The organism is Lachnoanaerobaculum sanguinis, from assembly GCF_033242365.1.
In the GTDB taxonomy this organism is placed as follows: domain Bacteria; phylum Bacillota; class Clostridia; order Lachnospirales; family Lachnospiraceae; genus Lachnoanaerobaculum; species Lachnoanaerobaculum sanguinis.
In genome coordinates, this window is record NZ_BTHK01000021.1 from 1 (window position 1) to 56,130 (window position 56,130).

The window sequence follows — 56,130 nt, forward strand, 5'->3', positions numbered from 1 at the left end:
AGGCAGCTTCGTTCGACTTGCATGTGTTAAGCACGCCGCCAGCGTTCATCCTGAGCCAGGATCAAACTCTCATATAAAAGTTTAATCTAGCCTTCTCGCTAGCTTGCATCTGTTTTCACAGATCTACTGTTTTTTAAAGGTTTTAAATTCTGTTCGAATCTAAACGTTGTTTTTTCTGAAATCTCATCAATTATTTTTTAAAATAATTAAGTTATTTTCAGGGTTGTGTGTACTGTTTAATCTTAAATTATCAAGGTTCGTTTGCTTCGCTGTTTGAAACAGCCTAGCTATTATATCAAGCTCATTTTATCTTGTCAACAACTTTTTTAAATTTGTTTAAAGTTTTTTTGAACTTTTTCTGCTCGTTTTGAGCAGCTTTGATATAATACCAAACTTTTAAATTCATGTCAACACTATTTTAACGACTTTTTTATATCCTTTTTTACGTATATCCTTATATTTTTCAAGACTTTTTACTGGTGGCTTTTTTCTATTCATGTTATAATCATCCTCATGAAAGTATTAAATAATGATTTGAAAACTTCCACATTCAAAGGCATTTATGTACTATCAGGTGATGATGAATTTTTAAAAAACAGCTATAAAAAAAGATTGAAAACGGCTATGGTAGGTGATGACCAAATGAACTATGCCTATTTTGAAGGAAAGGGGATAGATGTAGACGCTATTATTGACTTTGCCAATACGCTTCCGTTCTTTTCAGAATACAGATGTATTCTTATAGAAGAAAGTCAATGGTTTAAATCCGGAAACGATAAGTTTTTAAACTATATTTCAGATAAACCAGATAGTACAAAAATCATTTTTGTAGAAAAAGAAATCGATAAGCGTTCAAAACTCTACAAAAAGGTCAAGGATATCGGATATATCGCAGAACTCAATCATCCTACAGATGACGAGCTGAAAAATTGGGCAGGAAATATCATAAACAAAGCCGGCAAAAAAATTACTGTTTCCAACATGGATTTTTTTATTGCCAGAGTTGGAAATGATATGGAAAGAATAAAGAGCGAATTGGATAAATTACTCTCCTTTACTCTTGACAAAGATATTATAGAAGAGGAAGATATAATAGCGATAACAAGCATCAGTCTGACCAACAGAATCTTTGAGCTGGTAAAAATGATTACCAACAATAAAATCAAAGAAGCTTTGGATATATATGAGGACCTGGTAGCTTTAAAAGAGCCGTCACTAAAAATAATGATTCTTATCACAAGACAGTTTAACCAGCTGTTGCAAATCAAAGAATTGATGTCTGCAGGTTTTAACGAAAAGGATATAGCATCAAATCTGAAGCTTAATCCCTATGTAGTTAAAAATCTTATGCGTCAAGCCCGTGGTTTTGACATGGCATTGCTTTTATCCTATGTCAAAAACGCAATCGAGTTGGAAGAAGCTATAAAAAAAGGTAATATTAATGAGAAATTAGCACTTGAGTTGCTAATGCTTACACGTTAGTGCAAGTAGTTGTTGTGTATTTTCAAAAAGAGAGAGGATTTTCATGAAGTTATTAGAAGAGCGTATCAAAAAAGATGGAGTAATCAAAGAAGGTAATGTAGTAAAAGTTGATTCCTTTTTAAACCACCAAATGGATGTGGAACTCTTTTTAGAAATGGCTAAAGAGTTTAAGTCAAAGTTTGCTTCACACAATATAAACAAGATTTTGACAATAGAATCCTCAGGTATAGGTATTGCCGCAATAGCAGGACTTGAATTCGGAGTTCCTGTAGTATTTGCAAAAAAATCAAAATCAATCAATATAGACGGTGATATGTATACCGCAGAAGTTGAAAGCTTTACACATAAATGCAAAAACCAAGTAATAGTATCAAAGAAATTTTTAAGTGCTGATGACAGAGTTCTTATTATTGACGATTTTCTGGCAAACGGATGTGCACTGCAGGGACTTATCTCTATAGTAAATGAGTCGGGCGGAACAGTTGAGGGCATAGGTATTGCAATAGAAAAAGGATTCCAAAGCGGTGGACGTACTATAAGAAATCTCGGTTTCCATTTGGAGTCACTTGCAATAATTGATTCTATGGATGCCGCTACACAGAACGTAGAATTCAGACAACAGGAGGACTAGGTCTTAGACCTTTTATTTATGAAATATTTTTTTGCATCCGATATACACGGCTCGGCTTTCTATACAAAAAAAATAATAGAAAAGTATAGAGAAAGCAATGCCGACAAACTTATACTGCTCGGTGACCTCTTATATCACGGTCCAAGAAACGATCTGCCAAAGGACTACTGTCCTAAGGAAGTCTTTGCAATGCTTAATGAACTTAAAGATGACATTATTGCGGTAAGAGGAAATTGTGATTCCGAGGTCGATCAGATGGTACTTGAATTCCCAATGCAATCCGATTATTGCATCGGGAATTTTAATGACATTTACTTTTTTATAACTCACGGACATGTTTATGGAGAGGAGCATCTGCCGAAACTGCCAAAGGCGGGTGCATTCATATACGGGCATGTACATCTTCCTATAGCAAAAAAAGTCGGAGATGTTTATATATTAAATCCCGGATCGGCATCACTTCCAAAGGAACAAAATCCAAACTCCTATGCAATACTTGATAATGACCTTTTTTCTATATATGATTTTGACGGCAATGTATTAAAGGAGATAAAACTTGAGAAAAATATTTGAACTGTACGCACCATGCCACTTCGGTCTTGAGGCTATTCTAAAAAGAGAAATCATAGATATAGGCTATGATATTACAAGAGTAGAGGATGGAAGGGTGTATTTTGAAGGTGACGATGAAGCTATTGCCAGAGCCAATATGTGGCTTCGCACTACAGAAAGAGTACTGATTAAAGTTGCGGAATTTAAAGCCACAACCTTTAGTGAACTTTTTGATTCCGTTGCCGCAATACCTTGGGAAGATTATATCCCTGCCGACGGTAGGTTCTGGGTGAGTAAGGCTACTTCTATAAAAAGCAAACTCTTCTCTCCTTCCGATATCCAGTCCATAGTCAAAAAGGCTATGGTTGAGAGAATGAAAAAAATTTATAAAAAGGAATGGTTTGAAGAAACAGGCGCCGATTATCCGCTTAGAGTTTCTTTAAATAAAGATATTGTTACCATAGGACTTGATACCACCGGAGTATCTCTTCATAAAAGAGGCTACAGAACTATGACCGCCAAGGCTCCTATTACAGAAACTTTGGCTGCCGCCCTTATTATGCTTACACCATGGAAAAAAGACAGAATACTCGTCGATCCTTTCTGCGGTAGCGGTACTTTTGTAATAGAGGCCGCTATGCTGGCTGCAAATATTGCTCCCGGACTTAAAAGAGGTTTCTTAAGCGGCAAATGGTCAAATCTTATAGACAAACAAGTTTGGGATGATGCTTATGAAGAAGCAAGAGAAATGGTAAGTATCGATACAAATGTAGATATACAGGGATATGATATCGATAAATCCGTTATAGAAGCTGCCAGAAGCAATGCAACAAGAGCCGGTGTTATGGATATGTTACATTTACAATGCAGAGATGTGGCATCACTTTCTCACCCGAAGAAATATGGATTTATTATTACAAATCCGCCATATGGTGAAAGATTGGAGGAAAAAGAAAATCTTCCGGCTATTTATAAGAGTCTTGGTGACAGATATGCGGCTCTTGATTCCTGGTCACTATATCTTATCACATCGTATGAGGATGCCCAAAAATACATCGGAAAAGAAGCCGATAAAAATCGAAAGATATACAACGGTATGATGCAGACAAGGTTCTATCAGTATATGGGGCCAAAGCCACCTAAGAGAACCGGACGGGAATAACAATGAAAAAAATCATTTTTGCAACCGGGAATAAAAACAAACTTAAGGAAATCAAAGAAATTTTGCCGGGTTTTGATATCATATCCGCAAAGGATGCCGGCATATCTATTGATGTGGAGGAGACCGGAACAACATTTAAAGAAAACGCCTATATAAAGGCAAAAGCCATTTGGGATATCACCGGAGGTATTGTTCTCTCTGACGATTCCGGTTTAGAGGTGGATTACATAGGGGGAGAGCCGGGAGTATATTCTTCCAGATATATGGGAGAAGACACTTCATACAATATAAAAAATCAAAACATTATATCCAGACTGCAAAATGCGCAGGGTAATGAAAGAAGTGCAAGATTTAGAGCATGCATCTGTGCTATACTTGATGACGGTACAACTGTATTTACAGAGGGAAGTATGGAGGGACTTATAGCTCATACCATATCGGGTGAGAACGGATTCGGATATGATCCGATACTTTTTCTGCCCGAATATAATAAAACAAGTGCCGAAATAAGTCCTGAAGAAAAAAACAAGATAAGTCATAGAGGAAAAGCACTTATGGCAATGAAGAAAAAGCTAGAGGAATTTTATGAAGATACTGATTGTTAGTGACACCCATAGAATGGATGATATACTGAAAAAGGTAATAAGTAAAGAAAAGCCTTTTGATATGTTAATCCATCTTGGTGATATAGAAAGCAGCGAAACAAAAATAAGTTATATGATTGAACCTGACTGTGCCTGCCATATGGTACAGGGTAATAATGACTTCTTTTCACAACTTCCAAGAGAAAAGGAAGTAAATATAAAAAATCACAAGGCCCTTTTGGTTCACGGACACCAGTACGGCGTAAGTATGGGTGTAGATATTCTGAAAGATGAAGCTCTTTCAAGAGGATGTGATTTTGCAATGTACGGTCATACACATAGACCGTTTTACAAAACTATTGACGGGGTCACCATATTAAATCCGGGCTCTCTCGGATATCCACGACAGGCCGGACATACTCCTACTTACATGATAATGGAAGTAGCCGACAACGGTGAGTTCAATGTAGAAACAAAAGAAATATTCGGAGCATAAAACAGACCTGTGCATTTTGCACAGGCCTTTACTTTTATTCTTATTCAAGAGTTACACTTGTGATAACCTTATTGTTTACTTTAATCTTGTAGTCTTCTCCGTCTCTCTTTGTACCGCTCTTTACAATAGTTCCCGAGTTACCGAGTAATTTCACCTGATAATTTGAGTTAGGAGTTGTGATCTTCCATGTAGTCTTATTATCCTTTTCTTCTACAGAAGCCACATAACCTGTCATTGTAAGAAGCTCTCCTACAGTTCCCTTGTATACCAACTGATTATCATTGCTCTTATCAACTACAACAACCTCATATTTGTCATACTGATCAGCTTTTATATTGAGTCCTGCGATATAGAGTCTTTCATCCTTTATACCGTTGAATCCGCTTCCCTTATTTGATCCGCCTTCCTTGAAATAGAAAGTTCTGTCTTCACCGTCAAGCTTAACAGTCTGCTTTCCGTACTTCTGAGCACCGTCCTTGCCGTCTCCAAAATACATCATGCGATACTTTCCTGAAAGGAAGTCACTGTAATGAACCTTTCCTATAGCATCCACAAACTTTTCCTGAGTAGAATAAGGAACCGCTTTGTTTCCTGCACCGAGTTTATCTACAAACTCTGTAGTAGAATACTTTCCGTTATCAAGAAGCTTCATCTCAAACAATCCAAGTCCTGATATCATACCGCCCTTATCATCAAAAGCATACTTCTTTCCGTTAATGCTCTTTATCTCATTTGCACTGATATGACCTTTTCCGTCAGCATAGTACCAAGCTGTTCCGTCCTCTTCCCATTTACCTTTGTTGAGGAAGTATCCCGGAACCACCTTGAACCATCCCTTGGTAGACTTTGCTCCGTCCTCAGGTGTAGCAAAGTACATAAAACTCTCTGTATAGTCAGCTCTTGCCGATCTTGAAACTGCTGTAGAAGGTGTGGCTTCTGTATACCAGCTTGCAATCATTCTGCCGTACTCATCAAAACCGTACTTCTTTCCATTGATTGTCTTACCGAGATTACCGGTTTCCTTCTTGCCTGATTCCTTAAAGTAGAACCATCTTACCTGATCTGTATCCCAGTAATCTATATTAGGCTGCTCTTCCATTGTTCTCGCATTATCATCATGAACAAGTATCTCTCTCCAGCCTGTAGTCATAGCTCCGTCATTCTCATCACCGAAATAGTACTTTGCATTCTGCCATGCATCCTGATCTGTCAATCTTTCACCCTGTGAAACCCATCCGTAAAGCATTCTGCCTTCAAGATCAAAAGCATATTTCTTTCCGTTGATAGTTTTTAATGTAACATCACTTGTTGTGGAATCACTTCTCTTAAACGCCTTACCGTTTTCTCCAAAGTAGTACCACCACTGATCAGGTTCGTTTTCATCGTAGTCATTGGTATTCGGTATAGCCACCCATCTGTTCTTTACCATTGCACCGTTGATATCTACATAGTATGTAGCATTTCCGTCATCGATAAGAGCATCTGTTGCCATATCTCCCATATCATCAAGGTAATACCAATACTCCCCTGACTGCTGCCACTTCTGGGATACTTTTTCTTCATTCTTATCATAGTATACCCATGTACCGTTTTCCTGCTGCCAACCTGTTGCGGCAAAAGATGTCATTGCACCTGCAATACTCATAGCGCCCACAAGTATCGCCAGCTTTGTCCTCTTCCTCATTTATTTCTCCCTCATAATCTATTGATATAAGTTCATATGCCAATGTACACATTCGCTTAATCTGTTTTTATTTTATCAGATGAAAAAGAAATTTTAAAGCTTTTTTGTAAAATTTATATATATTTTTACGTATTTTATTAATTTTATACAAGCACTCGTGTTTGAAATTTATTTCTTCAAGTTGTATACAGATTTTATGTCTTTTAATCTGTATTTATTTGCTAAAATATATATATTTTTTATATAGCAGGCAACTTTCAATCCTCTTAAGTTAGTAAAACCTAACTAAATTAAGAAAATCTATACACTCGTTTACTTTAAATCCCTACATTTACACAAAGAAGAAGAGAGCACTAACCTTTCACATTAATGCTCTCTTCAAAATATTCCTGGTTCCATCGATTAATCCTCGCTTTCATAAAGAACCTTTTTTCTATATTTCTGATGTCCTATCACGATTTTACCGGACATTCTATAGATGTTCCTATTCAGTTTTTAAGTTTTATCCCTCCTATAAGCTTTCTTTCACATCTAATACATGGTTGTTATCAATCTATCTACACGGTCCATCTCTCATTCAAATTCTACTTTCTCGTCATAAAACTTGTATGAGTACTATCCTAACCGATTTTTCAGATAGTAACTTTTAGAGTCTTCAATAATATATTATCTCATCAATCTTCTTATAGGTTCCGGATTAGATCAAAGTCTAATCATTACTTAAGTTTTCTTTGGACTGTACCTCTCTTTCTTAAATTTCCACTTTTAAAGTCTTTCTACTTTTTCCCTGTGGATATGCATTCATCAAACTTTTAAGAATATATTCTCTCTTTGTTTATGTCTACAGTATATCAGATATTTTATTTATGTCAATACTATTTTCTTATATTTTTGATATTTTTATTATTTTATTTTATTATTTACTTTAAATAAGTATTTAAATCTGTGTTAATTATGTATATTGTTTTAATTATCTGAATATTATATATAATTTAAATAACTCTTTAAAGCAAAAAGAGCCTCAGAAAACTTAATTTCCAAGACTCTCTTTTTCTAAAAATCTTCCCTTATTATCTCCCACACAGCTTCTATACTATGCTTATTCTTTACATAGTCATCTGCTGCCTTGCTCATATTTTTAAGAGCTTCTTTGTCGTTATAAAGTGTAACGCATTTGTTCACAAAATCACCCGGCTCATCTGCGACAAGCATTTGATTATATGAGTTGTCTATACCCTCTGCTCCCACACCTGTGGTTATTACAGGGTCATTGTAGTATAGAGCCTCTATTACCTTGCCCTTTACTCCTGCTCCGTATCTTAGAGGTACCACAACAAGTCTTACCTTCTCATACAGTTCTTTCAGCTCTTCTTCACTGACAAAGCCTTTAAATATAATTCCTTTAGCTTCATTGTGAAGAGCCTTTATCTCGTCCGTAGCATTGGAACCGACTATATAAAAAGGTGCTTTTATCTGTGCATAGATTTCATCCCACATATTATCAAGGAAATACTTCAATGCATCTGCATTTGGCGGATGTGAAAATCCTCCCACAAACAGTACACCTTCTCTGATATCGGGATTGTAGTCAATATTGCCAAACTTTTCAAAAACATAGGCTGTAATTGCTTTGGCATTTATCTTCTTGTCAAAGGTATGTATATAGTCCACCTCAACATTTGAAGGATAATAGCTTATGCTTGCCTTTCTCATCAGGTCAAGCTCCATACTCTTCCAATATGCACTGGCATTTTTTCTTTCCACATCACCTGTAAGCTCATACTCTCTTCTTTCACGCAGGAAGTGTAAGTCATGACCATAGTATATTACCTTGATATCTGTTTTTTCTTTGATAAAGTCAATATACTTTGTGGCTATATGCGGTCTGTTAAGATATGCAATATCAATATTTGACCGGTTGTTTTCGATCCATTCAAATATATTTGTTCTCATCTCATTGCCGTATAGCACCTCTACGCCCATTTGTTCAAGTATGGAAGTATATGGCTCGGACTTGGCAAAGTTATCAGGCAAAAACTTGACCACATAACCTCTTTCTATAAACATCTTTATATACTGGAAGGTGGTCTTTGAACCTGCGTCCTTATCAAAGGTCGGAACATAGTGATCCACAAAGAGAATCACCTTTTTACCTCTGCTTCTTTCTCTGGCTCTGAATGCATTCGGTACACCCACATTGTCGTACTGGTTTTTGAACTCCTCACTCCATTTTTCCTGAAGTTTTTTATTGTTCTCTACCTGATATCTCTTAAGACCTGTACCGTTGACATCCGTACCGTTTGATACTCCCTCAAAGTGAGTTACCACACTGAGCGGCTGATATACCACTCTTAAACCTCTTTTTCTCACTTCAAAGGCAAGGTCGGAATCCTCGCAATATGCAGGTGCATATCTCTCATCAAATCCTCCGATTTCTTCCCAGAGTTTTCTGCTAAGCATTATTGCGGCACCGGATATATAATCCACATCTCTTACATAATTGTACTCAGGTTTATTCGGATCATCACATCTTCCATAGTTCCAGCCGCTTCCGTCACTCCATATGATTCCGCCGGCCTCCTGCAGTCTGCCGTCAGGATATATAAGTTTTGAACCTACCATCCCTATACTCTCATCAGACTCAAGCAGTCTTATCAGAGGTGGCAACCAATCCTTTTGTACGGTTGTATCATTGTTTAAGAAGAATATATACTCGCCTCTTGCCTTTTTTGCGGCATTATTGCAATTCTTTAAAAATCCCTGATTGCTTTCATTTCTTGCAATTACAAGCCCGCTTACGAATTTGTCAATTTCCTTTGTCGCATCTGTGGATACATCATCAGCAATAATTATCTCATAGTCAAAGCTTTCGGTATTTTCAAGAATTGACACCAGACAGGCATATGTATAATGTATTTGATTGTATACCGGTATAATAATACTTACCTTAGGATTTTCCACATATGGGAAGTTTATCTTACCCTTTTCCCTGTATAGATCACCTATCTTAAATTCACCCTCTATAAGGTTTCTTCCCTGTTCCGAATGGGTCAGCTTAAAATACTTTATAGGGTGGAAAATACACATAAGTCTGTAGTTTAACTTCTTTCTTTCCACGCTTCCTTTAGGATATTTCTTATTATAAACAGTACTTAGCTTCCTTCTGATCCTGAACGGAATAGAAAGATTGTTATTATAAACATTTAAAGTCTTTGCAAGCTCTTCATTCTCATGCCTTAAATTATCTATTATGATGCCCAGATTGTTTACATGATTATCTGTAAGTGTCTTAAGCCTGTTCATCTCTTTTATGGCAAGCTCTCTGTCTTTATTGATTTCAGTAAGCTCATTTATCTTATTTTTTGCATGCGGCAATTCGGCAAGTGCTACCAATCCCTCGTTTAGAGTTTCATGGCTTACAGTCTCTACAAAGTAATTATCCAGATAAACCTCCTGGTAATCTCCATGTATATAATCCTGAAATCTTCTTTCGATAAAGTCCATTCCGTCAATATCATCTATACAAAAACTTGCCATAAAATCAGTTTCAGTCAAACTGAATTTATCCCGAATCTTATTTGAATTGTTTTGATAGAAGCTGTGTAATGCACGGTATTTTATAAAGAGTTCTCTATCCTTTATAAAATCCATTGACTCGTCAAATATCCACTCGCAGTCTATTGCGGTAAGCTTATCTCCGTCCAATATAAAATTATCAAATATTGCATCCAGATTAAGAGCATCCTCATCCACTATCTTTTTAAGATAATCTTTAACGCCTTCTATAAATCCGTCAATATCTTTTTTTATGCAGTCCTCACAAAGCCTGCTTAAAGACTTTCCCTTTACAAAAGGAAAGTTTATCTCTCCGGCATTTTTAAAAGTTCCTTCAAGAACTGTTACGCTGTCATTTTTAATTCGCTTTGCGCCGTCATACATACCCAATATATGTGGAATACCCTCTTTTTTCAAAGCGGACTTTACGACATACTTTTTACCTTCTCTAAGTCTGATTTCCGTCTTTATCTGATATTTTGGGAGTCTGGTTCTGTTGTATTTGATATAGATATTCTCCTCATTTCCACCGGCAACTATAATATATGAGTTTGCAAAGCTGTCGAAATCTCCTGTTTTTGCAGCCTGTGAAAATCTTTCTCCGATATCTTTCAGTGCAAATCTTGGATAATCATACGCCTTTATCTGTGAAAGCTCCCCTGCTCCCTGCATCTCCTTGTCTGAGAAAAGCTTATACACATATCTATAGTTCGGATATGGATAGTATGTGGAATGCTCGCCGATCCACTCTCTTACAGCTTTTACACTTAAAGCTTCTTTATCTCCAAAATCCTCTTCAAAGTAGTTCATTCCGTATTTATTATCAAATATCAAAACCAGCTTCGTGTTCGGCTTTTGTTTTGTCATTAACTTTGATACCATATCGCTGCCATAGGCAATAACTGTATCAAAATCATTAAAATTTATGCTCTCAAAATCAGCTATATATTCTATATCAATACCGAAAACAGCCTGTACACTTCCAAGCCTTTCCAACTCATCTTCATAAATATACACCTTTGATTTTTTACATAAATCATCCAATATAGCTATTTGACTTCCTAAAAATAATGTCTTACCCTTTATATCTATCCATTCCGTGTTTCCAAGGGATAGGGATGAAAAGAAAGACAAATTTTCCAAACCGGGATTTTCTTTCAAAAGACTATATTCATCTTTTCCATACTTTTTTGAAAGTTCTAAAAGACTCATTTTCTCTCCCTTTTAATTACTCTTTTGAGTAAGATTTACTTTTGATTCCATATCATAAACACCCACAGTATTCTTGTTTGAAATAACTGTTATGAATGTAACATCATAGAGTCTGTGATATACAACATGTGTACCGTTTTCAAATCCGGTACAGCTCATACTTAGAAGATACTCTCCACCCTGTAGAGTCATTTTCTGCTTGAATTCCACAACCGCTTCATCACCCGGCTTTACAGGTTTTACTTCCACTCCTTCAAACATGGTATTTGTACCGCTAAGTTCCGTTCCTTTTTTATCTTTAATGGTGAATGTAAATATAGGAGATTCGATATTTGCATTAAACCTTATCTTTTCTCTGATGGTAAACTCTTCTCCCTTAAGCAAAAGATTTGTAAGCTCTCCCTTGGAATCTAAAAGTCCCAAATCGTATATCTCGGCCCTACCGTCACCATACTCTGTTTTATTCGGATTGATGGAGATTTTTTCTTTCATAAGACCGTGATATTCTTTTGCATGTGTCTTATTGATATCATTGTTTAATTCCATCATATCTGAGAAATTACTGTCAAGTCTCTTTGCAAGATCTGATTCCAAATCATCCATTCTTCCTGCCAGGATCTTCTTATACAGATCCACCATTTCTCCTGCAGGACCTTCCGCCAAAAACTCTCCTTTATTTAAAAGTATAACCTTATCACAGTACTTTATTACGCTTCCCATATCATGGGTTACCATCAATATTGTAGTACCGGTCTTTCTTATCTCTTCCATTCTTCTGTAGCATTTGGCCTGGAAGAAAACGTCTCCTACTGAAAGTGCCTCATCAACTATCAAAATCTCAGGCTCTACATTTATTGCAAGTGCAAATGCAAGCCTTACAAACATACCTGATGAATATGTCTTTACCGGCTGATACACAAAGTCACCTATATCGGCAAACTCTAAGATCTCAGGAAGCTTTGCCTCCATCTGCTCTCTGCTAAAGCCCATCATAGTTCCGTTCATATATATATTTTCAATACCGGTATAGTCCATATTAAAGCCCGCACCAAGCTCTAAAAGTGCGGAAATATTTCCGTCAACTTCCACACTTCCTGTAGTCGGATTTAATACTCCGGTTATGATTTTTAATATAGTTGACTTTCCCGATCCGTTTGTTCCTATAATTCCCACTGTAGAACCCTTTTCTACAGAGAATGATATTTTATCCAAGGCAAAGAATTCCTTGTGATATTTTTTGTGTGTAAGGGAAATACTCTCCTTTAACCTGTCTATAGGCTTATCATACAGTCTGTAGATTTTGGTAACATCACAGACATTTATCGCTAAATTGCTCTGCATACTTCTCCTTATAATACATCTGAAAAATGTGGTCGTAACTTATTAAACATTCTAAGTCCTATAAATAACAGTATTACGGTAACCACCCAAAAATATACTGTAAGCCCCGGTCTCTCAAAGAAAAAGTTTCCTCTGAGTATGCTGTCTCTGTATCCGACCACAATATAATATACCGGATTTAATTTCATTATCTTTTCAACCTTTGCAGGGAAATATGCGAACATTGTCGGATCCCACATTATAGGTGTCATCCACATTCCAAACTGTAATGCAATTCCCACTATCTGTGACATATCCTTAAAGAATACATTTATTGCACAGGTTATATATATTATTGCAAGTGCAAATATTGACAAGCAGAAACTGTAATACACTATTCCTATCCAACTTACCATAGGTAATCTGCCGAATGCCAAAGTCATTGTTATCATTATCACAACAAAGATTCCATGTACTATAAGGCATGAAATCACCTTGATAACGGGCAGTATGGATACATTAAACACTACTTTCTTTACAAGATAATTGTATTCTGAAAGCACCGAGGTTCCGAGGTTTAGAGTCTCCGCAAAGAAAAACCATGGCACAATGCCCGGAACCAGCCAAACCACATATGGAACTCCGGGTACAGGAGGTGTACTCTTAAATCCCATCTGGAAGATCAAAAAGTATATAAGTACGGTAACTACAGGCTGAACAAACATCCATGCAATGCCAAAATAGGACCCGACAAAGCGTTTCTTAAAATCAGCCTTTGCCAAATCCCATATGATTGCTCTTGATTTTAATATTTCTCGTATAAGCGATATTATATTCATATCTTTTTCCATTCATTATTTTTTACAAAGTTTTATTAATAAATATATCAGGATTCCCGTGAACTCACAGGATTCCATTATTAAAATCAATCAAACTTAAATGTTTCTTTAAGGCCTTTCCACTTTGTATCCTTATCAGACATTATCAGCTCAATTCCGTCTACAGGCCAGTCAATTCCTATATCCGGATCATTGTATATAAGACCGCCCTCATCATTTGGATGATAGAAGTCTGTACATTTGTATGCAAACACCGCCTCATCTGAGAGTACCACAAAACCGTGTGCAAAACCCTCAGGTATATAGAACTGCTTCTTATTTTCATCTGAAAGACGTACTCCGAAGTACTTTCCGAATGTCTTTGAATTCTTTCTAAGATCCACAGCAACATCATAAACTTCACCGCTTAAAACTCTTACAAGTTTGCCCTGTGGATGCTCCTTTTGGAAATGAAGTCCGCGAAGCACTCCCTTTGATGACTTTGACTGATTGTCCTGTACAAAGACCATATCAAGTCCCGCTTCTTTGAAGTCGTTCTGATTATATGTTTCTACAAAATATCCTCTGTCATCTTTAAATACTGTAGGAGTGATTACACATAACCCCTCTATTTCACATCTCTCTACTGTGATTTTTCCCATATTAATACACCTCGTTGTTTTAGCTTTATTACTGTTCTAAATTATACTTCACAGTAGTATTTCAGTCAAATACGAACGTAAAAAAAGCCACCAAATAGTGGCTTTCTCTTATATTTTATTTATTCATTGCCGCATCAAAGGCTTCCAGTGCTTCCTTTTGTTCCTTTGTAAGCTTTGTAGGTACCGATACCACCAAGGTTATGTAGTGGTCACCTCTGTTATTTTTATTTCTAAGGAAAGGTACTCCCTTGCCTTTTAATCTTACTCTTGTATCTGTCTGAGTTCCGGCTTTTACCGCCACTTCCACTTCACCGTCTACAGTCTTTACTCTGATACTGCCGCCAAGTGCAGCCTTTGCAAAGCTTATAGGCACTGTTGAGAAAATATTGGTATCCTGGCGCTTAAAGATAGGATGAGGACTTACGACCGCCTCTACAAGCAAATCTCCTCTCGGACCGCCGTTTATTCCCGGTTCTCCGCCTCCTGCCATTCTTATAGACATACCGTTATCTATACCTGCAGGTATATCCACCTCAAAGCTCTTCTTCTTTTGAATATATGCCTTACCGTTACAATCAGGACATTTGTCCTTAATAATTTTTCCTGTACCGTTACATTCAGGACATGTCTTTACATTCTGCATAGTGCCAAACAATGTCTGCTGTGAATATATCACCTGACCTTTTCCGTTACACTTCGGACAGGTTGTAGGCGATGTACCCGGCTTTGCTCCCGAACCGTGACATGTAGCACATTCTTCCTTGAAGTTTACCTTAATTTCCTTCTTACATCCGAAAACACCCTCTTCAAAGGTAAGTCTTACAGACGCTCTTACATTTGCTCCCTTCATCGGACCTGTTCTTGTGGCTCTGCTTCCGCCGCCGCCAAACATACCTCCAAAGAGATCTCCGAAAATATCATCACCGCCAAAATCAAATCCGGAGAAGCCTCCGAATCCGCCGGCTCCGGCACCTGCTCCACCATCAAAGGCAGCATGACCGAATTGGTCATACTGTCTTCTCTTATCAGGATCGCTTAGCACTGAATAGGCTTCACTGGCCTCCTTGAACTTCTTTTCAGCCTCAGGATTATCAGGATTTGAATCCGGATGATATTTTTTTGCCAGCGCTCTATATGCCTTTTTTATTGCAGAGTCATCAGCGTTCTTATCCACGCCAAGTACTTCATAGTAATCTCTTTTACTCTCTGCCATCAGTTGCTCTCCTTATTATACCTCTTTAAAATCACCGTCTATAACATCGTCATTTGAAGATGTACCTGCATCCTGTGCTCCTGTTGTATCAGCTGTTGCACCTGCATTCTGTGCCGCACCGGCCTGCTCATATACCTTTGCAAAAAGCTTCTGAGCACTTTCCATAAGCTTCTCTTTGCCTGCCTTGATATCATTTATCTGATCATCTGTCATAGCATCGATAGGTGCTCTGTTGATAGCCTCTTTCAATGCAGTAAGATCAGCCTCAACTGCAGCCTTGTCATTTGCATCAAGATTGTCACCAACCTCTTTTAGAGCATTCTCTGTCTGGAATACTATAGAGTCGGCTTCATTTCTTGCATCAATGCCTTCTTTTCTCTTCTTATCCTGTGCCTCAAACTCTGCAGCTTCTTTTACAGCCTTGTCGATATCACTATCTGACATATTTGAACCTGCTGTAATTGTGATATGCTGCTCCTTACCTGTTCCAAGGTCTTTTGCAGATACATTAACGATACCGTTTGCATCAATATCAAATGTAACCTCTATCTGTGGAACACCTCTTCTTGCAGGTAAAATACCGTCAAGTCTGAACTGTCCTAAAGTCTTGTTATCTCTTGCAAACTGTCTCTCACCCTGTACTACATGGATGTCAACAGCTTCCTGATTGTCTGCAGCTGTAGAGAATATCTGGCTCTTCTTTGTAGGTATTGTAGTATTTCTCTCGATAAGTCTTGTAGCTACACCACCCATTGTCTCGATTGAAAGTGAAAGCGGAGTAACGTCAAGAAGCAATACATCTCCTGAGCCTGCTTCTCCGGAAAGCTTACCGCCCTGAATACCTGCACCGATTGCAACACCTTCATCAGGGTTGATGCTCTTTGAAGGCTCCATACCTGTAAGGGCTTTTACCTTCTCCTGTGCATTGATCATTCTTGTAGATCCACCTACAAGCAATACCTTTCCAAGATCGCTTGCTGTGATACCTGCATCCTTAAGAGCATTCTGTACAGGTACAGCTGTTCTTTCAATAAGGTCAAGTGTAAGCTCGTCAAACTTAGCTCTTGTAAGAGTAATATCAAGGTGCTTCGGTCCCTCTGCTGTTGCAGTGATAAACGGAAGGTTGATATTTGTTGTTGTTGCTGTTGAAAGCTCTTTTTTAGCCTTCTCTGCAGCTTCTCTAAGTCTTTGAAGTGCCATCTTATCTGTTGAAAGATCCACACCCTCTGCCTTCTTAAACTCACTTACAAGCCAATCTGTAATCTTATTATCAAAGTCGTCACCACCAAGATGTGTATCACCGTTTGTAGCCAAAACTTCTATAACTCCGTCACCGATCTCAATAATTGAAACATCGAATGTACCGCCACCAAGGTCATATACCATAATCTTTTGCTCAGCATCATTGTCAAGACCGTAAGCAAGAGCTGCAGCTGTAGGCTCGTTGATAATTCTCTTTACATCAAGACCTGCAATCTTACCTGCATCCTTTGTAGCCTGACGCTGTGCATCGTTGAAATATGCAGGAACAGTGATAACAGCCTCTGTAACCTTCTCACCTAAATAGCTCTCGGCATCAGCCTTAAGCTTCTGAAGAATCATTGCTGAAATCTCCTGTGGTGTGTATGACTTACCGTCTATAGTTACCTTATAATCTGTACCCATATGTCTCTTAATTGAAGAGATTGTTCTGTCTGCATTTGTAACTGCCTGACGCTTTGCAGGCTCACCTATAAGTCTCTCACCTGTCTTTGTAAATGCTACAACTGAAGGTGTTGTTCTTGAACCTTCAGAGTTTGGAATAACTACAGGCTTTCCACCCTCCATAACTGCTACACAGCTGTTTGTTGTACCTAAATCTATACCAATAATCTTACCCATTATCTTATCCTCCTAATAAATCAAAATTTATATTTTCTAAATTTATATAAAATATTTCACTCTGCTTAAGCAAAGCAAAATATAGTCTCAAAAATTAATTTGCAACCTTTACCATGCTATGTCTAAGAACACTGTCCTTGTACATATATCCCTTTAAAAGTTCCTCAGCAACCACATTTTCACCTAAGCTTTCGTCTTCTATATGCATTACCGCATTATGTAAGTTAGGATCAAATTCTTTGCCCACACAATCAATCGGCTTAACTCCCAAATCCTCAAGAGTCTTTGTCATTTGATTGTATATCATTGCTATTCCGTCGGCAAAGGCTTTGCCTTCACCCTCTGAAGGTGTTGCAAGCATTGCTCTTTCAAAGTTGTCAACTACCGGCAAAAGTTTTTCCGCCACACTTCTTGCTCCCATATCAAACATAGTAGCTTTTTCTTTTTCACTTCTTTTTCTGAAATTATCAAACTCCGCCATGCTTCTTTTAAGTCTGTCTGTCAAATCCGCAATGGCAAGGTCTTTTTTATCAGGCTTTCCTTCAAGATTTTCATCACTGAAAGCTTCCTCCACCTCAGCCTCCATAGCTGCAGCCTTTGCCGCCGCCTCCTCAGGTGTCTCTTCGGCTTCCTCAACAAATTCCCCTGTCTCTTCGCCTTCTAAAACCTCTTTGTTCTCTTCCTGTTCTCTTTTTAAATCTTTTTCTTTCACAGCCCTCTCCTCTATTCATCATTTTTAAACTGCTCATCAAGCGATGCCATTACAGTTTTTATAGTTTTTAATACTTTCTCATAGTCCATTCTCTTCGGTCCTACTATACCTATAGAGCCTCTGAGTCCTTCGCCTATTTCATAATTTGCTGTAACTACGGAAAGATCTCTCATATCTGAAATCGGCACTTCATTTCCGATATATACTCTGATACCGTCACTATCATCATCATTTACCCCTGCAAGTATTTCCTTAAGCTTATCCTTTTCTTCAAAAGCATTTACAAGCTGACTTGCCTTCTCTCTGTTGGAGATCTCAGGGTACTTGAAAATATTTGTGGTACCGCTTGTATATATCTCAAGGTTGTCGGTAGCACTTTTAAACACTGCCGCTACTTCTCGTAAAACCTTATCCACTATATCTCCATAAACTCCCGCATCCGTTCGTAACTTATTCATAATGCTTAAGTTTATCTCTTCCACGGTAAGTCCGTTTAATGAAGTGTTTATAAGCAGATTCAAGTTTAAGATTTCGCTCTCCGATATTTCGCTGTCGATATCTATTATCTTATTATTGATAATATTACCTTCCGCAACCGTCACCAAAAGGAGCTTGAACTTATCTATCTTTGAGAGTTGCAAAAACTTTACTTTATTGGAGTGTATACTCGGCCCTGATATCATCGCGGCATAATTGGTGTCTCTTGCAATGATCTTTGCCAATTGTTTTAAGACATTTTCCAATCTGTCCACTTTTTTAAACATCAGATCCTTAAATGCTTCAGTCTCTATCTCCTTTTCTCTCAAGATCTCATCTACATAGAATCTGTATCCCTTATCTGAAGGTATACGTCCTGCAGAAGTATGGGGCTGTAAGATATAACCCATATCTTCCAAATCGCTCATTTCATTTCTTATAGTAGCAGAGCTCAAATTTAACTCAGGGAGCTTTGAAATAGTTCTTGAACCTACCGGCTCCCCGGTTTCCATATAATTCTTTATAATAGCTTTTAAAATAATCGCTTTCCTGTCCTCCGAATCCATTCGCTCCTCCCTTCTTTATTTGTTAGCACTCATTTATCTAGAGTGCTAACTCTATTAGCTACTATATTCCATATGGGAATATTTGTCAATAACTTTTTTAAATTTTTTATACCGATAAAATACAAAATAAAAAACTCCCAAACAAATGTCTGAGAGTTTATATTTTTTATTATAGCCTTATCAACCTATTCCTCCATAGAATGCACCTGCTATAAGTGCAAGCAATGCAAGACCTGTATATACATACTTACCTAAGAAGAACCAGATTTCTCCTTTCGGTTTCTTTGCACCTGCATTTACAGCTTCCATGGTATACTTCTTTCCGAATACGAAGAACAACATCACAGATGCCAGTACCGCACCTATCGGGCAAATATAGATAGATACCGCATCCATCCAGCTTCCTACAATTCCCTGTATAAGAACTGCAACAACCACACCGATTACTCCGATAATTCCTACAGACTGTACTCTGCTGAGTTTAAACTGCTGCTGCAATGTAGCTACAGGCGCCTCGTAAAGGTTTACAAGTGAACTGAGTCCTGCAAATGTAACACATACAAAGAATATAATTCCTACAATCATACCGCCGGGCATCTGATTCATTATATTTACAAGGTAGATGAACATAAGTCCCGGACCGCCTTCACTCAGCTCCGCTCCCGATGTAGCCATAGCAGGTATAATAACGAGCGCTGCAAGAAGTGCCGCACAGGTATCAAAGATAGCTATGTTCATTGCAGAGAAAGGTACATCCTCTTTCTTACTGAGATAGGAGCCGTAAACAACGGTACCGTTACCTGCAATAGAAAGTGAGAAAAATGCCTGTCCGAATGCAAATATCCAAAGTCTTATATCCTTTAATCCTTCAGGATTTACAGTAAAGATATACTTGTATCCGTTTACTGCACCCGGCTGTATTCCTATATAAACAGCAAGTCCGATCATCATTACAAAAAGCAGAGGCATCATAAACTTATTTGCTTTCTCTATACCGTCAGCAACTCCTAATGCCATAATAGCAAAGTTTACAATGAGTGCTATTATTATCCATGTATTGTTTCCAAATGCTGTAGCTGTAGATCCGAAAGTTCCACCAATGACATCCATGTTTGTTCCCATTCCAAAGAGCTTTCCTGTAAATGCCATTACTACATATTTAAATATCCAACCTACTACACATGAATAACCTATTGCAAGAGCTAAAGAACCTATTGTAGGTATAATTCCTATGCTCTCACCTACTTTTCTGCTCTTTCCGGCATGAGCCATAGCAGCACCGAATGCTCCTATAGGACCTTTTCCTGTGCTCCTTCCAAGTGCGATTTCTTCCACTACTCCTGTACTGCCTATCAATATAACGAATATAAAGTAGGGAATCAAAAAAGTCATTCCCCCCCAGGCTGACACAAGCACCGGAAATCTCCACAGGTTTCCCATACCTACAGCTGAACCTACACATGCTATAATAAAACCTATTTGTGAGTTAAAACCATCCTGCTTTACAGGCGTACTATCTGAACCCATAAACTTCCTCCATCTTGCCAAAAATGCAAGTCCCCCTTAAAGCAGTCCGGTCTTTAAAAAGACCGGCTGCCAATATGTGTTATTTATTCTCCCAGTATCCGTAATTTCCTTCATCACACATTTCTTCTTTGCTTGGAGCATATGGCTCTGCCCATGCATGGAAATGTCTCATAGGTAATGTATGACCGAATGTAATCTTTAAATTAGGAACCGTATCTCTGTCTTTATAAAGTTGTGTCAATGCTGCAATAATATAATCCATATGCTGTTTACTGAACTGACTTCTGTTGATAGCCAAACGAACAACATTACATACTTCCTTTTGCTGCTCAGGAGTCTTTAAATCATATTCCATAGAGAAATCACCAAGCTCTGAACAACGAATACCGTAACGATGGATCATCTCTAAAGAAAGTGCCTGTCCTGCAAAGCTCTCATGACCTCTCTTATAGTTAAAGAATTTATCAACATCAATATAAATTCCGTGTCCGCCTGCAGGCTGTACTACAGGAACACCGTTTGCTGTAAGTCCGTCTGCCAGATACTGACACTGTCTTACTCTCTCATCCTGATAATCAAATCTTGCCTCTTCATACATACCCTGGCAAAGAGCCATGATATCATGTCCCGACATTCCACCGTAAGAATCATTACCGTAAGCTGATATCTGACGAACCTTTAAAAGATGTCCGATATCTGTCTTTACGCTGCCGTCCTCATTAAACTCCGAGAACTTCTGCCAGAAAAGACCCTTGTCACGGAAAGCCAAAACTCCACCCATATTTGCATGTCCGTTTTTCTTAAGTGATGCTGAAACTACATCAAAGTAAGAGAACATCTCTTTAGCTATTTCACAGATTGACTTGTCGGCATAGCCCTCTTCATTCATCTTTATGAAGTAGCAGTTCTCTGCCCATCTTGCACCGTCCATAACAAAAGGAATATTGTACTTATGTGCAATCTTTGAAACTTCTCTGATATTCTTCATAGAAACAGCCTGTCCGCATACAGAGTTGTTTGTTACTGTAGAATAAATAAGCGGAACATTCTCAACACCTACCGCTTCAATAAGCTGATTGAGTTTATCTATGTCCATATCTCCCTTGAAAGGATTCTTCTCATACTTTCCGCTCTCAGGTACCTCAAATAAAATCTCCTTATGGAAAAGGTTTCTAGGTACATTACCCATCTGCTTGATATTACCTTCTGTAGTATCAAAGTGAGCATTTGACGGAATAGTAAATACTTTACCCGGCCATCTCTTTGCAAATAACGGCTTTAATACATCAAATAAAAGTGCCTCCGCACAACGTCCCTGTGGAACGATAAATGTGTTAGGTCTTGAAAGCTGATACTTACCGCCATTGATAAATCCACCTTCATAGTCAACCAGATACACCTCATTCATCATCTTCTCTACATCATCCTTGTCTACGCCCTCTTTGATGTAGTTGATAAGTCTCTTCTGATCGTCTCCTCTTTCCCATACATCTCTGAATGCATCCAAAAGAACATAATATCCTTTATTTCTTCCGTAAGACTCGTCTGCAAGGAACATAGCCGACCATTGTGTGTCTGTCATTGATGTAGTACCCGAGTCTGAAAGGCAGTCGATATATAAAAGACCTGCAGGGAAAGCAAACTCATTATAATGAGTCATCTCAAGAGCTTTCTTTCTTTGCTCCTGTGTAACTGTAGGAACTTCTCTCACTACATGTGTCCATGACTTCGGTGCCTCTACACCTAACATCTTCTCATACTCCATTTTAATACCTCCAAATACAAAAATATATTTTGATACCCCGGTCATCGTAAGTAACGACTGGCGGACGGTATTACAATCCCTTTAAGCAATAAATATATCTCATCTGATTATCGAGACTATATGCATTTAATCTCTAAAAGTTTTATATATAAGTGAAATATTATCTAAATATTGCTATGAGAATAATTTATCACCTTTTTAGAACATTGTCAATATTGTTTAATAAAAAGCTTGTTATGGTTTATTTTTAGTATATTTATGTGCATTTTGCATTAAATTTTTATTTTAAGATAATTCTTTGAAAATAAAGAAATTGCTATTTGATAAATTTATCGGGATTTTTCTTAACTTCGTCTTTAAGCAGATATACAGATATATAGTTAAAAGCCCTTTATTTTCATATATATTTTTAAATCAAATAATATCTGAGAATTTTCGTGAGAATTTTTTCTCATTTTCTTTATATCAACTTCTTTTTAATCAATTTATCATTTTCGTGATTTTGCTTAAAACTTAAATTTTATATCATAATATTTTAAGTTTTGGTATAATAATAACAGATATTTCTTCAAGCTTTAATATGACGGTACAATACAAATATGATTTGGAGTATTTATGAATGAATTTGAGATAAAGCGATATATTGATTTTTCCGATTTTTTGAGCACTCTGCTGGGTCCCGACTATGAAATTATACTATATGATCTAAAACATATAATATATATAATAAACGGAGATATAAGCGGCAGACAAACAGGTGATGTGCTCAGTACAACGATGAAAACCCTATTACAGAATAAAGAATCCGCTGATAAGAAATGGATATCAAACTATAGAGCTCTTTCAGCCAACGGCAAGATTCTAAGATGTTCTACATTTTATATAAAAGATGAAAAAGGCAAACCTGTAGGAGCACTCAATATAAACTTTGACGACAACAGGTACAGAGAACTTTCAAACCTTGTATTTTCTCTATGTCATCCGGATAATTATGTATCCAAAAATATTTCTATTGAAATAAAGGGAAACGATGACCAGGCAGTTTTTTCCGAAAACATTTCAAATACGATAGATGAAGTATTAAAAAGGATTGATAAGTCTCTTCCCTTCAGCAAGCTTAGCCATTCAGAGAAGCTTGATATAATACGTCAGCTCTATCAAAAAGGTATTTTTTCTATGAAAGGTGCCATAAAGACAGTAGGTCTCAAACTGTCATGCTCTCCTGCAAGTATGTACAGATATCTGGAGACAGTAAAAAATGAGTGATAATAAACTTTTACATGTGTTTAAAAAAGTATATATTATCTTTAATTAAAAGTAATATTAACTACTCAATTTATGTGCTACAATAGTATGAAAGATATGTCTCTTTAAAAAGAGACGTGAAAAAAATCCGGTATAAAAGAAAGGAATTTTATGAAAAAACTGATTTTAATTTTATCACTGCTTTTTTCACTCTTTATGAGTATGTCGGTATTTGCTGCCGACTATAGTATAGGTAGTGCGTCATGGGATGTAGGAAGCAAGGCATTGGCGACTTGGGATGAGACCGAGGACAAGACAAAGTACAAAGTACAGTTGTACAAGGGTAACAAAAAAGTCGGCTCAAACAATGCTGCAAGCTCCGAGAAATATGATTTTACAAAACTTATCATAGACAATGGTGCAGGAAACTACTCATTCAGAGTTTATCCGTTAAAAGGCGGTCCATCAATGACAGTATCATCTGAGATTGAGTATTTTGATTATGATACAATCGCTGAATTTAAGAAGAGTCGTGGCGGTTCAACTCCAAACTCTACTTCTACAAGTACAAGCACAACAAATACAGGAACAACTACAGGTTGGTATCAAACAAACGGTATTTGGCATTACAGAAAGGCTGACGGTACACATGCCACTAACTGGTTTATGGTAAACAACCTTTGGTATTTCTTTGATGCTAACGGAAATATGCTTACAGGATGGATTGAGAATAACGGTAACAAATACTATCTCAATCAGCCAAACGGTGATATGCCTGTAGGTTGGGCACTTATCAATGATAAGTGGTACTATTTTGAGGAATCAGGTCTTTATAAGAAGGGCTGGATAGAGTACAACGGACATTGGTATTACCTTGATACCAACGGACAGATGGTTACAAATACAACTATCGACGGATATAATATAAATCAAGACGGTATTTGGGTTCAATAATAAAGGGGATTTTAATATGCTGAAAAAACATCAATTTTGGGCAATTGTAGCGGTTGTAGGATTGGTAATGTGTTTTATCACAGGCCATGCTATGGTGGCAGGACACAAACCAAAAACAGTTACAGAATAAAGAGATTAGAAAAGAGCAGGGACTTGAGTGAGTCACCTGCTCTTTTATTATTAGAATTTAATAAGCATGCTCTTTGCTATAAATGCCGCACCTCCGAAAATAAGTATCAACATAACTACCCAATCAAAAAGTGTCAGATACTGAATATAAAATCTGGTCGACTGAATGAGACTTGCTATAATCAAAAGTACACTTAGCACCATAGCAATCTTTGAACCTTTATTCGGTCTTATAAATATCCAGACTAAAGAAAAGATAAACGGTACTATTACCAATCCTGAACTGATGTGCATACCCATCAGTCTAATGCCGCCGCCCCAGAAGGAATTTGTCACAGTTACCTTTTGTGATAAGAAGAACAAACCTACTACCAGCATGATAAGTCCTCCCCAGAAATATAAATAAAAATCATTCTTTCTACTCATATCTTTTCTCCTCTCTATTATGCTTGCTTTTTATAGCTACTTTAGGTTTATTTTATCATATATTACAATTTATACAAATTAATTTTCATTTAAGGTTTATGTGAGGGTATGCACTCAATGGACTTTGGTTATACTTCATAAAGCCGCTTCAGACGCCCTTAAAACTGTAAACGGCTTAAACAAGAGTCATACATGTTTAAGCCATCTTAATATCGGAATGACAAGACTTGAACTTGCGACCTCTTGACCCCCAGTCAAGCGTGCTGCCAAACTGCACCACATCCCGTAAACTATTGATATAGTATCCATTATATAAAACTTTTCAATATTTGCCAACAAATTTTTTACTGAAATTCATATTCAATACACATAATATAAGTTGACAGTTTTTGCAAACATTATATAATATTAATTAATAATTAAATTTATCTTTATATTTTAAGGAGTTAGTATGAAAAAAAGATTTTATTTGGCTTTATCCGCTCTTGCTATCAGTACAGCGCTTACAATACCTGTATTTGCAGGGACATGGAAACAGGATAATACAGGCTGGTGGTACGAAAGAGATGATAAGAGCTTTCCTGTATCTGTTTGGGAGCAGATAGACGGATCATGGTATTACTTTAATGAGAACGGATACATGCTGTCAAATCAATGGTTTGGAAATTATTATCTCGGATCTACCGGTGCGATGCTTACAAATACTGTTGTGGACGGATATCAGGTAGGTGCAGACGGCGCGTACATCCCCGCTTCTCAGTCTACAGGCAGCTCAAAATCAAATACTCAGAATGCATCGGCATCTAACAACAGTTCAAACACAGGAACTGCTATAAATAACAGAGCAACTGATTATATACTAAATAAAAACAGCCACGTATTCCATTATTCAAACTGTACTGCAGTACAGAAGATGAGAGAGCATAATAAAATACCTTTTAGCGGAACAAGAGATGAGGCTATTTCCAAAGGATATACACCTTGTCAAATATGTCATCCTTAGAACTTGATGCTATACCTAACAATAAAACATTATTTCAAATAATATACTTAAAAGACTATATATCAGTAAACACATGGTATATGGTCTTTTTATATTGTACACCTTCTATGCTTCATAGTTTCATTATCAGTTATTTTTAATACATACTTCACTTTATCTATGTTTACAATCAATTGCTTTTATATTATTGTATATTTAAGTAACAGTATTCAGCTATGCATAATGTATTTACAAAAGGAGGTTATAATGGCAAATATCATTGACTATATAAAATGGCGTGGAGATTTATCTTTTGATGTTTCTCCTTTTAATGAACTGGATAATGCGATTTTTTCATTATTCTCCTATCTTGACTTAAAAGACTTGCAGAATGAAATAAATTCAATAGGCGTTTCTCTTTCAGATGCCTGCAGATACTTAATTAATCATGACTACCACTACGGTTATATGAGTGAAATAAATGTAGATTTTTTGAACGCTCTCGCAACTTCCGAGAGATTCGGTAATGTTATGATACTCGATTATATAGATCTCTATCATGAGAAAAAATACCAATTTTCATCAACAGGATTTATGTATGACGACAGTCAGATGTATATTGCATTCAGAGGAACCGATGACAGTATTGTAGCCTGGAAAGAGGACTTTATGATGAGTTTTTCAGTTATTCCGGCTCAGAAATTTGCACTGGATTTTCTAAAGCAGGTTATTTCTCGTCATCCGAATACAGATTTTATAGTAGGAGGACATAGTAAGGGCGGTAATCTTGCAATCTACTCCTGTGCAATGTGTGATGAAATTTTCAGGGACAGAATTACTGCAATCTATAATAATGACGGACCCGACCTTTGTGATGAAGTGATCAATACCGATATAATGAATGCTATAAAGAATAAAATAATCAAGATAGTTCCCGACTTTTGTGTGGTTGGTATGATTTTTAACGATACAAAGAATATTAAAGTGGTAAAAGCCGATAATATTGCTTTCTTACAGCATGATATACTCAACTGGAACTGTATAAGAACAAACTTTGAGTATGTTGATGATATAAACAAGGATGCAGATAAATTCAACAATTTTGTAGACAAGGTATTGGAGAACACCGATTTAAGTAAGCGCAAGGAATATGTAAATAATTTCTTTGATAAGATAATAGAATCAGGCACGACAAGGCTGCCTTGGGGGAAGAATAATCGTAATACTTAAATATAGAAGGGATTTGAATCAATAAACGGTTCAAATCTCTTTTATGCTTAATAAAGTGCTTTAATGTATTTTCAATAATCTACTGACTTATCGTGTCCTCTATACGTTTCCCCCGTGACTTTCCAATACGTTTTTCCACTAGACAAACACTCTTCAAGGATTTCTATCCACTCCTTTAACGACCACGTAGATGCCTCTGTAATAAGTTCATCTCCTATCTTTTCTCTGTATTCTAGGACAAGTTGCCCGAATTTTTCAACTTCGGGATCAATATTAACGCTGTCTCCTTCTAATATAAAATCAGGTATCATGTATTCTCCTTAGATTATCTAATCATCCTTATAAACTCATCATAAGACGCAGGGAAAACCTGCTGTATATGCTGGAGTTTTTTGTTATCATTCCTAGCAGTTGCTTCCAAAAAATGTGCAAAAGCTTCCTTAACCTGAGAATAGTTCACAAATTAAAAAAGGCTCAAAGCTTTATAAATCAAAGCTTTAAGCCTTTTCATACTAGTGAGACACCCGGGACTCGAACCCGGGACAACTTGATTAAAAGTCAGTACAAAAACCCTCTTCAACCTACCTATATAAGCCATTCCTCTATCTGAAAGTTGCAAAAAAGGTTGCATTTTTTAATGTACTTAATTTAGTGATAAGTTATCTGGACTCAGGAGTTCCATCCTTTTCCTTTAAAACATCAATAGCCTTGGCTATTACACTCGGAACGGGTATGCCCATCAGCCCGGCATTTTCTATTATTGATATAGACTCATTTGCTATAAAAGCAATTATAACTGCATCCTTTATATAAGACGTATGCATAACTATATCAAGCCTTACTGCTACAAGCACAATAAGAAGTGCGACTCCTTTTCGGCATAGCCCCTTAAAGCCTGCTCTGGATTCAAGTGCTCCTGATTCAGACTTTTTACTTTTCTTAAAAACTCCCGCAACAATGAGTCCGGTAGCATAATCAATAGACATAAAAACAATAAGAGTAATCAAAGCATCACTCCATCCACCAAACATAGCTGCTATAACTCCTCCTACTATCCCTACTGTTGAATATAAAATGTTTGATTTCATGTAAATCCTCCTATTCTATAAGCTCATACTTATCAAACTTCGGTGTTACTGTATCATATTCTTTCTGATATTTACCTTTATTATCTACCCAGTAGTAAAGCTCCTTATCAGAATCCTTTATATATCCACTTTTCGCCATCACACCACTACTTGTGAGATAGTAGTCAGCACCATCAACATTTATCCATTGTCCACTAAGCATAGCTCCGTCTTGTGGATTAAGATAATACCATTCATCATTATCCTGTTTAAACCAGCCTGTGATCATATAACCTGCTTCATCTGTCACATACCATCTATCATCGGATTTTATCCACTGACCTTTTAATACCACGCCATTAAACTCATATATCCACTTGCCGTCAAACTGCACCCATCCTGTAAAGGAATTCTTTTGATGCATCTTACAAGCCTTATAAGCACACCAACTTGTTAGTTGTTCGCACCAGTAAGCCGGATGGTTGCCATCACAATTTTCCTTATACCATTCTCCATACTTAGTGTAATTATTTCTACCTACATTAGTATGCTTGCCATCAAGACCTTCATTGCTTGCCTTTTCCTCATAGCCTATTTCCTCACAAGCTACTTTTACAAGTTCTTCAGCTGTACAGGTATTACCGCCAAATAATGGACTACAAAAACAATTGATTCTATTAGTTCCTCCCACCTCTCGCAAAGTGAATATGTATTTTTTTCTTGCTACACATCCACCGTTTCTATCAAAACTTACAGAACTTGTATTACCCTCAACTGTTTCAATACTATATCTGTCCCCACTCTTTTCTACAGATACAACAATTCCTACATGCGCCACTCTGCCAAGACTCTGACTGTAAAAGTATATTTTATCCCCGATATGTGGTTCTCTGCCAACTCTTCCTCTTCTACTTAGTAAAGCTTTGCCTGCTAAAGTAAATTGTGTGTAATCTCCACCCATAAGTTTTTTACCTGCCTCAAAAGCACTATCCATTTTATCTCCCTTCTAAAAAAGAGCCATGAAAATTGATTTCTCGTTTTTCATAACTCTTTTATTATTTACTATTTTTCTACCGCATTTGATGGAGTCGCTATAATCACTTCATTGATTCTATAATTATCATCAATTTCTCCATTTTTCTTCATTTCCTCGAGCCTATTCTTAACCTTTTCTCTCCAGAACTTAGGGACATCTTCCAATTCCTTTAATCCATGTATTATTTTATAAACATAAAAAGCTATCATTTTATAACCTCCCCTGTTTTTTCATTTGTTCCAACATTTTCTACAAAACTTGCAGTCATAGCAGAAATGTCTTCTATCGCTTTATCCTGAACTTCTACAATTTCTTTCACCCTCTCAATCTCAATTTCTAAATCCTGAATTTTTTCAAGCTCTATTTCTGCCTTAATCTTCTTGCCCGGCTCTACTTTTATTTGTTTTATTCGCCTATTTTCATACTCCGCTACAACAACATCTCCGGCATACACCAAAATTCTTTTTAAGTTTTCAATTGTTAACTCATTTACGAAATCGGCAAATTCTGTTATATTCTTGAAGCTAACTGCTAAACTAGTTTCCGTGCTTTCCTGATCTATATCTACCCTGATACCATTTTTAAGGACTATATAATTCTCCATGTTTTCCTCCTATATACTTAAATTATAGTTACAAAACTTTCATTCCATGCCGTCTGTACTGTAACATTTCCTATACCGGATGGAGCATAACACTTCACCGCGATATATTGCAATGTATTTAAGTTTTCAATATTAACACCAGGAATAACAATACTCTTTGCCTCTCCTGCCTTAAAGTTTTCTCTTGTATACGTAATTGTCAAATTGTTGTTTGCACTAGGTGTTACAACCGTAACCTCTACAGAAAGTGTTTGTTCAACTGTACTTCTTAACAAAATAATCCCACTCACTGTTGCAACTTGAGTATTTGTTTTAACTGAAATTCCTTTATTAAAAACACCAAATCTACTACTTTCTGCATTTCTTGCTAACTTGATTACTCCCATTTCATTGGTTTCTATACCTATACCTTCGACATTATACCTTGACATTTGGCGACTTATCGCATTGAGCTTATCCATCAATGTTTTCCCCATCACAGCATCAAGTGCTGCAACTCCTGCCTGTGTAGCCAAAGCATTATTCACAAGTGCCGGAGTTGTACCCGGAACTCCCTGTGCGCCCTGCGGTCCCCTCTCTCCTTGTTGACCTCTATCCCCCTGTGGTCCTTTAATATTTCCAATCAATATTCTTGCCATATTTCCTCCTAATCTATAACCAAATATAAATTACCTGTACTCTGCTCATATTCAAAATTAGGCGGAGTTTCTCCGTCCGGTGTTACAACATATAAATCTCCTGAAGCATCAACTTCCAATGTAAAAAAGCCACTTGCAGTAGCTGTTATTCCACTTGCTCCTGTCGCTCCCTTTTCTCCTCTGTCTCCTTTATCACCTTTGAATTCACCCGCTTGTAACCGTCTAACAACATCATTCCTAACTGAATCTGTAGCCTGAGCGGAAGTATTTGCTGTATTTGCTGCTGCATTTGCTCTTGCTATTGCCGGCTCTAACTCACTTAGCGTTGTATTGATATTTTGTGCAGACTGAGTAACATCATCTATTGCCTCATTTACAGAACTTTGTATTTTTTGAAATGCCCTGGAATTTGCACTTCTAACGTCTTCTCCATAAATAGCCTCTTCCCAATCCTTTATTTCTCTTGTAAGATCTATCCTTGTACTCATACTTACTCCTTAAGCTCTATTTTCTCTTATCTTTCTGGAAATCATATCTTCAATCTCTTCTCCATTTACAATCAATTCACCTTCTACTCTAACCTGACCGTCATTAACTAAAAACACCGTATTCTCTGATCCACGCCCTTGCTGATAGCCTGCCCATAAATACCATCTTCCATGTCCTCCGTCAGCTCCGCTCATTCCGGTACATTCATCACTTGACTGCAGTATATGTCTTGAATTATCTCTTACTTCAAAATCTCCAATTCTAACATTTTCTTTATTTGCCGAGAAATAGATATCGCTACCACCTTCTATTGTCGTTCCTTCTATGCTTCCGCCCTTGATACTGTTTCCCTCTATTGATGAACCTTTTATGGTTCCACCCTCAATATTATCACCTACTATTCTTGAGCCGGTTATTGTCGTTCCTTCTATGTTTCCACCTTTGATGCTGTTTCCCTCAATTGACGAACCTTTTATAATTCCCTTATTTACGGAAATACCGTTTTTGTCAATAACACAAAGTATCTCATTATTTGTACTCTTTACAAGGATCTGACCGTCTCTCCCTGTTCCGTCTCCTCCAACCTCTAGAGTTCCACCTCTAATTCTGTCAGCAAGCATTGTGCCGACATCAATGAATTCAGCCCTCAAGTGACCGTCAATAGTCCAAGCATTTAGATATTCTCCATTAACTCCATTTCTGCTAAATCCAATTCCGTTCTGATTTATCTGTATAACATTAATCGCCTGAGCCTTATTGGCAGTATCCATAACAAGAATACGCCAAGGCTGTACCAAATCTCCATTTTCATTAAACGTGTCCAGCACCACTGCTCCACCTTTAACTCCTGTAATTGTCTTTAGCCCATCATCTAACTTATTATTGATTGTTAGTGCTGTGTCTTTGATCTCCCTAGTCATATTCTGCTCTAATGCAAGAGCAGCGTTACTAACTTTTGCTGTATATGTGCTTTGCCTCATTCCAAACGTGAACACATCTCTTTCCGGCTCATCCAAATGACTTTCTTTTTCAGTTACAAAGTACATGGTCTCTAACTTATGAAATGGACTGATTACTTTTGTATTTCTTCCGACTTTTATTGGACTCGTTGAATTATCTATATGTGATAAATCGACTGCAGATAACTTAAAACTGTTAGGTAGCTCTTTACTTAAGATTTCTTTTCTTGCCTTCTTTAGTAAATTTTCAGGAAGAGTAACATCATCCCAAGACTTTGTACCCACAATAACTCCATATCGCTCTATAAGTGCCGGATTTTCCACATAATCAATACCACCGTTAACAGTTTTTATTGTTATAGCTACTTCATTGACATTTGCTCCTGTTGGTATTAGTCTTGTATAAAATTCATTATTGTTTTCACTTGACTCATAATCGATCAGGTTTTCATCAACACTAATTATCTGTGTATTATCGTCTCCATAATTCCATATATAATCAAGAAAAATCACTCCATTTTCATGTCGTGTCTTTAAATATCCCCCTAACAGCTTTGTTAACTTTGCATCCAGTTCTTCAAGTGTCTTTGTATAACTATTGTTTTCTCTATGTATGTAATCATTAGAATCCGATACAACAATACTTCCCGTATATATTCTTTTTTCCGTCTCAACCTGTACATTGTGGTTACCAAGAATATAATCAATATAACCTCTAACAGTACCGCTATAGCCATATGACACTTGTATAGAATCATTTAAAAGTCCAAGTTCACCCTCACAAATAACTGTTTTAGTATTGTAAAAGTCTTTGCTTATGTTGATAACTCTTCCATACCAAACTTCTTCACCATCTCTCTCAACGCTTATGTATGTCTTATACATAACAACATCTTCATAATTTGGATGAAGGAGATTTATATCAAATTCTAATGTTCCGGATCTCCCTACAATTTCTCTTAAAACCGGTGTTACCACTTGATTATCACTATAGGGTTCTGAGAGCATAAATGTTCTACCATCTAATATTCCTTTTATGGCGTACATTAAAGCATTCCCCCTTTGTAAATAATTGAAACCACTCCATTGCCAATAAACTTATATACATTATCACCTTCTTTTGTTGCCAACTTGTAGATGTTGTTATTTCCAGGTGATAAGTTGTAAGTAGCTCCATTAAACTCTACTTGCATAGTTGAATCTGAAATAATCAAAGGTATTACGGGCTTAGCCAAGCCTCTGATATTTAATGTATAGCTTCCATTAACAGCAATGTTCTTATATCTTCTAATAATGCCCGTTTTAAAATTAAACGGATTCCACAACCACTTATCTCCCAGCTCCGCATTAACCTCTACCTTATAAGGTTTGCACTCACATTCTATGGACACTGTCGAGAAAGGTTTATATTCCTTGTCAAAAGATACCTTACATCTACCCTCATAATAATAGTCCTTGTTATTATCAAGAATTATTCTATGATTTTCTCCATGTAAGTAATTTGCAATCTTTGACATATTAATTGCCCATTCACCTGCAGATATTTCTTTAACTAAAAAGGTAGCCGTTATCACACGACTACCATACATAACCTTCCCAAAAACTTTTGTTAAATCTATAAATCCATCTGATCCACTTAATTTAACTATTTTAGTCTTTACTTCAGGAAAACCTACTTCTATATCTTTACAAATCAACCCAAAATCATTAAATGTATGTTTATTACCAAAGGTAATACCCATATTTCTCATTTCCATCATACAGCACCTCTTAATTCCAAGCTACTGGTAGATCCTAATGCACGATTTACTTCCGGGCTTGCTATTCTTCCAACTTTCTTGCCATCCATAACTATATAAAACTTAGATAACGCATCTGTTATATTGCCAAGTATATCAATTGATTCGCTACCACCTGATGTAGTGTCAATTGAATCCATTGTCAATTGAGTTGAACGTGCCTCTTGCATAATTCTTGCATTTACTTCGTCAAATGTAATAGACTTTGCATTTCCGTTAATTCCTTCCGCAATTCCTGCCGGAATATACTTACCAATCTCGTCTCTCATAAGCCTTGAAGGGGAATGAATACCAAGGAAGTTCTTTGCTGCTTCAAATGCTTCTTTGGCTGCATTCTTTGCCGCCTCTGCAACCTTTCCTGCTGCGTTCTTTATTCCATTGGCCATTCCCTCAATAAGCTGTTTGCCAATATCAATTAAATTAATACTTTTTACCGTACTGATAATTTCACTTCCAAGCTTTGTCACTTCAGAAATCACGCTTGAAACTTTTCCTGCTATTCCACTTGCCAATCCTGCTATTATCTGAATACCTGCCTGCATAAGTTGAGTCTGTAAAACCATTATAGCCTTGACTATACTTAATGCCAAATTTGCTATTGCTGATAATATCTGTGGCATTGCCTGCACAAGTCCGCTTAAAAGAGCTCCTATTATCTGTACTCCTGTAGCTAAAATACCCGGCAAATTTGCAACTAAAGTCTTTACTATTTCAATTATTATTTCAGTGGCCTTAGATACTAAACTTGGAAGATTTTGAGCAATTCCATTGATTAGTGATGTTATAATCCCAACTCCGGTTGTTATGATTGTTGGTAAAGCTGATACTAATGCCTGTACCATATTTTGAATCACTTGAATAGCTGTCTCTATAATTTGTGGAAGTGAATTAACAATACCGTCGATTAGTGCATTTAATATTTCCATGCCCTTTTCTAAAAACTCAGGAATACCATCTGCAATTTTTTGCACTAAACTTGATATTATTTCTGCAGTATTGCCAACCGCTTCACCATTAAGTGACATCATTCCCGTAATAAAGCCTGTAATTATTTGAATGCCTGCAGTAATCAATTCAGGTAATGCATCCATAACAGTACTTATTATGTTTCCGATAACGTCCATCATTGACAATGCAATATTCACTTTTCCGTTCTCAAATCCTGATAATATTCCAAGTATCAAATCTGCTCCGGATTTCAACAACATCGGCAATGCTGTCGCTATCGCTGTTATTAGACCGCTTATAATTGTTCCTGCTGCTGAGATAATATTCGGTAGTGCTGACACAAGTCCTCTTACCAAATTTGTTATAATCTCAACACCACTCTGTAACAGCTGTGGTAAATTAGTTGATATTCCTGAATTTAATGATGTAACAAAGCTCATTGCCGAACCTTGCCAATCATAGTTAATCAGCGTGTTTGCAATCTCTGTAACCAAGTTTGTAATAACTGATAAAACCTTAGGAATACCTGCAACTATGCCTTCAGCTATTCCAACAACCAGTCCCGGAACTGCAGATAGTATATTACCCAGCATAGGCATAAGATTGTCAAAAACAAATGTAAATACACTTTCAGTTAATGCCTGTAATTTCGGACCTATATCTTCACCAAGTGCAATAGATCCCATTAAGTTTTGAGCCGCCGCCTTCATTGCAGACATAGATCCCTCAAATGTCGTTGCACCCTCTCTTGCAGTTGTTCCTGTAACGCCTAATTCATCTTGTATAACATGAATTGCACTGTACACATCTGATAAGTTATTCATGTCATACTTGACCCCTGTCAGCTTTTGAGCATCTGAAAGCAAACGCTCCATCTCAGTTTTTGTACCGCCATATCCCAACTTGAGGTTATCAAGCATATTATAGTTTCCTTTGGCAAATCCTTGGTACGCCATTTGGATACTATCCATTGATGAACCCATCTTATTTGCATTATCCGACATATCAATAATAGCTGTATTTGCCGCCTCTGCCGCCTTTGCTGTATCTCCGCCTACACCTTTAAGCAAAGCGGCGGCAAAGCTTGTTGAGGTTTGCATATAGTCATTTGCACTCATTCCGGCTGTCTTATACGCCTCATTTGCATACTTTATCATTGTATCAGAAGATTCCTTATACAATGTTTCTATACCCCCTATAGACTGCTGCAATGCACTTCCTTCGCTAAGAGTAGACTTTATCAGCGCTCCAATTCCTGCTGCTGCAATCGCACCTTTAATAGCACCTGCAATATTTAGTCCTGCACTATTTCCTGCGCTCTCAGCCTCACCACCAAGCTCTTCAGTCAACCTGCCCTTTATTCCATCTGCCGAAGGTATGATTTGCACATATGCCTTAGCAATTTCTGTTCCTGCCAAATGTTCACCCCCTCATCTTATTCCAGGCATTTTCAAAACTTTTGCCATCACTGAAACCAATAATATTATCTACATTATCAGCATTTTCAATTTCCTCAAATAGTGATTTAGGCTTGTTCCTATTCTTGGCCCCATCTCTTGTTTTCATCCAAACTATCAGCCTAAGATAATCAACAATCATCATCTTTAGCGCTTGATCAACGCTAAACTTTGCTCCTGACAGTAGCATCTTACTTCTACTATCTTCCCTTAACCCTGCTACTAATATAGCAATAAAAGAAGGCTCATATGCCTCATAGTTGTATATATGATACACTTCTGCAAGGTCGCATATCATAGCCTCTTCATTGCACATCATAGCAGCAAGGATTAAGAGTTTTTTAATTCTTTTACGCTCTCACAAACATCTGTGAATAGTTCACTTATTTTTTCTATTGGAACTCTACCCTTATCATCAGCTAAAAATTCCAACATTCTCTCGAACTGTTCCTCACCAAATATCTTTTCCATGGCTTCGGAATAAAGAGTGATATCATCATCTTTTGACGCTCTGGCCAACATTCTTATCATTCTAAAATCATTAAGATTTTTCTCATCGATCTCAAACTCAAAACCGTTCTTTGATTTTCCTGCTATCATTCTTTAACCCTTCTTCATATACTCAATATGTGTATTTCCGTCTGTATTCGGTAATGCCGAAACAGTAACCTGATAGCCTAATGCTTCACTGTCAGCATACTTGATTTCACCTGTTTCAGTTATCTTTCCATTAGGTATTACAACTCTTTTAGCAACATTGTCCCTAAGGATCATATCAATGACGTATACGGCCTCTTCTCTTTCCTTAGAGTTAGCCTTTATAGTAATGCCGGCAGAGATATCACCTGCAACATTATCCTCACCATATATCATTTTTAAAACTTCAACATTAAGTCCCTCAATCATTGTGAACTCAAATGTATCAGGTCTCTCTTTCTCAAACTCTAATACGGTATCGCCGCCCCATGCCTTAACCGAATCTGTTTCAGCCGAATTTGAATTTGTTACTCCATCCTCTGAAATATAACCAAGATTTTTAAATGCCTGGTCCAGCTCACTAACAGCATCTCCGGGTATCGCAGTGCCCAACGGTGCTCTAAACACCGCTCCACCTACCTTTGGTTTACCGGTGGTTACATTCTTAGCATTATTCTTAGACATTTTTGCTCCTTTCTAAATAAAAAGCATCCTGAATCAATCAGAATGCTTAATCAAAAAACACAATATTATATACAGCTTGGTATCTGTACCTTTTTGTTGCTGTATCTGTAAAATTATAATCACTATTCAGTTTACAGCTACTTATCTCAGGTAACTCTATAATCACATCCATTGCCTTTTTAACTTTATCGTTTAGCACTGCTGCATTAAGCAAAGTATCGGAATATGATTGTAATGCTACCGTTGCATGATAAATATAATCTTCCATTCCTGATGATGTCTTTTCAACAATAATGAACTCTTTTGGCGGACTTTCAGGAATTTCCGCATATACCTTTATCCCCAGCTTATCTCTTAGATATTTTATAATCCTACTTTCAATCATCTGTGAACCGCCCTTAACAAGGTATTATTCCTCATATTCATCTCATAACCTCGTCTATTTCTATTACTGACACTCGCATATGCTCTTGTACCTGCAATTCTAACTTCAAAGTCTCCGCCGGCCTCATTTGCTATTCTTGTAGCCTGTTCTTCTACACTTGATTGAATTTCTTCACTCTTAAGCATAGCCCTGATACCTGGACTGTTTAGTTCAATTCTTACTTTACCCATTGTATCTTTCCACCATGACTTTCTTATTCCAATCAAGTGGAATCAAGCTTTCAATTCCTTCCTGTGGAATACCAAATGTTTTCCAAGTGTTGCCAAAAAATCTAACTCTTTTATTTTCCCAATTATGATTATCACCTTTAGGAATTGCAAGAGTATAGACAGCTGTTCTTCCATAAAGCTGTGTAGAATCTGTGATATCGGTAGATGATGCAGGTGCAACCAAAACATTACTAATGACAACTTCTCTCTCAGTTAATATTTCTGCACCAAACTCATCTTCTCCATCTACAACTGTCTCAAGCAATACAACATCAATTCCCTTAATTCTCGCCATATAACTCTATCGTCCTCAATCTTTGCCTTCTAAGTCCCAGTCTTGAGAGTTCCGACTTTTTAATAAACAGACCTCCACCCGGAACAAGATAAGTTCCGGACATTGAATAACCAAGTGCCGATTCTGATATCTGTGTCATAGGCTCCGCATCTGTGGAAGTCATTAGAGTTCTTGCGATCACATCTACAATCACTGATTTAACAACACTCGCATAAGTCGCACTTGAATTTGCCATTAAGTCAATATCTTTACCATACTTAATCGCCTCTTCTCGTAAACTGTCGGACACTATAACAAGCAGCTCTACCGCTCTATCTCGTTCTTCAGTATTCTTAAATTTTCTCCATATCTTTTCAACATCTTCAAGCGTTGCCAGCTCACTCATCTTAATACCTACTTCTTCTTTGCTGTTTTAGCCTTGCTTGATGCAACATTTGCAGCAGATTCTTCAGATAAAGAATCTATCTCTCCTGCTTTTTCTTCAAGAGAATCAGAAGCTCTTACGAGCTCCCAATTTTCTCCACGAATCTCTGAATCTATATCAATGGTATTTCCTGTAATCACATTAATATACTTCATACCTATTCCTCTACAACTCTTGCAAAGTACTCCGGCACTAAGATTCCCCAACCGATATACACCTCAGCTCTGATATATACCTGATTATATCCCTTCAAGTCTTTTCCGCTATTATCCGGATCACCATACTGAATAATTTCCATCGGTATTTCCTTAGAAAATCCCCACTTAAAAGCATTTTGGAAATCTCCTGCTATTGCATGGTCCTTTACAGTAGCACCATTTACAGTACTATTTATATCAATAGGCCTACCGGCAAAAACTCCGGGATTTGCTCCAAATGCAAATTCAGGATACTGCTTGATTCCATTTGCCTTAATCTTTGCCATAGCACTTCCAAAAACTTTTGACAATGCAATTCCTGTGACATCTCCATCAGATCCGTCTACCAATGCAATAGCCGCCTCGAGATTATCGTCTGCATTGGCTGCTGCATAAACAACCTTCTGTGTTACCTTTGCATCAAAATGATTATTTCCAACTACTGTTGATGCCGTCTTTGTTCTTGGATTGATTCCGTGAAACGCAGCGAGATCAAGACCCTTTGCAACCTTTCTTGCAAAACCCTCATTAAATCCGGTTAAAATATCCACCTGTGCTTCCTCTGATGCATACATAAACTCATCAGACACTCTTGCGCCGTACTCAAACTTTATAGGTACAATAGTGAGCGGTTCAATGGAAATACCACCCTCCGACTTTTTTCCGTTCTCCGCAACAATGTCAATCTCATTGTCCATAGTGAAAATCATTTCCTTCATTCCATTAAAAGGAATAGCATCCTGTGCTGATAAAATTGCAAGTGATGACTTGCCCTTTACCTTACTAATTAAATCTGCAACTAATTCTGCATCAAAATAACTTCTTGCTGTATTTAACGCCATTTTTTAATCCTCCTTAAACCCTGATACTAATCTTTTAAAACTTTCTCTCTTTGAATCTATTCCCCCCTCCGAGTTCTTAAGTGGCGGAACAGTCCTATTACCTTTGATAAGCTTTGCAATACTAAGGGCATCTTCCAGAATACTTTTCTCATCCTCTCCCTTTAGTCTGTTTGCAAACTCATACGGCAAACCATTATCAAGTGCAATCTTTGTTCTTAGTTTTTCAACCTCATACACCTTGATTTTTGAATCTACATCTTCCTTTGACAGATAATCTTTATATTTCTCCTCTACCTGTTCAGGTGACATATAGCCTTTATACTTCTCAACCACCTCCTTTTCTGACAAGTACCCCTTATATTTCTTTTCCACCTGCTCAGGTGACATATAAGATTCATACTCTTTTCGTATTTCTTCCTGTGCAAGTCTGACAGGCTCTTTTATTGCCTCATCAAATGCCTCTTTTGTTTCAATTACTTTAAACTCCATCTTTCTCCTTTCCAACAAAGTGTTGTAATTTATAACTAAAAAAGACAAGCTTTTGCCTGTCTTAATAGCTCGCTGCTCTTCTTTTCTTTTTTTCCTTTGACTGCCTACATGACCAATGTGCAAGAATTGCACTCTCTAAAAGTGCAATCTCTATCCCTTCTTTATTAGCCTTATATCCAAAACCACCATTAGATCCGATTGCTCTCTTCTCACAGTTAGTAGTAGCTTGAACCATTGAAGGCTGTCCAAAATGACAAATGCTTTGACTCTCCAGAGCCTGTTCAAACATTGTATGTAGTGCAATTATATCCGCTGTCTTCGGTAGTACCGGCTTAATCCTTACCTTTGCATCTTTTAATGCATTGACAAGTAAAGCTTTTCCATTATCACCGTCAATAGTTATTGACTCAGCTTTAACTGTTTTTATCCATGCTACAATCCAATCAACGCCTGCTCTTATCGGCCTACAATCAATACCATCAATTAACACCTTATCATCCTTAGTCTTTACAGCTACAGATACAGCAACATTTAATCCATCATGTCCGAATTTAACCCCCACATGTATTCCACCAACCAACAAAGACTCCTTAAAATCTGACACCATCATTGCATTCCACTCTGTAAGTGTAATTGCTGATTTCTGATTGTACTTTATCCATAAGCCTAATCTCTGAATATTAAAGTCAATCTCATCCGGTCCGATTTCCGCCCTTATCTTTCTCTCTGTAAGAATTGTTCCAAGTGACGGATTTGTTAGATACCAGGCATCAACTTCGTTCTGACTAGTCATTTCATCAACCGCCCACTCAGCCCATCCTGAATCTTGATTTTGTCCCTGTAAAGTCTTGTCTCTATATTTTAAAAAAACAGTTCCCGCTGAAACTGCTGTTGGTGGTGTTCCCAAGTAAATAATTTGTGGATTCAAAGAATCTGACACAACATATTTTAAGGCCGTATCCTGGTCATCTGTATATTCCTGTGCCTCATCAATTACTACTAAGTCAAATCCCTCACCCAATCCACCTTTACTTGACCTGGTCCTGTAATTTATAACACCTTTTTTATCACCCTTAAGCATTTCAATCTTCTCAAGACCAAACTGCTTAGTTGTTTTATAATCCTCTTTTTCTTTGTATCCTGCTGCCGCTAAAAGCATACAAGTCTTTTCCCAAGAAGAATGAGATGTAGTTGTCCTATGGGCAGTATGTAGTATTTTTTCTCCACTAAGCAATCCCCACAATTCTCTTATATAAACAACTTCCGTCTTTCCATTTCTTCTCGGTAGTGAGTACCCATATTTAGTATGTGTCCACAGTCCATCTTTATTAAATGCCATAATGTCACATACCAACCTGACTTGCCACTCCTGTGCAACTCTACCGGTTTTATTATAAATCTCTACTGCATCATTGCCTTTTGTCTCCTCATAGTCTGAAACAACGGACTGCGTAGGTATTTGATTTCCTATCCGTTGTTGCATGCTTATCTACTCCTATTCTTTATACTATCATCTATCTTTTAGTATGAACATTCTTTACCTTAACTCTTGTAGGTATATATTGTACCTGACATCTGCAATTTGAATGTCTTCTAAAAACATCATTACCGGTATCTTTTACATCTTCATAGTCATATAGTCCAACGATTTTTTGACACCACTCACAGCATTTTCCAACCGATACCCTTTTAATTTTAGGTGCAAGACCTGCCTCACTATGAAAGTCTGCATTAACCTTAACAGCCTTATCAACTGCTGCCATAGATAAGTTTTCAACATGCTCCATAAAAGCGATACTCTTATCAAGATAACTCTTTGCATTAACAACTTCTACAACTATTCCTTCCGCTTTTCTATCATCAAAAAACGGTTTCAACGGCTTTAGTCCTATTCCGGCACTCTCATTTAATATTGCTTGAACCTGTTCACAAACTTCTGCTACCTTCTCATGATTATGCTTTAGTGAACCGGGTATTAAACTTTTCGCCACTTCGATAGGTACAATATCACCCATCATATTTTCCTTTAAATACTTATCAAGTATCTTTGCAATTATCTGTCCTGCTTTTGAAGAAAAAACACTTGCCTCAGCATAAGTAGCCGCACCTTTTTCAATCTTATCATATATGGATTTTAAGGAATTATCTTTTATAGCCTTGTTGTATTCATCTTTTATTTTACTGATAACATCACTCATAATACTTTCACTCAATCTTCTTTATGCCTGTTAAGTTTCTCAGGTTTTTTTCACTAATATAATCCGGTACGGCCTGATTAATCTTAATCACACCATCACCAATCGCAGAAAGCATTGCACTATCCGGCTCAAATATCGGCTCCCATTCTGCCGATGTTTTATAAAACGCTTTTCTCTCGTAATTAAAATCATCTCTAAAACATGCAGATACATATCCAACGTTTAAAAATCCGCTTCCAAAATTTCTCTGAGCTTTTCTTGCCAACAATCTTAAATTTTCATGTGATGCCTTTATTGCCTCTGCACTGGACGGATTATCTGTAACAAACCCCAAGTCATCAAGTGTCAATCCTGTTTCACCTGCAAACAATGCAGCAAACATTCTAAGCTGTTCAATATGTGGTGACATGCTCTGTTGTGAGAACTGTCCCATTGTCGGGACATCTCCGTCCTCATCCTTTGTAAATTCTATAAGTGAAGACATACTTGCTCTCCACTTCTCAAGAGGCTCTTGATCCGGATCAGTTCCAAGTACATACTTTTGAGGAAACGAATAAAATTCTGCTGATATTTCAGACCTCTTAATCGTTCTCAATGCTGAACCTACAATACTCATACAAGCCCTACTTATTCTTGAACGTCCAAACTCTCTTACTGCATCAGGTCTAAATATAATAGGCACTAATAAAGGATGCCCGACATTATTAGTTATAATCTCCGGTACTCTTTCACCTATCCTATATATTTCAGTTCGCCCTTCAACAAAATAAGCTTCGGTAACCGTTTTTCCATTTTTATCTTTTTCTAAAATTGCATATCCTTCTGTAAGCAAACCTGTAATAGGATTTATACATCCTGTTGCATTAGCTCCGTCAATAACCTGCAGTCTTGGATATCCCTTATCATCTCCTGATATATATACAAAACAACAAGATGATATTAGTGCAGATAATATTGCACTATCAAAAAACACATCCGGATTGTTAAGCTTGAAAATCTCATTGATATTAAATTTATTATCATCATCATCAAATTCCCTGAATATCAATCTATCTGCCAGAGTATCAACGGCCTTTGCGCACCACCCGATACTACCTACCCACTCCCTTAAACTTGGAGGTGTTGATATTTGAAAATCCCTAACTTTATTTTTCATTTCATAAAAATCATATCTTATCTTTACCCTGGTTTTCTTTAAAGCCAGCTTATTTCTAAGATATTCTATTCCATAAATTTGGCTCAATTACGTCCTCCTTTTATTTTCAGCGAGAAATATTCCCAGTACGGGCGTGGGGTACAAAGCAGTAAGGGGTGGGGGTACTATAGCCCCTCTATCCTTTATACTTTGACCAGTCAATTGTCTGCGGTAAAACTCTATTGCTTATAATCTCATCTACCTTAGCCACCGGCTTATCTGATTTTTCTTTAAGAATCTTATCGCTTTTCTCCCTGTTACAACACATATGTGCAAGTTGCAAATTGTCAATATCTGACGGATGTCCACCCTTGCTTACAGGTATAATATGGTCTATACACTTACTCATAGGGTTTGGCCACCTAAGACTCATGTCAACCGGCTTACCGCATATACCGCATATTGTTCGTGTTGCATATATCTTTCTCTTGTTCTTCTCAAACGCACCTCTATGCGTTCCGTCCTTGTCAGGTCTATTCCTTGCCGGCATTTAACACTCCTTATAACTTTAAAGAGCACCCCAATTTCTTGAGGTGCCCTTTAGGAGAAACACATGTCATTTCAATTCACAGCCCTTGGCCTGTGAATCTTATGATATCAATATATCACGTTTTTAACTTTATGAGTGACCCTCTTTTTTAAATCATTAGATTTTCTTTTTTCTTTGATAGCAAATAATAAAATCTTCTACGAGTTTCATAGTATTTTCTCCTGCTGCACGGCATTCCCATAACGCTTCTTAAATACTGATATGTTACTCCTTCTTCTGTAATTGCTTTAAGTAAATATCTATATAAGTCTTTGTCTGTCTCCACAATAGTACTTTCTATAAGTTCACACTTATCTTTTAAAATAGTTCTTTTTATAGCAAGTGCCATTGTGCTGTCTCCTATCCCTTTCCCACCACATCCACTCTTTAAAGAATTAATTTTACTTGATAGTTCCTCCTTCCATTCACCATACTGCAAACAAAAATAATATAGTTCCCTTGCCTTCTTTACACTTATCCTATATTTTCCCCATTCTTCTTTATTTACCTTCACGATTTTCTACCTCGCTTTACAGCTTTGCCATTTCTACTTCAAGTGCCTTTACTATTTCTGCAGCTCTTTTTTCTCCGACACCTTTTACACCTCTAACTATATCAGCAATGTATTGTATATCGATTCCCGGAACTGCTGCCTTGCCGTCTTCAAAACCACTCTTATATATACTCTTCACATAGTTATTCATTTGATTATGATCATATCTTTTTATTCGCTCATATTCTTTCCTGTTGATTACTATATCTTTTTGTATTGCCATACCTACTCCTCATATCTTTCTCTTTTAATTAAATGGTAGTCCCTCATCATCTACACCATCCGGTATATTCATAAATCCATCTGCATCCACACTTGAACTATGATTGCTTGTTGCTTTTGTATTTTCTCCTTTGCTATCTGCAAACTCCTGACTGTCAAGTATTACATCAGTTGTATATACTTTATGCCCCTCTCTATTGATATAGTTACCTGTCTGCAGTCTTCCTGATACTAAAACCCTCATCCCTTGTCTGAAATACTTCTCTGCAAATTCTGCTGCCTTTGAAAAGGCTACACAGTTTATAAAATCAGCTGATTGTTCTCCCTGCTTCTTTATAGCTCTATCAATAGCCAATGTATACCTTGCTACAGCCATGCTGTTTTCTCCGGATGTATATCTAATATCTGGATCTCTTGTGAGTCTACCCATCAATATTACTCTATTCACTTACTTTCTCCTTTATCTCCAGCCAAAGTCCTTTAACTCCATCTTTCTCATAGCAAAAATCTGTATCATATCCCTCAGCTTCGTATTCGTGCATCAGCTCTATTAAGTCGTCAGAATCTTTGCACCTGATGTATCTAATTTCTTCTAATATTTCTTTTCTTGTCATTGTTTTCTCCTTAATCTTAAAATCTTAATGCTTCGGCTTTCTTATATTCTCACTTATCCACATTTCATAAGGGTTTTTCACCTCGGTGCTTTCAAAAGATAGCTTATGAATTGTGGACAACTCTTTGATTTCTTCCCAAAGTTCCCAATCACTTAGCTTTTTACCCTTTGAATTTGTCCAGGCTGATTTTTCCCATTCTAAAATCCATCCGTTTTGAAATGCTCTAAAAACATACTCACACCTAGTAAATACTAGGACTGAACAACTTTTAGTTAATCTCTTCAACGCATCTTTCAATGCAAGCAATGTTAGTCTATTCTCTGTAGCTTTTTCCTCGTACCCAACTCCACTTCTGGTTACAGGACTGCCATCTTTTTTTATAAATTCTATTACATAGCCATAACCACCATTTCTCTTTGCAGGCCCTCTTATCGATGTGGTTATGTAAATATTGACTCTACATTCTGTTTCCACTTAGTCTCCTCTCTTCCTACAGCTCCGGTACTTGGTAGCTTTTGCATCATATATCTTTGATATGGATAACCTGTAACAGGGTTTTCTCCTTGTATCACGCTATCAGCTATTATGTAGTATCCCTTCTTTGCTTTCGGCTCTTTCGGCCAACTCTTTCTAAGCATTATCTTGCTTTCTGCCTGTGGCTCTATCAGATTACCTCTGCTGCGTTTGTAACTAGACTTTCCCTCAGGATCCTTCGTCTCCGCTTTTACTATATACTCAGCCAATCTCTGATATGCCCCTTCTTCGTATAGATCAGTCAGAGCAATATGGCCATACTCCCAATATTTTCTTATAAGCTGAAGCATATTTACCAGATCAGTGATGTTTTCAACTATGATGTGATGATGTAGGGCATTTCCTTTTTTGCCCATCTCGGTCACTCCGATATACTTGAAACTTATCCCATGTTTTTTCAAATCCAGCCTCATCTTCTTAAAAAAATTGCTTAACTGGTCTTTCGCCTCTTTGAAGTCTTCAGGTCTGAGTTCTTTTTTATACTTTAGTACGATATGCCAATCTCCTGCTTTGAAATTACCCAATATCAATCTTTGTATTTTTCTAACCCTGTTGGCATGATTCTGCTTTTTTATCACTTCCGGAGATGCCTTCTCTTTTTTCTCTCTGCTTTTCCCCGGAGCTCCATAGTTACCTGGATAAAAATTGTGAATCTCTATTATCTCTTTATTCTTTCCTAGGTTATAAATCTTTTTAACATACATTTTTCTACGCTCCTTAGTCGTAACTTTAATATTTTAATCAAGCAGTTAAAGGGTTTTCACCCCACTTTTTTCTTGACTTCTTAGACCAAAAAGCATAGAATATTTATGTCAAATGGATGCTTTTTAGCATTATGAGCCTGTCTTTGTTACAGGCTCATTTTTTTATACATTTCATTATTTTGTTAAAACCTTTTATTTGTTTCAAATTCTTTTCTAAATTCCTTATCTGAACTTGTTATGAATACCGGTACATCATCAAACTCTCCATGATGTCCTCTATCAGTCACATTTGCTATGTAGAACTGACTTTCATAGCCTCTTTTTTCATTGATCTGATGCCATACACTTCCAATAAATCTTTTCAGGACAGTTCCTTTAGTCACTGACCGTGCAGTAGTCCTTAAGTTCTCATACTCGTAATTATTATCTACCCAACTACATACCTGTCCCAATTCCTTTCCTCCCAGAAATCCATGCCCATTATATTTATTTTGTGAGAAAGGCCACTTCTGTTATGCGATGTCTTTTTTGCCGCTTCCGACATTGTTCCGCCACAGTCTAATACAAGTTTTGCTTCACGGAGTTCTTCTTTAGTCCAATAGTTATATGTCCTATTAGTTACATAGTCACACCATCTACTTTTATCCCATAGATCTTTACCCATATATTGAAGTTTTCTTTGTACACTTCCATATGACCTATTAAGTCGCTCTGCTATCACTGACAACTTTTTATTCTGCTTCATCATGTCGATTACGATTTCAAATTCTTCCGTTGTCCACAACCTTTGCTTTACTTTCTTCTTTATCATAGCCACGTCATCCCTATAATTATTCCTACAACGATTAGGCCAACGCAAATAGTAACCTTTTCAACTATAGCTATTGCTTCATCAATGTTCTTATTGCACTCAATGATGTTTTCAAATTCATCTTTTTTTATTAGGATATATTCACTTTCAGTTTTATCCTTAAATACATTAGGTACCTGTATTTGTCTATCTTCATCTCTTTGAATGCTTTTATTCATATATGTTCTCCTTTTCCCTAAACTATCCCTAAATATTCTTTTATTACTCCCACAGCATCATCAAATCCATAACAGACTACTGCTGCATAGCCTTGCTTATTCAAATTCTTTAGCCATTCATCTTGTAAATCCGTTGTTCTATTCTTTCCGAACTTCATCTCAATAAATAAACCGTTTTTTCCATGTCTACTTACAGGAAGAAACAGATCAGGAACTCCTGCCTTTACCCCCTGCCTCTTAAGATTTATTGCCTCCAGGCTGTTCCTGCTTCCACCATTGGGTATATGAAACAGTAGACTCAATTCCTTATGAGTGCTCGACATCAAATTAGCCCAGTCAATCAAAAGAGCCTGCTCCGTTGCCTCTGACTTCTTTTTGTCCTGTAATCTCACTTTCTCCCCTTCCCCTGTAACTTTATATCCTCATTCAGCCACTTATTAAGCCCTTCTGTCTCAAAAATAATGTGACTGTTTCTCTTTAGTGGGTTCATTTTCCTTGCAAAGTTCTGTCTCGGATTTCTAAATATTTCCATTAACATTTCTCTTGGAAAGCCCATATCACAAAGTTCACTGATTTTCATTATCTGTTTCGGATATTCCATTGTTCCTCGTCTCCTTCCATAATTCTATAAGTTCATGAGCTATTAGCGATACTTCCTCCGCTGTACCTTCAATATACAGATCCTCAACTAATCTTAGTAAAATACTTTCCAACCTTCTTTGTTCTTCAGTCATCACTTTGCAACCTCCATGTAATCTTTTTTCATAGAATCCTCCTATTTACTTTCTTTCTAAACTCTACTAAACTATATTTACTCATACACAGCTATACTTTTTTTAAATAGTTTTAAGGAGATACCTTATGTATTATCAAAAAATAGTTACGCAACCAATCTATCCAAATCGGACCGTCTTGAATATAAACTTAGAAATACCAAAGGCTTGTCCTGTTTGTGATACCGGCAATATTGGTGATCCAATTACTGCACATCATCTATCCAGTGGTGAATTCGATTACTTTGATGTTTATGCTGAATATTTCTGTCCAAAATGTAAAAAAATATATTTAGCATATTACAAATGTCACACCCATGATACAGAATTCAACCACCCAATTATTGGATATTCATTCACAAATAAAGAACTTCCCAATATACCTGATAGTGTACGTAGTGTTTCTAATAAATTCTCAGATATATACTCTCAAGCTTTAGATACTGAATCAAAAAATCTAAACGAACTTACAGGTATAGGTCTAAGAAAAGCACTTGAATACCTCATAAAGGATTACTCGATCTATAGGCATCCGGAAAAAAATGATGAAATTCGTAAAGCCACTCTAGCCAATTGTATAAAAAACTACATTGATAGTCCTCGTATTAAACAGCTTGCTACCGCTTGTGCTTGGCTTGGCAATGACGAAACTCATTATGAGCGAAAGCATGAAGATCGAGACATTGGAGATATGAAGTCTTTCCTTAAAGCATTAATTGCATTTATTGATTATGATATTCTTGCTGATGAAGCCGATAAATTTATTTCATCATCTCGCGTAAATTAGCTGATCGTTGCCCGTATTCACGGGCAATTTTATTTGCCTCCATTTGAATATCGGTTTCCTTAATCAAAAATCCATCCATTGTCCAAAACTGGGTAATGTTTCTAAATGGATCATTCGGTGTCCCTGCTCCCCTCATTGCAACTGTTCTTATTACCTGTATAACATCTACTGATGTAACTGCATCCGGTATGATATCTTTATTTGCCTCCATTTGAATATCGGTTTCTTTAATCAACAACCCGTCCATTGTCCAAAATTGAGTAATGTTTCTAAATGGATCATTCGGTGTCCCTGCTCCCCTCATTGCAACTGTTCTTATTACCTGCATAACATCTACTGATGTAACTGCATCCGGTATGATATCCTTATTTGCCATTATCTTTTCCTCCTAATATTTCTGCCCTAAAAATAACTACTTTTGCTGCATAACTCATTGGTTCTGAGCTGTGCAGCTCTTTTTAATTCTTATGTTCTCAATCGGCATCTTGTAAATCTCAGATAATTTTTCAAGTTGAAAAGCCGGCATTGCTACTTTGCCTTTTTCCCAATTTAAAATAGTCTGCGTACCTACTTTTAACATTTTTGCTACTTCCCTTTGGCTAAGCTCTGCATTCACTCTTGCCGCCGCCAAGGATATTTTTAATTCATTTATAAAATCACCTCCCTTTTTAAATTCGCATATTATGCGACAAAATCGGTAAAAAAAATTGCATTCACATCTTCCATTGATAGATTTAAGACCCTTGATATTTTCTCAGCTTCGCTTATTGTTAATGTATCACCGTTTGAAGTAAGCTTTCTATACAGGGTTGTCCTGTCTATACCAATGGAAGAAGCTAATTGTGAGACGTTTAGACCGTTCTCTACAATCTTTCCCTTTAGCTTATTAACATTCATAGCTCTATTTCCTTTCTGTCGCGTTTCTGCGACAAGTTTATAATAAATCTTATTTATTTTTTTGTCAACACATTTTTTGCGTAATATGCGATTTTTTTATTTTATAAAGTTTTTAGTGTTGCATATTTGCAAATAAAGTTATATAATTACTCTATCCGAATATAAAAGGAGTTCCTAAAATGACGATAGGAGAAAGAATAAAGCAAAGAAGAATTGAATTAGGTTTATCAGTTGATGAAGTCGCTGAAAAACTAGGTAAAAATAGAGCAACTGTTTATAGATATGAAAGCAACGAAATTGAAAATTTGCCCGTAGGAACATTAGAGCCTCTTGCAAAGATATTAGAGACTACTCCTGCTCAACTTATTGGGTGGGATGACGACGAGCGAACAAAGAGATTAAGAAAAGCCGTTGAGAACTCCGGTTACAGCCAAACTCAACTCTGTGAAATCACAGGTATAAATAAAGGAGCGTTAAGTTCGTACTTATCGGGAAGATATTATCCGAAGCAACAAGCAATAGAAAAGCTTTCGGAGGCTTTGAATGTGCCAATTTTTTGGCTAATGGGATACGATACTGAAAGTGAAAAAGATTCTCAAGAAGATAACTCTTACTACATAGACAAAGAAGCAAAGGAACTCGCGCAATTCCTCTTTGAAAATCCTGAGTACAGGGTTCTTTTTGATGCAGCAAAAGATGTATCAGCTGAAGATTTAGAAACTGTAAAAACAATTATAGATAAATTTAAAAAATAAAATACACAGGGGATATATGAAAAAACGCAAATTAACTAATGACGACTGTAGATTTGTTTACTTGAAACTACCGCCACGCATAAAAGCTTTTTTAGTCAGTTCGCTGGATGGATACTATACTATAGCTTTAAATGACTCTCTATCTGCTGAAGATATTGAAAAGGCTAAAGAACATGAAGTAAAACACATACTGAGAAATGATTTTGATAAAGATAGTTGCAACGCAGCAGAGAACGGTGTTAGAGAGTTGTAGAGTTTAGATGTAAATTTTAATATAAAAGAGGGAGACTTTAAAACAATGAGCTTTGAAGAACAATTACAGGATTTTTCTAAAAGATTTGAACACTCTAAAAACATTAAAACTGAAGAGGCCACAAAAATGACTTTGATTTTGCCATTCTTTCAGCTTTTAGGGTATGATGTTTTCAATCCCTTAGAATTTGTTCCTGAGTATACTGCTGATGTTGGTACAAAAAGGGGCGAAAAGGTTGACTATGCCATTGTGAAAGATGGACAACCCATCATCTTAATAGAAGCAAAGTATGTAGGAGAAAAGTTGAAAAAGCATACATCCCAACTGTATAGATATTTTTCTGTTACTCCCGCAAAGTTTGCAATCTTAACCAATGGAAAAGTTTACAAATTCTATAGTGATTTAGTTGAACCAAATAAGATGGATGAAAATCCTTTCCTTGAAGTGGATTTGTCTGATATTAAACCGGCACAGTTAAATGAACTTCAAAAATTTTCAAAAGATATATTTGATGTTGATTTAATAATAGGAGCAGCGTCAGAACTAAGATATATTGATGAATTTAAGTCTATTCTTCGCTATGAGTTTGAATATCCAAGTGATGAATTAGTGAGATTTTTTCTAAAAGATGTATATGAAGGTGTAAAAACCAAAAATGTTGTAGACAAGTACCGTCCAATATTACATAAAGCAATGCAATTATACATTGGTGGCGACACCGGCATAACTTTTAATTCATCATTTGAAGTTACTTCTTCAATTGAACAATCCGGCTGTTTAGATCCTATTTACTCTGATATCCTACATAGACTTGGCTATGACATAGAAAATACCGAAAATTGCCAACACGTACTAAAGGATAATGAGATAGTTGCAAAAGCCTATCTCTACAAGCACAAAAAGCAAATTTTTATGAAGTCGAGCAGTGGCATCTTCTTTAAGAGATATGTTTTATACAATCTCAGCCCTAACAACTTCGGAAAACTCTTTAATACTACAGTATAATATTGTATATCCCAAGGAATTGATGGATACAAAGAAAACCAAATTTTAAAGTGGGGGAATAATATGAATAATAATTATACCGAAGAAATATTTGAAAGTATAAAGCATATAAATGAATATGGACAGGAATTTTGGTATGCAAGGGAGTTACAGAAAGTTCTCGAATATAAAGACTTTAGAAACTTTGAACTATCAATCTATAAAGCTATGGAATCGTGTAAAAATAGTGGTTTTGATTTTAATGACCATTTCGGTGAAGCCACCGAAATGGTATCTATAGGCTCAAATGCAAAGCGAAAAGTTTCAAGTTACATGTTAAGCAGATATGCTTGTTATCTTATTGTAATGAACAGTGAACCATCTAAAGAAATTGTTGCTCTTGGACAAACCTATTTTGCAATAAAAACAAGGCAACAGGAATTGATTGATGGCTATGAACATCTTACAGATGATCAAAAGAGACTTGCTATCCGCAAGGAGATGACAGAACATAATAAACAACTTGTAGCTGCTGCAAAAGATGCCGGCGTTGAAACATCTCTTGATTATGCTATATTTCAAAATTATGGCTATCAAGGTCTTTATGGCGGTCTTAAAGCTTCAGATATACACAAATTAAAGGGTCTAAAAAAAGGCCAACAGATTCTTGATCATATGGGCTATGAAGAACTTGCAGCCAATCTTTTTAGAGCTACACAAACTGAAGCTAAGTTAAGGCGTGAAAATATTCAGGGTAAAACAAATGCAAATAAGACTCATTTTGAAGTAGGCAAGAAAGTACGAGATACTATAAAGGACCTTGGCGGAACAATGCCGGAGGATTTACCTACACCCGATAAGAGTATTAAGCAGATAGAAAAAGAACAGAAAAAACTTGAAAATAAACAGACCTAAAGTGGCTGAGTTTGACTTATTTCCAAAATGGAAAATACACAACAAGGCAACTTGTCGAAAAAATTGACAAGTTCAACAGTTTCAAAAAATGAAAATATTCAACTACCGAGGATTTCTTGGTAGTTCAAAGTTAAAAAGCCACCCGGATAACCGGATGGCCAAACATATACTATTGTATAGCTGTTACGCTTACAGTATACGCCCTAGACAAGCTATATTGTACCACTATAACAGTTGTTTTACAATGCTGTTATTTTTGTACTTAAATTTAAGGAGGTGCAATATGGCAAAAGCAAAATATACCCAATCTAAAGATGGTAAGTGGTACGCTTATGTATGGGACGGAACATATACAGCTACGGGGGCTAAGAAAAGAAAGAAACTATCCTCATCAAAATCAAGTGGAGATCTTGAGAAAAAGGTTTTTGAGTTTAACCGTACATTAAAAGAAAATGAGTATGTTAAACCAAGCCATTACTCTGTTTTAGAATACTCAAGGCACTGGTTTATCACTTATAAGGCAATCAGAGAACTAAATACCAGGAAGATGTATGAGAACATAATAGAAAAGCACATATCTATGTTCTCAACTGTTAGATTTCAAGACTTCCAACGATTCCATATACAGATGCTAATAAATAAAAATAGTGAGCAACCTAGAACCTGTGAACAAATAATGCTAACTATAAAGCAAGTAATAAAGTCGGCAATATCAGATAAGATCATTCCGCCTACTGCTCTCTTAGATCTGACAACCGGAATAAGCCTTCCAAAGAAAAATACAAAATCTAAAAAGAGACCGCTTACAAAGAATGAAATACAAGCTATCAAAACAGCTGATTTTCTTCCTAACGAAAAAGCCTATGTCCTTATACTATATGGCTGTGGCCTTAGACGAGAAGAGGCACTCGCAATAATGCGATCTGACATTAACCTTGTAGAGGGAACGCTTAGAGTAGAAAGAGCCGTTGTATTTGATGTTAATACTCCTATTATTAAATCTCCTAAGACTCACAACGGATACAGAACAATTCCTATGCCTGATTGGCTTACATCATACCTAAAGGAATATATTCCTACACTTAAGACAGATTATCTGTTTACTACAAGGGATGAACTAATAACCAAATCAAGTTTTAATAAGATGTGGAGAAGAATATTAAAAAAGATGAATCTTGAAACAGATGAAGAAATTACCGGGCTAACCAGCCACATCTTCAGGCATAACTACTGTAGCAACCTCTGCTACCAAGTTCCCAAGATCAGTATAAAGAAAATCGCATCACTAATGGGTGATACTGAGAAGATGGTCCTTGATGTATATAATCACTTGATAGAAGAAAAGGAAAATACAACTGCTGCAATAAGTGAAGCATTTAAGTTGTAATATAAAAGCAGAGCCAGGGATACCGGCTCTGCCCATTTACATTTACTATTTAGTTACCCAAATTCTAAATGCTCTCTTACCATAATCTCTAGCATATATTCTATCACCATTTTTGGTGGTAATCCATGCTCTAAAAATGTACATAAAGCACCCTCCTTTCCTCAACTTTTTATTGTCAAGGCCAGTTTACTGTGCTATAATTCAATTGCTAAGTTAAATTATAGTTTTAGCTTACCGGCTTTAACTTTGAGTCACTATACAGTGGCTCTTTTTTTATGTAAAAGGCTCTCGCCTGAAACATTAGAATATCTAATTCCTGCTGCCTCTAATGATATTTTGCATCTCTCAGAAATTTCTTCTTTATCCATCCCTACTATCAGCTTACTAGGTGCAAGCAATTCACCTGCAAAAGTGTTTGCCTGCCATTCCGGATTTCTATATGCCGGAATAATATCATTGGTTCTAGCCAGTTTTAAATCTCCAATTATCTCAATAGGATGTAATATTATATGTCCCAGTTCGTGTGCCAAAGTAAACCTATCTCTAGGATTGTCATTTACAGCTCCATCATACACACTTTCTCTAATTTTCAATAACTTCTCATTTGGGTAAGTAACAGCATAAGCTCCATTAAGCTCACGATCTTCTACTATTTCCATTTGATATCCCAAATCCTCTAAAAAGTATTCCAAAAATTGAACTATAGGAAAATATAGTCTATTACTAAATCCAATTGTTTCCCTAAATTTATTTACTATACCTTTAATATTATCTTTTGACATAGGCGGTACTGCTATATCACTCATCTACACCTCTCTTTCTTTCCAGCAGCTTTGCAAAGTTTTCTTTCTTACTTTCACTCATTGTACCCAGTTGTCTTGCAAACTTTAAAATCATATCCATATCATCCTGATTACCGGCACTTATCGTTTCAACAACTTCAGTTCTAGCCTCTTCTATAGCATCTACCAATTCTCTATAAGTATTTTCATCAAGATCATATACTTCTGCGATTTGCTCTGCCCACTCCCTTACCGGTTTTGACTTTCCATTCTCAACCTTTGATAAAAATGCTGATGATACACCTAGTTCCCTTGCCATATCATACATTAATATACCTTGGTCGATTCTTATCTTCCTGCATATCTTACCAAATGTTGTCAGCATAAAACCTCCTCCTTGTTTTCTCCCTTTTTACTTTTTACTTTATTAAAAGTATAAACTAAATTAAGTTAATTGTCAAGCGTTAATTCACAACATAAAGCATATTTTAAAAACTTTATCCCATTATATGAAAAAGTTGCATTTACTTTTTATTACTTCCTTTATTTCCTTGTATTTAGGGCTTTCCACGGTTGCAAAAAAGTTGCATTATGATTTTCATACGCCTATTTTTACCATAAAGTTGCAAGAAAGTTGCATTTACTCTCGCTTATTACAATTACTTTTATATACTCTAAAACGCATAAAAAATGGC

At 36.7% G+C, this 56,130-nt stretch carries 69 protein-coding genes, 1 tRNA gene and 1 rRNA gene; 16 read left to right on the forward strand and 55 right to left on the reverse strand.

Annotated features, from left to right (window positions below):
- Positions 1-77 (reverse strand): 16S ribosomal RNA (locus SBH76_RS11835); the annotation flags it as partial.
- A gap of 436 nt (positions 78-513) precedes the next feature.
- Here SBH76_RS11835 and holA point away from each other — a divergent pair.
- Genes holA through SBH76_RS11865 form a run of 6 tightly spaced genes read left to right on the forward strand, consistent with a single transcriptional unit; the run spans position 514 to position 4,907 of the window.
- Positions 514-1,482 (forward strand): DNA polymerase III subunit delta, encoded by a 969-nt coding sequence (gene holA / locus SBH76_RS11840; protein WP_314099584.1) that lies wholly within the window; start codon positions 514-516, stop codon positions 1,480-1,482.
- A gap of 43 nt (positions 1,483-1,525) precedes the next feature.
- Positions 1,526-2,113: a xanthine phosphoribosyltransferase gene (locus SBH76_RS11845; protein WP_007595124.1), complete on the forward strand. Its 588-nt coding sequence runs from the start codon at positions 1,526-1,528 to the stop codon at positions 2,111-2,113.
- Between the two features lie 18 nt (positions 2,114-2,131).
- Positions 2,132-2,686: a phosphodiesterase gene (gene yfcE / locus SBH76_RS11850; RefSeq protein ID WP_034211088.1), complete on the forward strand. Its 555-nt coding sequence runs from the start codon at positions 2,132-2,134 to the stop codon at positions 2,684-2,686.
- Complete coding sequence (locus SBH76_RS11855) at positions 2,670-3,827, forward strand: THUMP domain-containing class I SAM-dependent RNA methyltransferase (protein ID WP_314099588.1); 1,158 nt, start codon at positions 2,670-2,672, stop codon at positions 3,825-3,827. The genes yfcE and SBH76_RS11855 overlap by 17 nt, the downstream gene beginning before the upstream one ends.
- Positions 3,828-3,829: 2 nt before the next feature.
- Positions 3,830-4,432, forward strand: coding sequence for an RdgB/HAM1 family non-canonical purine NTP pyrophosphatase (gene rdgB / locus SBH76_RS11860; RefSeq protein WP_007595120.1), 603 nt, complete (start codon positions 3,830-3,832; stop codon positions 4,430-4,432).
- Complete coding sequence (locus SBH76_RS11865; protein ID WP_314099590.1) at positions 4,413-4,907, forward strand: metallophosphoesterase family protein; 495 nt, start codon at positions 4,413-4,415, stop codon at positions 4,905-4,907. Before rdgB ends, SBH76_RS11865 begins: the two co-directional genes overlap by 20 nt.
- Before the next feature lie 40 nt (positions 4,908-4,947).
- Here the strand turns inward: SBH76_RS11865 and SBH76_RS11870 are convergent, their stop codons facing one another.
- From SBH76_RS11870 to SBH76_RS11920, 11 genes are all read right to left on the reverse strand, one after another.
- Entirely contained in the window at positions 4,948-6,591 is a 1,644-nt protein-coding gene (locus SBH76_RS11870; RefSeq protein ID WP_317977955.1) for an N-acetylmuramoyl-L-alanine amidase family protein, read from the reverse strand.
- A gap of 1,053 nt (positions 6,592-7,644) precedes the next feature.
- Positions 7,645-11,358: a glycosyltransferase gene (locus SBH76_RS11875; RefSeq protein ID WP_317977956.1), complete on the reverse strand. Its 3,714-nt coding sequence runs from the start codon at positions 11,356-11,358 to the stop codon at positions 7,645-7,647.
- A gap of 12 nt (positions 11,359-11,370) precedes the next feature.
- Positions 11,371-12,699 carry an ABC transporter ATP-binding protein gene (locus SBH76_RS11880; protein ID WP_317977957.1) on the reverse strand — a complete coding sequence of 443 codons (1,329 nt, stop codon included), beginning with the start codon at positions 12,697-12,699 and terminating at the stop codon, positions 11,371-11,373.
- Positions 12,700-12,707: 8 nt separating this feature from the next.
- A complete protein-coding gene (locus tag SBH76_RS11885; protein ID WP_317977958.1) occupies positions 12,708-13,517 on the reverse strand; it encodes an ABC transporter permease in 810 nt (269 codons plus the stop codon).
- 86 nt (positions 13,518-13,603) lie between these two features.
- The gene (gene rfbC / locus SBH76_RS11890; RefSeq protein ID WP_007595110.1) at positions 13,604-14,158 is read right to left on the reverse strand and encodes a dTDP-4-dehydrorhamnose 3,5-epimerase; all 555 of its coding nucleotides are present in this window, start codon (positions 14,156-14,158) and stop codon (positions 13,604-13,606) included.
- A gap of 115 nt (positions 14,159-14,273) precedes the next feature.
- The gene (gene dnaJ, locus SBH76_RS11895) at positions 14,274-15,371 is read right to left on the reverse strand and encodes a molecular chaperone DnaJ (RefSeq protein WP_315036791.1); all 1,098 of its coding nucleotides are present in this window, start codon (positions 15,369-15,371) and stop codon (positions 14,274-14,276) included.
- 15 nt (positions 15,372-15,386) lie between these two features.
- Complete coding sequence (gene dnaK, locus SBH76_RS11900) at positions 15,387-17,252, reverse strand: molecular chaperone DnaK (protein ID WP_007595106.1); 1,866 nt, start codon at positions 17,250-17,252, stop codon at positions 15,387-15,389.
- A gap of 94 nt (positions 17,253-17,346) precedes the next feature.
- Positions 17,347-17,964, reverse strand: coding sequence for a nucleotide exchange factor GrpE (gene grpE / locus SBH76_RS11905; protein WP_007595105.1), 618 nt, complete (start codon positions 17,962-17,964; stop codon positions 17,347-17,349).
- 11 nt (positions 17,965-17,975) lie between these two features.
- A complete protein-coding gene (gene hrcA / locus SBH76_RS11910) occupies positions 17,976-19,007 on the reverse strand; it encodes a heat-inducible transcriptional repressor HrcA (RefSeq protein WP_317977959.1) in 1,032 nt (343 codons plus the stop codon).
- Between the two features lie 180 nt (positions 19,008-19,187).
- Positions 19,188-20,534, reverse strand: a complete 1,347-nt coding sequence (locus SBH76_RS11915) for a sodium-dependent transporter (protein WP_317977960.1) — start codon at positions 20,532-20,534, stop codon at positions 19,188-19,190.
- A 79-nt stretch (positions 20,535-20,613) separates the two neighbouring features.
- The gene (locus tag SBH76_RS11920) at positions 20,614-22,299 is read right to left on the reverse strand and encodes a tryptophanase (RefSeq protein WP_315036795.1); all 1,686 of its coding nucleotides are present in this window, start codon (positions 22,297-22,299) and stop codon (positions 20,614-20,616) included.
- Positions 22,300-22,914: 615 nt separating this feature from the next.
- Here SBH76_RS11920 and SBH76_RS11925 point away from each other — a divergent pair.
- Both SBH76_RS11925 and SBH76_RS11930 read left to right on the forward strand, forming a co-directional pair.
- Positions 22,915-23,565, forward strand: coding sequence for a helix-turn-helix transcriptional regulator (locus SBH76_RS11925; protein ID WP_317977961.1), 651 nt, complete (start codon positions 22,915-22,917; stop codon positions 23,563-23,565).
- A gap of 150 nt (positions 23,566-23,715) precedes the next feature.
- Positions 23,716-24,498 carry a cell wall-binding protein gene (locus SBH76_RS11930; RefSeq protein ID WP_317977962.1) on the forward strand — a complete coding sequence of 261 codons (783 nt, stop codon included), beginning with the start codon at positions 23,716-23,718 and terminating at the stop codon, positions 24,496-24,498.
- A gap of 180 nt (positions 24,499-24,678) precedes the next feature.
- On the opposite strand, the gene SBH76_RS11935 is transcribed toward SBH76_RS11930, so the two are convergent.
- Both SBH76_RS11935 and SBH76_RS11940 read right to left on the reverse strand, forming a co-directional pair.
- Positions 24,679-25,053, reverse strand: a complete 375-nt coding sequence (locus SBH76_RS11935) for a hypothetical protein (protein ID WP_317977963.1) — start codon at positions 25,051-25,053, stop codon at positions 24,679-24,681.
- Between the two features lie 212 nt (positions 25,054-25,265).
- A tRNA-Pro gene (locus SBH76_RS11940) sits at positions 25,266-25,339 on the reverse strand.
- 165 nt (positions 25,340-25,504) lie between these two features.
- On the opposite strand from SBH76_RS11940, the gene SBH76_RS11945 reads away from it, so the two are divergent.
- Both SBH76_RS11945 and SBH76_RS11950 read left to right on the forward strand, forming a co-directional pair.
- Complete coding sequence (locus SBH76_RS11945; RefSeq protein ID WP_317977964.1) at positions 25,505-26,056, forward strand: hypothetical protein; 552 nt, start codon at positions 25,505-25,507, stop codon at positions 26,054-26,056.
- Positions 26,057-26,302: 246 nt separating this feature from the next.
- Positions 26,303-27,265 (forward strand): Mbeg1-like protein, encoded by a 963-nt coding sequence (locus SBH76_RS11950; protein WP_317977965.1) that lies wholly within the window; start codon positions 26,303-26,305, stop codon positions 27,263-27,265.
- A gap of 71 nt (positions 27,266-27,336) precedes the next feature.
- On the opposite strand, the gene SBH76_RS11955 is transcribed toward SBH76_RS11950, so the two are convergent.
- The 36 genes from SBH76_RS11955 to SBH76_RS12130 all read right to left on the reverse strand — a co-directional run bounded on the left by SBH76_RS11955 (position 27,337) and on the right by SBH76_RS12130 (position 48,636).
- Positions 27,337-27,576: a hypothetical protein gene (locus SBH76_RS11955; RefSeq protein ID WP_317977966.1), complete on the reverse strand. Its 240-nt coding sequence runs from the start codon at positions 27,574-27,576 to the stop codon at positions 27,337-27,339.
- A 348-nt stretch (positions 27,577-27,924) separates the two neighbouring features.
- Entirely contained in the window at positions 27,925-28,353 is a 429-nt protein-coding gene (locus SBH76_RS11960; RefSeq protein WP_317977967.1) for a phage holin family protein, read from the reverse strand.
- 10 nt (positions 28,354-28,363) lie between these two features.
- Positions 28,364-29,326 (reverse strand): cell wall-binding protein, encoded by a 963-nt coding sequence (locus SBH76_RS11965; RefSeq protein WP_317977968.1) that lies wholly within the window; start codon positions 29,324-29,326, stop codon positions 28,364-28,366.
- A 68-nt stretch (positions 29,327-29,394) separates the two neighbouring features.
- Complete coding sequence (locus SBH76_RS11970) at positions 29,395-29,577, reverse strand: CD1375 family protein (protein WP_317977969.1); 183 nt, start codon at positions 29,575-29,577, stop codon at positions 29,395-29,397.
- The gene (locus SBH76_RS11975) at positions 29,574-29,972 is read right to left on the reverse strand and encodes a hypothetical protein (RefSeq protein ID WP_317977970.1); all 399 of its coding nucleotides are present in this window, start codon (positions 29,970-29,972) and stop codon (positions 29,574-29,576) included. The genes SBH76_RS11970 and SBH76_RS11975 overlap by 4 nt, the downstream gene beginning before the upstream one ends.
- Before the next feature lie 17 nt (positions 29,973-29,989).
- The gene (locus SBH76_RS11980; RefSeq protein ID WP_317977971.1) at positions 29,990-30,610 is read right to left on the reverse strand and encodes a collagen-like triple helix repeat-containing protein; all 621 of its coding nucleotides are present in this window, start codon (positions 30,608-30,610) and stop codon (positions 29,990-29,992) included.
- Between the two features lie 8 nt (positions 30,611-30,618).
- Entirely contained in the window at positions 30,619-31,098 is a 480-nt protein-coding gene (locus SBH76_RS11985; protein WP_317977972.1) for a hypothetical protein, read from the reverse strand.
- Positions 31,099-31,107: 9 nt separating this feature from the next.
- On the reverse strand, positions 31,108-33,105 hold the full coding sequence (locus tag SBH76_RS11990; protein WP_317977973.1) for a phage tail spike protein: 1,998 nt from the start codon (positions 33,103-33,105) through the stop codon (positions 31,108-31,110).
- Complete coding sequence (locus tag SBH76_RS11995; RefSeq protein WP_317977974.1) at positions 33,105-33,818, reverse strand: hypothetical protein; 714 nt, start codon at positions 33,816-33,818, stop codon at positions 33,105-33,107. The genes SBH76_RS11990 and SBH76_RS11995 overlap by 1 nt, the downstream gene beginning before the upstream one ends.
- Positions 33,815-36,223 carry a phage tail protein gene (locus SBH76_RS12000; RefSeq protein ID WP_317977975.1) on the reverse strand — a complete coding sequence of 803 codons (2,409 nt, stop codon included), beginning with the start codon at positions 36,221-36,223 and terminating at the stop codon, positions 33,815-33,817. The genes SBH76_RS11995 and SBH76_RS12000 overlap by 4 nt, the downstream gene beginning before the upstream one ends.
- A 4-nt stretch (positions 36,224-36,227) precedes the next feature.
- Positions 36,228-36,581 carry a DUF5361 domain-containing protein gene (locus tag SBH76_RS12005; protein ID WP_317977976.1) on the reverse strand — a complete coding sequence of 118 codons (354 nt, stop codon included), beginning with the start codon at positions 36,579-36,581 and terminating at the stop codon, positions 36,228-36,230.
- Positions 36,582-36,592: 11 nt separating this feature from the next.
- Positions 36,593-36,862: a hypothetical protein gene (locus SBH76_RS12010; protein ID WP_315036601.1), complete on the reverse strand. Its 270-nt coding sequence runs from the start codon at positions 36,860-36,862 to the stop codon at positions 36,593-36,595.
- A gap of 3 nt (positions 36,863-36,865) precedes the next feature.
- Positions 36,866-37,423 carry a phage tail tube protein gene (locus SBH76_RS12015; RefSeq protein WP_317977977.1) on the reverse strand — a complete coding sequence of 186 codons (558 nt, stop codon included), beginning with the start codon at positions 37,421-37,423 and terminating at the stop codon, positions 36,866-36,868.
- Positions 37,424-37,469: 46 nt separating this feature from the next.
- Positions 37,470-37,808 carry a hypothetical protein gene (locus SBH76_RS12020; RefSeq protein ID WP_317977978.1) on the reverse strand — a complete coding sequence of 113 codons (339 nt, stop codon included), beginning with the start codon at positions 37,806-37,808 and terminating at the stop codon, positions 37,470-37,472.
- Positions 37,805-38,038 carry a hypothetical protein gene (locus SBH76_RS12025; RefSeq protein WP_317977979.1) on the reverse strand — a complete coding sequence of 78 codons (234 nt, stop codon included), beginning with the start codon at positions 38,036-38,038 and terminating at the stop codon, positions 37,805-37,807. Before SBH76_RS12025 ends, SBH76_RS12020 begins: the two co-directional genes overlap by 4 nt.
- The gene (locus SBH76_RS12030) at positions 38,031-38,372 is read right to left on the reverse strand and encodes a hypothetical protein (RefSeq protein ID WP_317977980.1); all 342 of its coding nucleotides are present in this window, start codon (positions 38,370-38,372) and stop codon (positions 38,031-38,033) included. Before SBH76_RS12030 ends, SBH76_RS12025 begins: the two co-directional genes overlap by 8 nt.
- Positions 38,359-38,757 carry a Gp19/Gp15/Gp42 family protein gene (locus SBH76_RS12035; protein ID WP_317977981.1) on the reverse strand — a complete coding sequence of 133 codons (399 nt, stop codon included), beginning with the start codon at positions 38,755-38,757 and terminating at the stop codon, positions 38,359-38,361. The genes SBH76_RS12030 and SBH76_RS12035 overlap by 14 nt, the downstream gene beginning before the upstream one ends.
- A gap of 8 nt (positions 38,758-38,765) precedes the next feature.
- Positions 38,766-38,951: a hypothetical protein gene (locus SBH76_RS12040; protein ID WP_315036589.1), complete on the reverse strand. Its 186-nt coding sequence runs from the start codon at positions 38,949-38,951 to the stop codon at positions 38,766-38,768.
- A 2-nt stretch (positions 38,952-38,953) separates the two neighbouring features.
- Entirely contained in the window at positions 38,954-39,835 is an 882-nt protein-coding gene (locus SBH76_RS12045; protein WP_317977982.1) for a phage major capsid protein, read from the reverse strand.
- A 3-nt stretch (positions 39,836-39,838) separates the two neighbouring features.
- Positions 39,839-40,324, reverse strand: a complete 486-nt coding sequence (locus SBH76_RS12050) for a DUF4355 domain-containing protein (protein WP_317977983.1) — start codon at positions 40,322-40,324, stop codon at positions 39,839-39,841.
- Positions 40,325-40,385: 61 nt separating this feature from the next.
- Positions 40,386-41,807, reverse strand: a complete 1,422-nt coding sequence (locus tag SBH76_RS12055) for a terminase (RefSeq protein WP_317977984.1) — start codon at positions 41,805-41,807, stop codon at positions 40,386-40,388.
- 31 nt (positions 41,808-41,838) lie between these two features.
- Entirely contained in the window at positions 41,839-42,522 is a 684-nt protein-coding gene (locus SBH76_RS12060) for a hypothetical protein (RefSeq protein ID WP_317977985.1), read from the reverse strand.
- Between the two features lie 7 nt (positions 42,523-42,529).
- Complete coding sequence (locus SBH76_RS12065) at positions 42,530-43,765, reverse strand: phage portal protein (RefSeq protein ID WP_317977986.1); 1,236 nt, start codon at positions 43,763-43,765, stop codon at positions 42,530-42,532.
- Between the two features lie 88 nt (positions 43,766-43,853).
- Positions 43,854-44,207 carry an HNH endonuclease gene (locus SBH76_RS12070; protein WP_314505464.1) on the reverse strand — a complete coding sequence of 118 codons (354 nt, stop codon included), beginning with the start codon at positions 44,205-44,207 and terminating at the stop codon, positions 43,854-43,856.
- Between the two features lie 148 nt (positions 44,208-44,355).
- Entirely contained in the window at positions 44,356-44,760 is a 405-nt protein-coding gene (locus tag SBH76_RS12075; protein ID WP_317977987.1) for a hypothetical protein, read from the reverse strand.
- Between the two features lie 16 nt (positions 44,761-44,776).
- A complete protein-coding gene (locus tag SBH76_RS12080) occupies positions 44,777-45,022 on the reverse strand; it encodes a hypothetical protein (RefSeq protein ID WP_317977988.1) in 246 nt (81 codons plus the stop codon).
- Between the two features lie 24 nt (positions 45,023-45,046).
- Positions 45,047-45,469 (reverse strand): single-stranded DNA-binding protein, encoded by a 423-nt coding sequence (locus SBH76_RS12085; RefSeq protein ID WP_317977989.1) that lies wholly within the window; start codon positions 45,467-45,469, stop codon positions 45,047-45,049.
- Positions 45,462-45,635, reverse strand: coding sequence for a hypothetical protein (locus SBH76_RS12090; protein WP_314505477.1), 174 nt, complete (start codon positions 45,633-45,635; stop codon positions 45,462-45,464). The genes SBH76_RS12085 and SBH76_RS12090 overlap by 8 nt, the downstream gene beginning before the upstream one ends.
- 24 nt (positions 45,636-45,659) lie before the next feature.
- Positions 45,660-46,109, reverse strand: coding sequence for a ribonuclease HI (locus SBH76_RS12095; RefSeq protein WP_317977990.1), 450 nt, complete (start codon positions 46,107-46,109; stop codon positions 45,660-45,662).
- Positions 46,076-46,873 (reverse strand): rolling circle replication-associated protein, encoded by a 798-nt coding sequence (locus SBH76_RS12100; RefSeq protein WP_317977991.1) that lies wholly within the window; start codon positions 46,871-46,873, stop codon positions 46,076-46,078. The genes SBH76_RS12095 and SBH76_RS12100 overlap by 34 nt, the downstream gene beginning before the upstream one ends.
- A gap of 182 nt (positions 46,874-47,055) precedes the next feature.
- A complete protein-coding gene (locus SBH76_RS12105; RefSeq protein ID WP_317977992.1) occupies positions 47,056-47,325 on the reverse strand; it encodes a hypothetical protein in 270 nt (89 codons plus the stop codon).
- Positions 47,301-47,684, reverse strand: a complete 384-nt coding sequence (locus SBH76_RS12110) for a hypothetical protein (RefSeq protein WP_317977993.1) — start codon at positions 47,682-47,684, stop codon at positions 47,301-47,303. The genes SBH76_RS12105 and SBH76_RS12110 overlap by 25 nt, the downstream gene beginning before the upstream one ends.
- Positions 47,681-47,902: a hypothetical protein gene (locus tag SBH76_RS12115; RefSeq protein WP_317977994.1), complete on the reverse strand. Its 222-nt coding sequence runs from the start codon at positions 47,900-47,902 to the stop codon at positions 47,681-47,683. The genes SBH76_RS12110 and SBH76_RS12115 overlap by 4 nt, the downstream gene beginning before the upstream one ends.
- Before the next feature lie 17 nt (positions 47,903-47,919).
- Complete coding sequence (locus SBH76_RS12120; RefSeq protein ID WP_317977995.1) at positions 47,920-48,294, reverse strand: VRR-NUC domain-containing protein; 375 nt, start codon at positions 48,292-48,294, stop codon at positions 47,920-47,922.
- On the reverse strand, positions 48,291-48,503 hold the full coding sequence (locus tag SBH76_RS12125) for a hypothetical protein (protein ID WP_317977996.1): 213 nt from the start codon (positions 48,501-48,503) through the stop codon (positions 48,291-48,293). Before SBH76_RS12125 ends, SBH76_RS12120 begins: the two co-directional genes overlap by 4 nt.
- Positions 48,469-48,636, reverse strand: coding sequence for a hypothetical protein (locus SBH76_RS12130; protein WP_317977997.1), 168 nt, complete (start codon positions 48,634-48,636; stop codon positions 48,469-48,471). The genes SBH76_RS12125 and SBH76_RS12130 overlap by 35 nt, the downstream gene beginning before the upstream one ends.
- 127 nt (positions 48,637-48,763) lie before the next feature.
- Here SBH76_RS12130 and SBH76_RS12135 point away from each other — a divergent pair, with 127 nt between their 5' ends.
- Positions 48,764-49,462 (forward strand): DUF4145 domain-containing protein, encoded by a 699-nt coding sequence (locus SBH76_RS12135; protein WP_317977998.1) that lies wholly within the window; start codon positions 48,764-48,766, stop codon positions 49,460-49,462.
- On the opposite strand, the gene SBH76_RS12140 is transcribed toward SBH76_RS12135, so the two are convergent.
- From SBH76_RS12140 to SBH76_RS12150, 3 genes are read right to left on the reverse strand one after another with little or no spacing between them, the layout of a single operon-like run.
- Positions 49,437-49,838 carry a hypothetical protein gene (locus SBH76_RS12140; RefSeq protein ID WP_317977999.1) on the reverse strand — a complete coding sequence of 134 codons (402 nt, stop codon included), beginning with the start codon at positions 49,836-49,838 and terminating at the stop codon, positions 49,437-49,439. The genes SBH76_RS12135 and SBH76_RS12140 overlap by 26 nt on opposite strands.
- A 54-nt stretch (positions 49,839-49,892) precedes the next feature.
- The gene (locus SBH76_RS12145) at positions 49,893-50,093 is read right to left on the reverse strand and encodes a helix-turn-helix transcriptional regulator (RefSeq protein ID WP_317978000.1); all 201 of its coding nucleotides are present in this window, start codon (positions 50,091-50,093) and stop codon (positions 49,893-49,895) included.
- A gap of 50 nt (positions 50,094-50,143) precedes the next feature.
- A complete protein-coding gene (locus SBH76_RS12150; protein WP_317978001.1) occupies positions 50,144-50,359 on the reverse strand; it encodes a helix-turn-helix domain-containing protein in 216 nt (71 codons plus the stop codon).
- Positions 50,360-50,538: 179 nt separating this feature from the next.
- On the opposite strand from SBH76_RS12150, the gene SBH76_RS12155 reads away from it, so the two are divergent.
- The 5 genes from SBH76_RS12155 (at position 50,539) to SBH76_RS12175 (ending at position 54,653) form a co-directional block, all read left to right on the forward strand.
- The gene (locus SBH76_RS12155) at positions 50,539-51,114 is read left to right on the forward strand and encodes a helix-turn-helix transcriptional regulator (protein ID WP_317978002.1); all 576 of its coding nucleotides are present in this window, start codon (positions 50,539-50,541) and stop codon (positions 51,112-51,114) included.
- Between the two features lie 16 nt (positions 51,115-51,130).
- Positions 51,131-51,367: a hypothetical protein gene (locus tag SBH76_RS12160; RefSeq protein WP_317978003.1), complete on the forward strand. Its 237-nt coding sequence runs from the start codon at positions 51,131-51,133 to the stop codon at positions 51,365-51,367.
- Between the two features lie 45 nt (positions 51,368-51,412).
- A complete protein-coding gene (locus SBH76_RS12165; RefSeq protein WP_317978004.1) occupies positions 51,413-52,372 on the forward strand; it encodes a type I restriction endonuclease in 960 nt (319 codons plus the stop codon).
- Between the two features lie 63 nt (positions 52,373-52,435).
- Complete coding sequence (gene dinD, locus SBH76_RS12170) at positions 52,436-53,266, forward strand: DNA damage-inducible protein D (RefSeq protein ID WP_317978005.1); 831 nt, start codon at positions 52,436-52,438, stop codon at positions 53,264-53,266.
- 283 nt (positions 53,267-53,549) lie between these two features.
- Positions 53,550-54,653: a tyrosine-type recombinase/integrase gene (locus SBH76_RS12175; protein WP_317978006.1), complete on the forward strand. Its 1,104-nt coding sequence runs from the start codon at positions 53,550-53,552 to the stop codon at positions 54,651-54,653.
- A 254-nt stretch (positions 54,654-54,907) separates the two neighbouring features.
- Here SBH76_RS12175 and SBH76_RS12180 read toward each other — a convergent pair whose 3' ends face one another.
- On the reverse strand, positions 54,908-55,459 hold the full coding sequence (locus SBH76_RS12180) for an ImmA/IrrE family metallo-endopeptidase (protein ID WP_317978007.1): 552 nt from the start codon (positions 55,457-55,459) through the stop codon (positions 54,908-54,910).
- Positions 55,452-55,820 carry a helix-turn-helix domain-containing protein gene (locus tag SBH76_RS12185; protein ID WP_317978008.1) on the reverse strand — a complete coding sequence of 123 codons (369 nt, stop codon included), beginning with the start codon at positions 55,818-55,820 and terminating at the stop codon, positions 55,452-55,454. The genes SBH76_RS12180 and SBH76_RS12185 overlap by 8 nt, the downstream gene beginning before the upstream one ends.
- Positions 55,821-56,130: the final 310 nt, after the last annotated feature.

Excerpts from the sequence above, each read along its gene's own strand:
- holA (WP_314099584.1), top strand. The coding sequence starts at position 514 with ATGAAAGTATTAAATAATGATTTGAAAACTTCCACATTCAAAGGCATT.
- SBH76_RS11845 (WP_007595124.1), top strand. The coding sequence starts at position 1,526 with ATGAAGTTATTAGAAGAGCGTATCAAAAAAGATGGAGTAATCAAAGAA.
- yfcE (WP_034211088.1), top strand. The coding sequence starts at position 2,132 with ATGAAATATTTTTTTGCATCCGATATACACGGCTCGGCTTTCTATACA.
- rdgB (WP_007595120.1), top strand. The coding sequence starts at position 3,830 with ATGAAAAAAATCATTTTTGCAACCGGGAATAAAAACAAACTTAAGGAA.
- SBH76_RS11865 (WP_314099590.1), top strand. The coding sequence starts at position 4,413 with ATGAAGATACTGATTGTTAGTGACACCCATAGAATGGATGATATACTG.
- SBH76_RS11870 (WP_317977955.1), bottom strand. The coding sequence starts at position 6,591 with ATGAGGAAGAGGACAAAGCTGGCGATACTTGTGGGCGCTATGAGTATT.
- SBH76_RS11875 (WP_317977956.1), bottom strand. The coding sequence starts at position 11,358 with ATGAGTCTTTTAGAACTTTCAAAAAAGTATGGAAAAGATGAATATAGT.
- SBH76_RS11880 (WP_317977957.1), bottom strand. The coding sequence starts at position 12,699 with ATGCAGAGCAATTTAGCGATAAATGTCTGTGATGTTACCAAAATCTAC.
- SBH76_RS11885 (WP_317977958.1), bottom strand. The coding sequence starts at position 13,517 with ATGAATATAATATCGCTTATACGAGAAATATTAAAATCAAGAGCAATC.
- rfbC (WP_007595110.1), bottom strand. The coding sequence starts at position 14,158 with ATGGGAAAAATCACAGTAGAGAGATGTGAAATAGAGGGGTTATGTGTA.
- dnaJ (WP_315036791.1), bottom strand. The coding sequence starts at position 15,371 with ATGGCAGAGAGTAAAAGAGATTACTATGAAGTACTTGGCGTGGATAAG.
- dnaK (WP_007595106.1), bottom strand. The coding sequence starts at position 17,252 with ATGGGTAAGATTATTGGTATAGATTTAGGTACAACAAACAGCTGTGTA.
- hrcA (WP_317977959.1), bottom strand. The coding sequence starts at position 19,007 with ATGGATTCGGAGGACAGGAAAGCGATTATTTTAAAAGCTATTATAAAG.
- SBH76_RS11915 (WP_317977960.1), bottom strand. The coding sequence starts at position 20,534 with ATGGGTTCAGATAGTACGCCTGTAAAGCAGGATGGTTTTAACTCACAA.
- SBH76_RS11920 (WP_315036795.1), bottom strand. The coding sequence starts at position 22,299 with ATGGAGTATGAGAAGATGTTAGGTGTAGAGGCACCGAAGTCATGGACA.
- SBH76_RS11925 (WP_317977961.1), top strand. The coding sequence starts at position 22,915 with ATGAATGAATTTGAGATAAAGCGATATATTGATTTTTCCGATTTTTTG.
- SBH76_RS11930 (WP_317977962.1), top strand. The coding sequence starts at position 23,716 with ATGAAAAAACTGATTTTAATTTTATCACTGCTTTTTTCACTCTTTATG.
- SBH76_RS11935 (WP_317977963.1), bottom strand. The coding sequence starts at position 25,053 with ATGAGTAGAAAGAATGATTTTTATTTATATTTCTGGGGAGGACTTATC.
- SBH76_RS11945 (WP_317977964.1), top strand. The coding sequence starts at position 25,505 with ATGAAAAAAAGATTTTATTTGGCTTTATCCGCTCTTGCTATCAGTACA.
- SBH76_RS11950 (WP_317977965.1), top strand. The coding sequence starts at position 26,303 with ATGGCAAATATCATTGACTATATAAAATGGCGTGGAGATTTATCTTTT.
- SBH76_RS11955 (WP_317977966.1), bottom strand. The coding sequence starts at position 27,576 with ATGATACCTGATTTTATATTAGAAGGAGACAGCGTTAATATTGATCCC.
- SBH76_RS11960 (WP_317977967.1), bottom strand. The coding sequence starts at position 28,353 with ATGAAATCAAACATTTTATATTCAACAGTAGGGATAGTAGGAGGAGTT.
- SBH76_RS11965 (WP_317977968.1), bottom strand. The coding sequence starts at position 29,326 with ATGGATAGTGCTTTTGAGGCAGGTAAAAAACTTATGGGTGGAGATTAC.
- SBH76_RS11970 (WP_317977969.1), bottom strand. The coding sequence starts at position 29,577 with ATGATAGCTTTTTATGTTTATAAAATAATACATGGATTAAAGGAATTG.
- SBH76_RS11975 (WP_317977970.1), bottom strand. The coding sequence starts at position 29,972 with ATGGAGAATTATATAGTCCTTAAAAATGGTATCAGGGTAGATATAGAT.
- SBH76_RS11980 (WP_317977971.1), bottom strand. The coding sequence starts at position 30,610 with ATGGCAAGAATATTGATTGGAAATATTAAAGGACCACAGGGGGATAGA.
- SBH76_RS11985 (WP_317977972.1), bottom strand. The coding sequence starts at position 31,098 with ATGAGTACAAGGATAGATCTTACAAGAGAAATAAAGGATTGGGAAGAG.
- SBH76_RS11990 (WP_317977973.1), bottom strand. The coding sequence starts at position 33,105 with ATGTACGCCATAAAAGGAATATTAGATGGTAGAACATTTATGCTCTCA.
- SBH76_RS11995 (WP_317977974.1), bottom strand. The coding sequence starts at position 33,818 with ATGATGGAAATGAGAAATATGGGTATTACCTTTGGTAATAAACATACA.
- SBH76_RS12005 (WP_317977976.1), bottom strand. The coding sequence starts at position 36,581 with ATGATGTGCAATGAAGAGGCTATGATATGCGACCTTGCAGAAGTGTAT.
- SBH76_RS12010 (WP_315036601.1), bottom strand. The coding sequence starts at position 36,862 with ATGATAGCAGGAAAATCAAAGAACGGTTTTGAGTTTGAGATCGATGAG.
- SBH76_RS12015 (WP_317977977.1), bottom strand. The coding sequence starts at position 37,423 with ATGTCTAAGAATAATGCTAAGAATGTAACCACCGGTAAACCAAAGGTA.
- SBH76_RS12020 (WP_317977978.1), bottom strand. The coding sequence starts at position 37,808 with ATGATTGAAAGTAGGATTATAAAATATCTAAGAGATAAGCTGGGGATA.
- SBH76_RS12025 (WP_317977979.1), bottom strand. The coding sequence starts at position 38,038 with ATGGGTAAAGTAAGAATTGAACTAAACAGTCCAGGTATCAGGGCTATG.
- SBH76_RS12030 (WP_317977980.1), bottom strand. The coding sequence starts at position 38,372 with ATGGCGAGAATTAAGGGAATTGATGTTGTATTGCTTGAGACAGTTGTA.
- SBH76_RS12035 (WP_317977981.1), bottom strand. The coding sequence starts at position 38,757 with ATGAGTGAGCTGGCAACGCTTGAAGATGTTGAAAAGATATGGAGAAAA.
- SBH76_RS12040 (WP_315036589.1), bottom strand. The coding sequence starts at position 38,951 with ATGAAGTATATTAATGTGATTACAGGAAATACCATTGATATAGATTCA.
- SBH76_RS12045 (WP_317977982.1), bottom strand. The coding sequence starts at position 39,835 with ATGGCGTTAAATACAGCAAGAAGTTATTTTGATGCAGAATTAGTTGCA.
- SBH76_RS12050 (WP_317977983.1), bottom strand. The coding sequence starts at position 40,324 with ATGGAGTTTAAAGTAATTGAAACAAAAGAGGCATTTGATGAGGCAATA.
- SBH76_RS12055 (WP_317977984.1), bottom strand. The coding sequence starts at position 41,807 with ATGCAACAACGGATAGGAAATCAAATACCTACGCAGTCCGTTGTTTCA.
- SBH76_RS12060 (WP_317977985.1), bottom strand. The coding sequence starts at position 42,522 with ATGAGTGATGTTATCAGTAAAATAAAAGATGAATACAACAAGGCTATA.
- SBH76_RS12070 (WP_314505464.1), bottom strand. The coding sequence starts at position 44,207 with ATGCCGGCAAGGAATAGACCTGACAAGGACGGAACGCATAGAGGTGCG.
- SBH76_RS12080 (WP_317977988.1), bottom strand. The coding sequence starts at position 45,022 with ATGGCAATACAAAAAGATATAGTAATCAACAGGAAAGAATATGAGCGA.
- SBH76_RS12090 (WP_314505477.1), bottom strand. The coding sequence starts at position 45,635 with ATGACAAGAAAAGAAATATTAGAAGAAATTAGATACATCAGGTGCAAA.
- SBH76_RS12100 (WP_317977991.1), bottom strand. The coding sequence starts at position 46,873 with ATGTATGTTAAAAAGATTTATAACCTAGGAAAGAATAAAGAGATAATA.
- SBH76_RS12110 (WP_317977993.1), bottom strand. The coding sequence starts at position 47,684 with ATGATAAAGAAGAAAGTAAAGCAAAGGTTGTGGACAACGGAAGAATTT.
- SBH76_RS12115 (WP_317977994.1), bottom strand. The coding sequence starts at position 47,902 with ATGAATAAAAGCATTCAAAGAGATGAAGATAGACAAATACAGGTACCT.
- SBH76_RS12125 (WP_317977996.1), bottom strand. The coding sequence starts at position 48,503 with ATGGAATATCCGAAACAGATAATGAAAATCAGTGAACTTTGTGATATG.
- SBH76_RS12130 (WP_317977997.1), bottom strand. The coding sequence starts at position 48,636 with ATGACTGAAGAACAAAGAAGGTTGGAAAGTATTTTACTAAGATTAGTT.
- SBH76_RS12135 (WP_317977998.1), top strand. The coding sequence starts at position 48,764 with ATGTATTATCAAAAAATAGTTACGCAACCAATCTATCCAAATCGGACC.
- SBH76_RS12140 (WP_317977999.1), bottom strand. The coding sequence starts at position 49,838 with ATGGCAAATAAGGATATCATACCGGATGCAGTTACATCAGTAGATGTT.
- SBH76_RS12150 (WP_317978001.1), bottom strand. The coding sequence starts at position 50,359 with ATGAATGTTAATAAGCTAAAGGGAAAGATTGTAGAGAACGGTCTAAAC.
- SBH76_RS12155 (WP_317978002.1), top strand. The coding sequence starts at position 50,539 with ATGACGATAGGAGAAAGAATAAAGCAAAGAAGAATTGAATTAGGTTTA.
- SBH76_RS12160 (WP_317978003.1), top strand. The coding sequence starts at position 51,131 with ATGAAAAAACGCAAATTAACTAATGACGACTGTAGATTTGTTTACTTG.
- SBH76_RS12165 (WP_317978004.1), top strand. The coding sequence starts at position 51,413 with ATGAGCTTTGAAGAACAATTACAGGATTTTTCTAAAAGATTTGAACAC.
- dinD (WP_317978005.1), top strand. The coding sequence starts at position 52,436 with ATGAATAATAATTATACCGAAGAAATATTTGAAAGTATAAAGCATATA.
- SBH76_RS12175 (WP_317978006.1), top strand. The coding sequence starts at position 53,550 with ATGGCAAAAGCAAAATATACCCAATCTAAAGATGGTAAGTGGTACGCT.
- SBH76_RS12180 (WP_317978007.1), bottom strand. The coding sequence starts at position 55,459 with ATGAGTGATATAGCAGTACCGCCTATGTCAAAAGATAATATTAAAGGT.
- SBH76_RS12185 (WP_317978008.1), bottom strand. The coding sequence starts at position 55,820 with ATGCTGACAACATTTGGTAAGATATGCAGGAAGATAAGAATCGACCAA.